50 protein-coding genes and 3 pseudogenes (2 of these 53 only partly in view) are annotated in these 57022 nt (G+C 71.3%); 32 read left to right on the top strand and 21 right to left on the bottom strand.

Translation table 11 applies throughout. From position 1 onward, the window contains the following. Positions 1 to 306: the end of a LuxR C-terminal-related transcriptional regulator gene (locus J5X86_RS30450; RefSeq protein WP_243981835.1), read on the top strand. Its footprint begins 2055 nt before the window's first position; only the last 306 of its 2361 coding nucleotides appear in the window; its start codon lies off the left edge, out of view; the stop codon is at positions 304 to 306. A gap of 197 nt (positions 307 to 503) precedes the next feature. Continuing rightward, positions 504 to 2495 (top strand): histidinol-phosphate transaminase, encoded by a 1992-nt coding sequence (locus J5X86_RS30445; protein WP_374229305.1) that lies wholly within the window; start codon positions 504 to 506, stop codon positions 2493 to 2495. 11 nt (positions 2496 to 2506) lie between these two features. On the opposite strand, the gene J5X86_RS30440 is transcribed toward J5X86_RS30445, so the two are convergent. Then, positions 2507 to 2977, bottom strand: a complete 471-nt coding sequence (locus tag J5X86_RS30440) for a hypothetical protein (RefSeq protein WP_208519908.1) — start codon at positions 2975 to 2977, stop codon at positions 2507 to 2509. A 212-nt stretch (positions 2978 to 3189) separates the two neighbouring features. Here J5X86_RS30440 and J5X86_RS30435 point away from each other — a divergent pair, with 212 nt between their 5' ends. Both J5X86_RS30435 and J5X86_RS30430 read left to right on the top strand, forming a co-directional pair. Then, positions 3190 to 4050, top strand: coding sequence for a helix-turn-helix transcriptional regulator (locus J5X86_RS30435; protein WP_208519907.1), 861 nt, complete (start codon positions 3190 to 3192; stop codon positions 4048 to 4050). Between the two features lie 5 nt (positions 4051 to 4055). Then, complete coding sequence (locus J5X86_RS30430) at positions 4056 to 4292, top strand: DUF397 domain-containing protein (protein WP_208519906.1); 237 nt, start codon at positions 4056 to 4058, stop codon at positions 4290 to 4292. Positions 4293 to 4413: 121 nt separating this feature from the next. Here J5X86_RS30430 and J5X86_RS30425 read toward each other — a convergent pair whose 3' ends face one another. Then, positions 4414 to 5568, bottom strand: coding sequence for a M20 family metallopeptidase (locus J5X86_RS30425; RefSeq protein WP_208519905.1), 1155 nt, complete (start codon positions 5566 to 5568; stop codon positions 4414 to 4416). Between the two features lie 48 nt (positions 5569 to 5616). Next, positions 5617 to 7302, bottom strand: a complete 1686-nt coding sequence (locus tag J5X86_RS30420) for an AbgT family transporter (protein WP_208519996.1) — start codon at positions 7300 to 7302, stop codon at positions 5617 to 5619. 93 nt (positions 7303 to 7395) lie between these two features. Between J5X86_RS30420 and J5X86_RS30415 the strand changes: the two genes are divergently transcribed. Continuing rightward, positions 7396 to 8409 carry an Lrp/AsnC family transcriptional regulator gene (locus J5X86_RS30415; protein ID WP_208519904.1) on the top strand — a complete coding sequence of 338 codons (1014 nt, stop codon included), beginning with the start codon at positions 7396 to 7398 and terminating at the stop codon, positions 8407 to 8409. 61 nt (positions 8410 to 8470) lie between these two features. Continuing rightward, positions 8471 to 8881, top strand: coding sequence for an SRPBCC domain-containing protein (locus tag J5X86_RS30410; RefSeq protein ID WP_208519903.1), 411 nt, complete (start codon positions 8471 to 8473; stop codon positions 8879 to 8881). 10 nt (positions 8882 to 8891) lie between these two features. On the opposite strand, the gene J5X86_RS30405 is transcribed toward J5X86_RS30410, so the two are convergent. Then, positions 8892 to 9725: an MOSC domain-containing protein gene (locus J5X86_RS30405; RefSeq protein ID WP_208519902.1), complete on the bottom strand. Its 834-nt coding sequence runs from the start codon at positions 9723 to 9725 to the stop codon at positions 8892 to 8894. Between the two features lie 1532 nt (positions 9726 to 11257). Here J5X86_RS30405 and J5X86_RS30400 point away from each other — a divergent pair. Next, complete coding sequence (locus J5X86_RS30400; protein ID WP_243981830.1) at positions 11258 to 12547, top strand: transglycosylase family protein; 1290 nt, start codon at positions 11258 to 11260, stop codon at positions 12545 to 12547. An 81-nt stretch (positions 12548 to 12628) separates the two neighbouring features. Here J5X86_RS30400 and J5X86_RS30395 read toward each other — a convergent pair whose 3' ends face one another. Continuing rightward, on the bottom strand, positions 12629 to 13300 hold the full coding sequence (locus J5X86_RS30395; RefSeq protein WP_308124779.1) for a DUF429 domain-containing protein: 672 nt from the start codon (positions 13298 to 13300) through the stop codon (positions 12629 to 12631). Positions 13301 to 13392: 92 nt separating this feature from the next. Here J5X86_RS30395 and J5X86_RS53010 point away from each other — a divergent pair. The 3 genes and pseudogenes from J5X86_RS53010 to J5X86_RS30380 all read left to right on the top strand — a co-directional run. After that, positions 13393 to 13584: pseudogene (locus J5X86_RS53010) on the top strand (hypothetical protein); the annotation flags it as partial. Positions 13585 to 13792: 208 nt separating this feature from the next. Beyond that, positions 13793 to 13942: pseudogene (locus J5X86_RS30385) on the top strand (TerD family protein); the annotation flags it as partial. Between the two features lie 3 nt (positions 13943 to 13945). Then, the gene (locus J5X86_RS30380; RefSeq protein ID WP_208519900.1) at positions 13946 to 15094 is read left to right on the top strand and encodes a DUF475 domain-containing protein; all 1149 of its coding nucleotides are present in this window, start codon (positions 13946 to 13948) and stop codon (positions 15092 to 15094) included. A gap of 143 nt (positions 15095 to 15237) precedes the next feature. Here J5X86_RS30380 and J5X86_RS30375 read toward each other — a convergent pair whose 3' ends face one another. Next, complete coding sequence (locus J5X86_RS30375; RefSeq protein ID WP_208519899.1) at positions 15238 to 17160, bottom strand: sulfatase; 1923 nt, start codon at positions 17158 to 17160, stop codon at positions 15238 to 15240. Between the two features lie 235 nt (positions 17161 to 17395). Here J5X86_RS30375 and J5X86_RS30370 point away from each other — a divergent pair, with 235 nt between their 5' ends. The 3 genes and pseudogenes from J5X86_RS30370 (at position 17396) to J5X86_RS30360 (ending at position 18482) form a co-directional block, all read left to right on the top strand. Next, positions 17396 to 17767, top strand: a complete 372-nt coding sequence (locus J5X86_RS30370) for a MerR family transcriptional regulator (protein WP_208519898.1) — start codon at positions 17396 to 17398, stop codon at positions 17765 to 17767. A gap of 49 nt (positions 17768 to 17816) precedes the next feature. Continuing rightward, positions 17817 to 17924: pseudogene (locus J5X86_RS30365) on the top strand (glyoxalase); the annotation flags it as partial. 42 nt (positions 17925 to 17966) lie between these two features. After that, complete coding sequence (locus tag J5X86_RS30360) at positions 17967 to 18482, top strand: DinB family protein (protein ID WP_208519897.1); 516 nt, start codon at positions 17967 to 17969, stop codon at positions 18480 to 18482. A gap of 122 nt (positions 18483 to 18604) precedes the next feature. Here J5X86_RS30360 and J5X86_RS30355 read toward each other — a convergent pair whose 3' ends face one another. Continuing rightward, on the bottom strand, positions 18605 to 22105 hold the full coding sequence (locus J5X86_RS30355) for a BTAD domain-containing putative transcriptional regulator (protein WP_208519896.1): 3501 nt from the start codon (positions 22103 to 22105) through the stop codon (positions 18605 to 18607). Positions 22106 to 22238: 133 nt separating this feature from the next. Here J5X86_RS30355 and J5X86_RS30350 point away from each other — a divergent pair, with 133 nt between their 5' ends. Then, complete coding sequence (locus tag J5X86_RS30350; protein WP_208519895.1) at positions 22239 to 23438, top strand: SGNH/GDSL hydrolase family protein; 1200 nt, start codon at positions 22239 to 22241, stop codon at positions 23436 to 23438. A gap of 111 nt (positions 23439 to 23549) precedes the next feature. Here the strand turns inward: J5X86_RS30350 and J5X86_RS30345 are convergent, their stop codons facing one another. Then, positions 23550 to 24308 (bottom strand): GntR family transcriptional regulator, encoded by a 759-nt coding sequence (locus tag J5X86_RS30345; RefSeq protein ID WP_107439192.1) that lies wholly within the window; start codon positions 24306 to 24308, stop codon positions 23550 to 23552. A 138-nt stretch (positions 24309 to 24446) separates the two neighbouring features. Between J5X86_RS30345 and manD the strand changes: the two genes are divergently transcribed. The 6 genes from manD (at position 24447) to J5X86_RS30315 (ending at position 33744) form a co-directional block, all read left to right on the top strand. Continuing rightward, entirely contained in the window at positions 24447 to 25664 is a 1218-nt protein-coding gene (manD, locus tag J5X86_RS30340) for a D-mannonate dehydratase ManD (RefSeq protein WP_208519894.1), read from the top strand. Continuing rightward, a complete protein-coding gene (locus J5X86_RS30335; RefSeq protein ID WP_208519893.1) occupies positions 25661 to 27094 on the top strand; it encodes a mannitol dehydrogenase family protein in 1434 nt (477 codons plus the stop codon). The genes manD and J5X86_RS30335 overlap by 4 nt, the downstream gene beginning before the upstream one ends. A gap of 33 nt (positions 27095 to 27127) precedes the next feature. Further along, positions 27128 to 28498 carry an MFS transporter gene (locus tag J5X86_RS30330; RefSeq protein WP_208519892.1) on the top strand — a complete coding sequence of 457 codons (1371 nt, stop codon included), beginning with the start codon at positions 27128 to 27130 and terminating at the stop codon, positions 28496 to 28498. Positions 28499 to 28531: 33 nt separating this feature from the next. Next, positions 28532 to 29539, top strand: a complete 1008-nt coding sequence (locus J5X86_RS30325) for an NAD(P)-dependent alcohol dehydrogenase (protein WP_208519891.1) — start codon at positions 28532 to 28534, stop codon at positions 29537 to 29539. A 116-nt stretch (positions 29540 to 29655) separates the two neighbouring features. Further along, positions 29656 to 30078 carry a YchJ family protein gene (locus J5X86_RS30320; protein WP_208519890.1) on the top strand — a complete coding sequence of 141 codons (423 nt, stop codon included), beginning with the start codon at positions 29656 to 29658 and terminating at the stop codon, positions 30076 to 30078. A gap of 159 nt (positions 30079 to 30237) precedes the next feature. After that, positions 30238 to 33744: a phosphodiester glycosidase family protein gene (locus J5X86_RS30315; RefSeq protein WP_208519889.1), complete on the top strand. Its 3507-nt coding sequence runs from the start codon at positions 30238 to 30240 to the stop codon at positions 33742 to 33744. Between the two features lie 100 nt (positions 33745 to 33844). Here J5X86_RS30315 and J5X86_RS30310 read toward each other — a convergent pair whose 3' ends face one another. Further along, on the bottom strand, positions 33845 to 36181 hold the full coding sequence (locus tag J5X86_RS30310; protein ID WP_208519888.1) for a collagenase: 2337 nt from the start codon (positions 36179 to 36181) through the stop codon (positions 33845 to 33847). Positions 36182 to 36330: 149 nt separating this feature from the next. On the opposite strand from J5X86_RS30310, the gene J5X86_RS30305 reads away from it, so the two are divergent. Then, positions 36331 to 37716: an aminopeptidase P family protein gene (locus tag J5X86_RS30305; RefSeq protein WP_208519887.1), complete on the top strand. Its 1386-nt coding sequence runs from the start codon at positions 36331 to 36333 to the stop codon at positions 37714 to 37716. Between the two features lie 71 nt (positions 37717 to 37787). On the opposite strand, the gene J5X86_RS30300 is transcribed toward J5X86_RS30305, so the two are convergent. Beyond that, positions 37788 to 38474 carry a GntR family transcriptional regulator gene (locus J5X86_RS30300; protein WP_208519886.1) on the bottom strand — a complete coding sequence of 229 codons (687 nt, stop codon included), beginning with the start codon at positions 38472 to 38474 and terminating at the stop codon, positions 37788 to 37790. 98 nt (positions 38475 to 38572) lie between these two features. Continuing rightward, positions 38573 to 39139 carry a tyrosine-type recombinase/integrase gene (locus J5X86_RS30295; protein WP_208519885.1) on the bottom strand — a complete coding sequence of 189 codons (567 nt, stop codon included), beginning with the start codon at positions 39137 to 39139 and terminating at the stop codon, positions 38573 to 38575. Positions 39140 to 39248: 109 nt separating this feature from the next. Between J5X86_RS30295 and J5X86_RS30290 the strand changes: the two genes are divergently transcribed. From J5X86_RS30290 to J5X86_RS30275, 4 genes are all read left to right on the top strand, one after another. Beyond that, the gene (locus J5X86_RS30290; protein ID WP_208519884.1) at positions 39249 to 39752 is read left to right on the top strand and encodes a metallophosphoesterase; all 504 of its coding nucleotides are present in this window, start codon (positions 39249 to 39251) and stop codon (positions 39750 to 39752) included. A gap of 111 nt (positions 39753 to 39863) precedes the next feature. Continuing rightward, positions 39864 to 41255 (top strand): MFS transporter, encoded by a 1392-nt coding sequence (locus J5X86_RS30285; protein WP_208519883.1) that lies wholly within the window; start codon positions 39864 to 39866, stop codon positions 41253 to 41255. A 91-nt stretch (positions 41256 to 41346) separates the two neighbouring features. Then, complete coding sequence (locus J5X86_RS30280) at positions 41347 to 41898, top strand: DoxX family protein (protein WP_208519882.1); 552 nt, start codon at positions 41347 to 41349, stop codon at positions 41896 to 41898. 184 nt (positions 41899 to 42082) lie between these two features. Next, entirely contained in the window at positions 42083 to 42580 is a 498-nt protein-coding gene (locus tag J5X86_RS30275) for a hypothetical protein (RefSeq protein WP_208519881.1), read from the top strand. Between the two features lie 146 nt (positions 42581 to 42726). Here the strand turns inward: J5X86_RS30275 and J5X86_RS30270 are convergent, their stop codons facing one another. Further along, complete coding sequence (locus tag J5X86_RS30270) at positions 42727 to 45072, bottom strand: pyruvate dehydrogenase (RefSeq protein ID WP_374229306.1); 2346 nt, start codon at positions 45070 to 45072, stop codon at positions 42727 to 42729. 163 nt (positions 45073 to 45235) lie between these two features. On the opposite strand from J5X86_RS30270, the gene J5X86_RS30265 reads away from it, so the two are divergent. The 3 genes from J5X86_RS30265 to J5X86_RS30255 all read left to right on the top strand — a co-directional run bounded on the left by J5X86_RS30265 (position 45236) and on the right by J5X86_RS30255 (position 47870). Beyond that, positions 45236 to 45718, top strand: a complete 483-nt coding sequence (locus J5X86_RS30265; RefSeq protein WP_208519879.1) for an Lrp/AsnC family transcriptional regulator — start codon at positions 45236 to 45238, stop codon at positions 45716 to 45718. Between the two features lie 293 nt (positions 45719 to 46011). Continuing rightward, a complete protein-coding gene (locus J5X86_RS30260; protein ID WP_208519878.1) occupies positions 46012 to 46587 on the top strand; it encodes an SMI1/KNR4 family protein in 576 nt (191 codons plus the stop codon). Between the two features lie 359 nt (positions 46588 to 46946). Next, the gene (locus J5X86_RS30255) at positions 46947 to 47870 is read left to right on the top strand and encodes a triacylglycerol lipase (protein ID WP_308124777.1); all 924 of its coding nucleotides are present in this window, start codon (positions 46947 to 46949) and stop codon (positions 47868 to 47870) included. Between the two features lie 103 nt (positions 47871 to 47973). Here the strand turns inward: J5X86_RS30255 and J5X86_RS30250 are convergent, their stop codons facing one another. Both J5X86_RS30250 and J5X86_RS30245 read right to left on the bottom strand, forming a co-directional pair. Next, complete coding sequence (locus tag J5X86_RS30250; RefSeq protein WP_308124776.1) at positions 47974 to 48669, bottom strand: IclR family transcriptional regulator; 696 nt, start codon at positions 48667 to 48669, stop codon at positions 47974 to 47976. A 462-nt stretch (positions 48670 to 49131) separates the two neighbouring features. Continuing rightward, positions 49132 to 49758, bottom strand: a complete 627-nt coding sequence (locus tag J5X86_RS30245) for a HutD family protein (RefSeq protein ID WP_208519875.1) — start codon at positions 49756 to 49758, stop codon at positions 49132 to 49134. A gap of 462 nt (positions 49759 to 50220) precedes the next feature. Here J5X86_RS30245 and J5X86_RS30240 point away from each other — a divergent pair, with 462 nt between their 5' ends. Next, a complete protein-coding gene (locus J5X86_RS30240; RefSeq protein ID WP_208519874.1) occupies positions 50221 to 50805 on the top strand; it encodes a hypothetical protein in 585 nt (194 codons plus the stop codon). Between the two features lie 140 nt (positions 50806 to 50945). Here the strand turns inward: J5X86_RS30240 and J5X86_RS30235 are convergent, their stop codons facing one another. The 4 genes from J5X86_RS30235 to J5X86_RS30220 form a co-directional block, all read right to left on the bottom strand. Next, positions 50946 to 51374 (bottom strand): hypothetical protein, encoded by a 429-nt coding sequence (locus J5X86_RS30235; RefSeq protein WP_208519873.1) that lies wholly within the window; start codon positions 51372 to 51374, stop codon positions 50946 to 50948. 23 nt (positions 51375 to 51397) lie between these two features. Continuing rightward, complete coding sequence (locus J5X86_RS30230) at positions 51398 to 51658, bottom strand: hypothetical protein (protein ID WP_119993444.1); 261 nt, start codon at positions 51656 to 51658, stop codon at positions 51398 to 51400. After that, positions 51655 to 52020: a DUF2089 domain-containing protein gene (locus tag J5X86_RS30225; protein WP_208519872.1), complete on the bottom strand. Its 366-nt coding sequence runs from the start codon at positions 52018 to 52020 to the stop codon at positions 51655 to 51657. Before J5X86_RS30225 ends, J5X86_RS30230 begins: the two co-directional genes overlap by 4 nt. A 147-nt stretch (positions 52021 to 52167) precedes the next feature. Continuing rightward, positions 52168 to 53142 (bottom strand): helix-turn-helix domain-containing protein, encoded by a 975-nt coding sequence (locus J5X86_RS30220; protein ID WP_308124775.1) that lies wholly within the window; start codon positions 53140 to 53142, stop codon positions 52168 to 52170. A 266-nt stretch (positions 53143 to 53408) separates the two neighbouring features. Here J5X86_RS30220 and J5X86_RS30215 point away from each other — a divergent pair, with 266 nt between their 5' ends. Beyond that, a complete protein-coding gene (locus J5X86_RS30215; RefSeq protein WP_208519871.1) occupies positions 53409 to 53804 on the top strand; it encodes a hypothetical protein in 396 nt (131 codons plus the stop codon). 135 nt (positions 53805 to 53939) lie between these two features. Here J5X86_RS30215 and J5X86_RS30210 read toward each other — a convergent pair whose 3' ends face one another. Further along, a complete protein-coding gene (locus J5X86_RS30210; RefSeq protein WP_208519870.1) occupies positions 53940 to 54572 on the bottom strand; it encodes a TetR/AcrR family transcriptional regulator in 633 nt (210 codons plus the stop codon). Between the two features lie 76 nt (positions 54573 to 54648). Here J5X86_RS30210 and J5X86_RS30205 point away from each other — a divergent pair, with 76 nt between their 5' ends. After that, positions 54649 to 55344 (top strand): alpha/beta hydrolase, encoded by a 696-nt coding sequence (locus J5X86_RS30205; protein ID WP_208519869.1) that lies wholly within the window; start codon positions 54649 to 54651, stop codon positions 55342 to 55344. 226 nt (positions 55345 to 55570) lie between these two features. Here the strand turns inward: J5X86_RS30205 and J5X86_RS30200 are convergent, their stop codons facing one another. After that, on the bottom strand, positions 55571 to 55864 hold the full coding sequence (locus J5X86_RS30200) for a DUF6355 family natural product biosynthesis protein (protein ID WP_208519868.1): 294 nt from the start codon (positions 55862 to 55864) through the stop codon (positions 55571 to 55573). A gap of 611 nt (positions 55865 to 56475) precedes the next feature. On the opposite strand from J5X86_RS30200, the gene J5X86_RS30195 reads away from it, so the two are divergent. After that, positions 56476 to 56742: a hypothetical protein gene (locus J5X86_RS30195; protein WP_208519867.1), complete on the top strand. Its 267-nt coding sequence runs from the start codon at positions 56476 to 56478 to the stop codon at positions 56740 to 56742. Between the two features lie 60 nt (positions 56743 to 56802). On the opposite strand, the gene J5X86_RS30190 is transcribed toward J5X86_RS30195, so the two are convergent. Continuing rightward, positions 56803 to 57022 carry the 3' portion of a VOC family protein gene (locus tag J5X86_RS30190; protein ID WP_078645921.1) on the bottom strand. 134 nt of this gene lie beyond the right edge of the window, so 220 of the gene's 354 nt are visible here — the last part of the coding sequence; the start codon falls outside the window, past its right edge; it ends in the stop codon at positions 56803 to 56805.

The raw sequence follows: 57022 nt of genomic DNA, 5'->3' as shown, positions 1-57022 counted from the left end.
TCCTACGCCGAGGCGCTGGTGTACGCGCTCGAGGACGAACTGCCCAGCGAGGAGACGGCGGTGGGCGGGCGGCCGTCGCCGCTGACACCCCGGGAGTCCGAAATCGCGCAACTGGTCGCGCAGGGGCTCAGCAACAAGGAGATCGCCTCGTCCCTGGTCATCGCCCAGCGCACGGCCGAGGGCCATATTGAGCACATTTTGAGCAAGCTGGGTTTCACCTCGCGTGCGCAGGTGGCGGTCTGGGTAGCGGAACAGCACCGCACCGCGGAGGCCGATGGCGAACACCCGCCGGAGGATACGGTCTGAGCCCACACCGGCATTCTCAAGGGGCAAGAGGCGGAATTCTATTCGATACGGGCGCACATGTCCCTGAAGTTTTCACAAGCCCCACGAAAATCCTCGCCCGGCCCGGCTTCGAGGGATCATGCGTCAGGCTCGAGGGACGAGCCGCAACGGCCGTGTCAGCGCGTCGACGCGACCCATGCGACCGAGGAGGTCCCGCCGTGACTGTTGCCGCAGTCGGCAATACCGGTGATGCCATGGAACTTTTCCGTGGCACCGCCCACAGCCCGTCGTTCTTCGCGCTCAACCGCGCCGGGGTCACGGGTGGCGGACAGGAGCTCGTGGACTTCTGCATCCCCTGCAATCCCTACTTCCCCACCCCCGCGATGTTCGCCGTGATGGCGGTCAGGCTGCAGGACATCCTCACCTACTACCCGAGCTCCGCCGAGACCATCACCGCCGAACTGGCCGATGTGCTCGGGCTGCAGCCGCAGACCATGGCGATGGGCAATGGCTCGACCGAGCTCATCACCTGGATCGACCACCTGCTGGTGAAGGAAAGCCTGGCGGTGCCGATTCCCACCTTCGGCCGCTGGACCGACCAGCCGATGGAGACCGGCAAACGGGTCGACCTGTTCCAGCTTCCGGAAATGAGCGGATTCGCACTCGACCCGAACGCCTTCGTCAACTTCGTACGCTCCCGGGGCTCTCGGGTCGCCGTGATCTGCAACCCCAACAACCCCGACGGCGGGCTGGTGTCCCGCCAGGCCCTCATCGGCATCATGGACGCCCTGGCCGACCTCGACCTGATCGTGATCGACGAGTCCTTCCTGGAGTTCGCGGACGCCGAGGCGTATCCGAGCGTCGTCGACGAGGCCATCCTGCGCCCGAATGTGATCGTGTTGCGCAGCCTCGGCAAGAACTTCGGACTGCACGGTGTGCGCTTCGGCTATCTGGTCGCCAATCCCTCGCTCGCCGTGCAGATCCGCTCCCGGCTGCCGAAGTGGAACCTCAACTCCTTCGCCGAGGTCATCGTCTTCATGCTGAAGCGGTACCGGCAGGAGTACGTGGACAGCCTGCGCATGCTCAGCCGCGACCGGCAGCAGATGACCAGCCAGTTGGCCGGGCTGCCCGGGATGACGGTCTACCCCTCCCAGGGCAACTTCGTCTTCGTCAAGCTGCCGGCCGGAACGGACGGCGGCTGGGTCCGGGACCAACTGCTGTCCCAGCACGGTGTGCTGGTGCGCGAATGCGGCAACAAGCTGGGCAGCAGCAGCCAGTTCATGCGGCTGGTGGTGCGCTCCCAGCCCGATGTGCAGCGACTGCTGACCGGGCTGAGCACGGTGCTGTACGGGACGTCCTTCTACGCCCCGCAGGTGAGCTGGGAGCAGCAGCCTTCGGTGTCTTCGGGGTACTCGGGATCGTCGGGGTCCTGGGGATCCGCCGCGCAAGCGCCGTCGCTGGACTACTCCTACCAGCAGCCGCCCCAGCTACCCGCGGCGCCCATGGCACAGGAGCCTCAGCCGATGTACTCCGCGGCCGCCCTTCCGGCCCCGCAGGGCGTCTCCGGCGATCCGTACGGGCAGGCGTCCTTCGCGGGCGCCTCGACGGGGTACGCCCAGCAGCAGCCGCTCGCGGAGCTGTCGCCCGCGTATGTCGCCACTCCCCCGGCCCAGACGCCCCTGTACCAGGCCCCGGCGGCGCTGCCGCAGCCCCAGATGGCCCAGCCCCAGATGGCCCAGGCCGCGCAGCCGCTGATCCCGCAGCAGGCACCGGCGCAGCAGTTCCAGGCCCCGCAGTTACAACCGGCCCAGAGCCAGGCGCCGCAGGGCCAGGCGCCGTTCATGCAGATGGCGCCACAGCCGCAGAGCGCGCAGTACCAGGGCGCCCAGGCGCAGACCGGCCAGATCCCGATGGTCCAGGTCCAGGGCGCCCAGGGGCAGGGGGCGGCGCCCGCGTACAACTTGTTCCGGCCCGAGGAGACGACGGTCGACCAGATCCCGGTCTACGGTCAGCGCGACGCCGGTGTGCCCGAGCCGTTGCCGGTGGAGCGGACGCAGGCCATGACCTACGACCCCGCCGTTCTGAAGGCCGCGGCCGCGGCCCCGGTGGTGCCCCTCAGCGAGCAGGAGGACGACCCGACCGGGCAGACTCCGACGCTGCAGCGCTATCCGCGCCCCGCGGCGTATCTCCAGGACGACTCGATGTCATGACCGGGCCGAGGTCATGACCGTGGCAGCCCTTCGTCGCACGGCCAGACCGGGGAGACCCCGGCCGCCGCACAGACCGCGATATGCAGCAACAGGGGATGGGTGTACGGCTCTCCGTCGCCCGGCCAGTGCACCACACCGGGCTCCTTGGTCCCGGTGGGACCGGTCCGCCACCCGGGCGGGCCGGTCACCGTGGCACCGACCGCGTAGACGGCCGGTGCGGGCCAGTTGACCCCGATGTCCGACTGGGGCGGCACGATCCACCACCAGCGCCCGGCGCGGGCGAGGACACATCCCGCCCGGGGCAGCAGGGCCATGACCCCGGGGCCGTGCCGCTCGGCGATCCCCACCGCGTCGTAGGCCCGGTCCGTCCGCAGCGCCGGCGGCAGTTGAAGGCGGTGGCGTCCGGACGCCGGACGGAATCCGCGCCGGCCGAACCGGCCGCGGACGAGGCCGGTCAGCGCACCGGCGAAGGCGTACGTCATCTAGGGGCACTTCACAAAGGTCGGGCCGCTCGCGCCTGCGGTCGCCGCGGCAGAACGCGGTAACGGGATCATGACGCAACTATGCGCACCGCCGCGCGCACTTGGCAAGGGGCACTCTGAACAATGCAGAGTCGTAAGTGCAATGTGCCCGTTCCGCACTGGCCATGGCACACTGCGAACATCAGCGTTGGGGAGGTCAGGGAGGGATTCAGGTGAGCGAACCGCGGTCGGCCCCGACCGTGGGTCAGGTCGTCCTCGGCAAGAGGCTGCAGGATCTGCGGGAGAAGGCCGGGTTCAAGCGGGACGAGGCGGCCAGAGTGCTGCGGGTCGCGCCCGCCACCGTCCGCCGCATGGAGACCGCCGAGGTCGCGTTGAAGGTTCCGTATGTGCAGATGCTGTTGGACAGCTACGGGATCACCGGCGAGGAGCTCGATTCCTTCATCACCCTGACCGAGGAGGCCAACAAGCCCGGCTGGTGGCAGCGGTTCCACGACATCCTCCCGGACTGGTTCAGCGTCCACGTCAGCCTGGAGGGCGCGGCCGAGATGATCCGGGCGTACGAGCCGCATTTCGTCCCCGGACTGCTCCAGACCGAGGACTACGCCCACGCGGTCATGCAGACCGGCGCGGTCGGCCAGTCCGCCCCCCGGCAGGCGGAGCGCCATGTGGCGCTGCGCATGGAGCGGCAGACGCTGCTCACCCGGCGGGACGCGCCCCGTCTGTGGGTGGTGATGGACGAGACGGTACTGCGCCGCCAAGTGGGTTCGGCGGCGGTGATGCGCGACCAGATCGACCGGCTGCTGGAGTCCGTCGAGATGCCGCACATCACGCTGCAGATCTCGGAGTTCACCTCCGGACACCATCCGGGCACCTATGGGCCCTTCGTCCTCTTCCGCTTCGCTGTTCCCGAACTGCCGGACATGGTCTACGTCGAGTACCTGACCGGCGCCGTCTACCTCGATGAGCGCATCGAGGTGGCCTCCCATCTGGAGGCCCTGGACCGCATGGCGGCCCAGGCGGCAACCGCACGACGCACAAAGGAAATCCTCCGCGATTTCCGCAAGGAGCTCTGATCGGAATGGATCGCATTCACAACGGCATGCGCGCGAGCGACCTCGGCAGCGAGGGCTGGCACAAGCCGTGGAGCGGTGGCAACGGCGGCAACTGCGTCGAGGCCATGAGGCTGGACGACGGCCGGGTAGCGATCCGTCAGTCGACCGATCCGGACGGTCCGGCGCTGATCTACACCCGCGGCGAGATCATGGCGTTCATCGAGGGCGCCAAGGCGGGCGAGGCCGATTTCCTCATCTCCTGACATGCCTCCCGTGCACCGGCCCGCACACCGCGGCCGCGCCGGTGCCACCGTGGGCCGCCGCCGTGTCCGGACACGGCGGCGGCCCACGGGTTTCCGGCCGTCCGGCCGTCGGCGTCGGCCGTTACGAGACGTCCGCCGCCAGCGCCCGCAGCAGACCGATGGCGAGCGCGGTACGGGCCGGGATCGGGGCGAGCACCGTGTGCTCATGGCGGGCGTGGGCGCCGGAGCCGAGGGCACCGAGCCCGTCGAGGACCGGACGGCCGAGTGCGGAGACGAAGTTGCCGTCGCTGGCCCCGCCGACCGCGGTCTCCTCCAGCTCCCAGCCGTGTTCCGCGGCGACCGCGTGGGCCTGCTCGAACAGTCGGCGGGACGGATCATTGGGGACCATCGGCGGGCGGTTCCACTCACCGGTGACGGTCAGCCGCACCCGCTGGTCGGAGGGGGCGAGGGCGTGCAGCGCGGTGTCGATCCGCTTCATCTCCTCCGGTTCGGCGATCCGGATGTCGATACCGCAGCTCGCCTGTGCGGCGATCACATTGCGCCCGGTGCCGCCGCTGATCAGCCCCACGTTCACCGTGGTTCCGCGCTCCGGGGCGCTGAGTGCGGCGATCCGCGGGACGACCTCGGCCAGCGCGTGGATGGCGCTCGCGCCCGCGAACGGGTCGAGTCCCGCATGCGATTCGATGCCGTGGGCGGTCACATCGAACAGCCCGACGCCCTTGCGGGAGGTCTTGAGCGCCCCGTCCAGCGACGCCTCGAAGACCAGCGTGGCCAGGACGTCCTCGCTCAGCCGCTCGATATGGCGCCGGGAGGCGGGGCTGCCGATCTCCTCGTCGCCGTTGAGCAGCAGCCGCACCGAGGGGTGCGGAAGCTCCAGCTCGCGCAGCAGCCGCAGGGTCCAGACGGCCTGCACCAGACCCGTCTTCATATCGAAGACACCGGGTCCGCTCGCCCGGCCGTCCTCCACCTGGAAGGGCCATTCGGCGAGCGTTCCGGCCGGCCAGACCGTGTCGTAGTGGCACAGCAGCAGCACGGTGCCGGGTGCGGTGCCGCGATACGTCACGGCCAGCACATCGCCATACGTCCCGCAGTCGTGGCGCTCCGTTCCGTCCGGCTCGCCGAGCCGGTCGACGAGCCAGCCGCTGATCGTGGCGAGCCCGGCGTCCAGCAGCCGCTTGTCATGGCTCGGCGTCTCCAGCTCCACCAGCGTCCGTAGGTCTTCGATCATCTCGGGCAGCACCCGGGCGGTGGCGGCGGCGAGATCGGAGGGGGTCATTCGAGGGGATCCTTCCCGAGGTGGCGTGGGTGAGGGAGCGGCCGGGGATCAGCGGACGGGCGCGCCGGGGCCGAGTGGAATGCCCAGCGCCCACCAGGCGTAGAAGAGCAGGGTCCAGGCCACCAGCATGGCCACGGAGAGCGGCAGGGTCAGCGAGGCGAGGGTGCCGATTCCGGCGGAGCGCCGGTAGCGCTGGAGGAAGCCGAGCGCCATGACGAAGTAGGCGCTCATCGGGGTGATGGCGTTGGTGCAGGAGTCGGCGATGCGGTAGACGGCCTGGGTGGCCTCCGGGGGGATGTGCAACAGCATGAGCATCGGCACGAAGACCGGGGCCACCAGCGCCCACATGGCCGAACCGCTGGTCATCGCCAGATTGATCACCGTGCACACCAGCACGATGCCGACGAAGGCGACCGGGCCGGTGACCCCGAGGTCCTTGAGCAGATCGGCGCCGCGGATGGCGAGCACCTGGCCGACGCCGGTCCACTTGAAGTAGGCGAGGAACTGGGAGATGGCGAAGAACAGCACCAGGATGGGGGCCATCTCCCGCATGCCCTGCGCCATGAAGTCCGGGATGTCACGGCTGCCGCGCACGGTGCCGGCCGCACGTCCGTAGACCGCGCCGAGGAGGGCGAAGAGCAGTCCGAGCACCACGGCGATGCCGGAGAGCACGGGCGATTCGACGATGCTGCCGCCCTCGCCGCGCAGCGGTGACCCGGTGGGGATCATCGCCACCACGACCACCGCGAGGAAGACGAAGAGGGCGATGGTGGCGTGGCGCAGCCCGCGGCGCTCCTCGGGTGCCAGGGCGAGCTCGACCTCCGTGGTCTGCCCGGTCTCCGCGGCCGTGTCCCCGGCCGCCTCCTCGGGCTCGGGCGGAAGCGCCGCCACCCGCTTCACCAGCACCTTCTCGGTGACGAAGGTGATCACGGCGGCCAGCACCACCGAGGAGGCCAGGGAGAAGAAGTAGTTGGACAGCGGGGTGACGACATAGCCGGGGTCCACGGTGTGCGCGGCGGCCGTGGTCAGCCCGGACAGGACCGCGTCCATGGGGGTGATCAGCGGGCTGGCGTCATAGCCCGCCGATACGCCCACGAAGGCCACCACGATCCCCAGGAGCGGACTGCGCCCGACGGCCCGGAAGGCCAGCCCGCCCAGGGGGACCAGCGCCACATAGGCGGCGTCGGAGGCGATGTGGGCGACCATCGCGGTGAAGGCCAGGGCGAAGGTCATCCAGCGCGCCGGGACCTTGGCGACACCGGCCCGCAGCATCGCCGCGAGCAGCCCCGACCGGTCGGCGACGGCGACACCGAGCATGACGACCAAGATCGTGCCGAGCGGTGGGAAGGTGGCGTAGTTGGTGATCGCGTCGCTGATCATCGACCGCACCCCGTCGACCGAGATCAGGCTGCGCACCGCCACGGTCTTGCCGCCCGCCGGATCGACCGCGGAGACGTCCGCGGTGGCGAGCCCCCAGCTGATCAGCGCGAGGAGGACGCTGAGGATCGCGAACAGCCAGAAGGGGTGGGGAAGTTTATTGCCCGCGCGCTCGACGGCGCCGAGCACCCGGAGCAGTGCGGACAGCGCCGCCGAGGACTCCCCGGGCGCCTCGGGAGGCGTTTGCCCGGGTGTGGTGCCGGGTGTCTTCCCGGGCGTGTTGTCGGGTGTGGTCGTGGTGTCTTTGGAACTCACCGTCCGCACTCCTTCGTCGGTGACGCAGTAGTGGTCGTCCATTAGAGAAGGCATGACGGAATGAGGCAAGTAAAAGACTTGTAACGCAGGAATGATTCACGCATGGAGCACCAATCGCACGATAGATTCGTATCCATGGCAGCCGTTCCCACCACACCACCGGTACTCGACGACGCCGACCTCGATCTGGTGGCCGCCCTGCAGGTGGCGCCGAGGGCGCCGCTGAGCGCGCTGGCCGAGGTCCTCGGCAGCTCGGCCAGCACCGTCGGCCGCCGGCTGACCCGGCTCGGGGAAGAGCGGCTGCTGCGGGTGATCGGGCAGGTGGAGTGGCCCATGCTGGCCGAGGGCAACCCCATGCACGTCTGGGTGGCCACGGCCCCGGGGCAGGCGTGGCAGGTGGCCCGGCGGCTGTCCGAGCTGCCCGAGATACCGTTCGTCGCCACGACCACGGGCCGCACCGATGTCTACTGCTCCCTGCACGCGACCCGGCGCGGCCGGGCCCGGGAGCTGCTGATGAACCGGATCCCGTCCGTCCCCGGTGTGCGGTCGGCCCGTACCGAACTGGTGCTCAGGGCGACGGCGAAGTCCGACTCCTGGCGGCTGCGGCGGCTGGACGACGCCCAGGTGCGGACGCTGCGCCAGGACGCCGATCCGGTGGCGGAGCCCACCGCCGTCACCGAGTTCAGCGACGACGAGCTGCGGGCCGTGGAGCTGCTGCGCCAGGACGCACGGGCGAGCGCCGCCGATGTGGCGCGCGGGCTCGGCATCAGCCGGTCCACCGCCTACCGGCTGACCCAGTCGCTCCTCCAGCGCGGTCTGGTACGGCCTCGTGTGGAGATCGAACCGGCGCTGCTCGGCCATGCGCTGGAGGTCGTGATCGAGCTGCATGCCGCCCCCGGGGCCATCCAGGAAGTGGCCGACGCGCTGGCCCGGCATCCCTCGGCGCGCTATGTCTCGATCGTCGCGGGCACCTCCTCGGTGATCCATCATGGCGTGTTCCGGGACGAGGACGGCCTCGCCGACCTGCTCACCCACGATCTGGCGAAGCTCCCCGGCATCACCGCCTGCGAGGTGTCGGTCGTCCTCGATGTGCTGCGCCGGTACTGGATCGGCCGGGAGGACGGAAGGCTGCTGAGCCAGGACCGATGAGTTCCGCGCGGCGGGCCGGTCTGATGGGTGACGACACCTTCCCGCTCACCGAGGAGAGACCATGAGCGACACCGAGATCACCGTCACCCGGGACCTGGACGCACCGCGTGAGACGGTGTGGCGGGTGTGGACCGAGCCGGAGTACTTCGCCCGCTGGTTCGGCGCCGCCCCCGAGTCCGTCGCCCTCGACGTCCGGCCGGGTGGCGCCTGGAAGGCGAACATCGCCACTCCCGGGGGCGAGATGCCGATGCGCGGCGTCTACCGCGAGGTGGTCGGCCAGGAGCGGCTGGTGTGGACCCTGGACCTTCCGCAGGGGGTCATGGAGATGACCGCCACCTTCGCCGAGCTGGGCGACGGCCGGACCCGGGTGGTGCTCCGGCAGCCGGCCCCGCCGCAGGAGCAGTGCGCCCAGGCCGAGGAGGGCGCCGCCCAGCTCCTGGACAGCTTCGCCAAGGTGCTCGCGTCGGTCTGAGCGCTCCCGGTCACTCCCCCGGCGGCGGCCCGTCCCACTCGATGACGTCCACCTCATCGCCGACCGCCAGCTTTCCGGCGCGGGTCACGGAGAACTGGCAGCCGAACAGGGTGGCGCCACCCGGGCCGCGCCGGTAGCCGGCCAGGGTGCGCAGTGGCTCCGGGCCCGCCTTGACGCCCTTGATCTGATCGACGGTCGTCACGACGCACCGGGCGGTGGGCTTGGCGAAGCCCAGCTCGGCGCCGCCGATGGCGACCCTGCGGATCCGGTCCTCCCGATGGGGTTCGTCCCATCCGCCGAGCACGATGCCGGGGCGGAAGCGGTTCATGGGCAGCGCGGCGCCGCCCGCCTCGGCGATCCGCTGGTTCAGCCCGTCCAGGCTGGCCCGGGAGACGAGGTGCACGGCGCCGCTGTCGGCGTAGCCGCAGGTGCCGGGGATCCATCCCTCGGTCACCCGGTCGTGCTCCGGGGGCACCCGCACCAGCCTGCTCGGCGCGCCCAGCGCCCGCGAAAGCCACGTGGCGGCGTCCTCACCCTGGTCGATACCGAGGAAGGGGTTGTGGAACAGCTTGACCTCGCGCCGGGCGGAGGTGGTGTCGACGTCGATGGCCACTTCACCCTCGCCGGGTGCCGACAGGGTGAGCCGGGTGCCGTCCGGGTCGATGGCGGGGCGGATGACGGCGAGCCGGGGATCGCGCCGCTGCGTGCGGCACTCTCCGTCCTCGCCGATGACCATGAAGCTGCGGTCGTGCCGCAGACCCGCCTCCGTCAGCAGCGCCTCGGATACGGGAACACCCGCGCAGCCCTTGACGGGGTAGGAGGTCAGCTCGACAACGATCGCCACGCGGCAACCCTACCCGGGGCCCGACCCAGGGGGCCGTGTCCCCGATCGGCCAGTCGGCGCGCTCCTGCGCCCTCGCCCGGTGCCCGACCGGCGTTTCATGGCACACCCCGGCTCCACCATGCGCCCCCGGCCCGGCGTCCGGCGGCAGGGCGTAGCGCGGAGTACGCCGAATGACCCACCGCGCACGGCCGGTGACCAGCGGCACCTGACGTAGGCGCGCTGCGCCTCCCGTCGGCAGGAACCCAAATCCGACCGTTTCCCTGGAGCGGCGGACGAGATCGCGAGAAAAGCGCGGTCTCCGGCGTCGCCCGGGGTCCCGGACAGGCGGGGTGAAGGGTGATGATTTCGGGGCCGCCCCTGAGAGCGGCTCGAAGGGGGGAAGTCGATGTGAGGCAATGATATGCGCGGCGGCGCGCTTCCCGCTATACACGGACCGCGTGATTCTCCGCCAGTTCCCGGCCGCCATGACGACCGGCTCTTTTCGGAGAACTGCCGCGGTGCACGGGCGGTCGGCGAGGCGATGCGGACAAGAGATACGGTAAACGCCAAGTCAAGTCCGTTCGTACGACCGCGAGTTGACCCAGACGCCAAGCAGCGCCCCTGTTCCGCGGGCCATACCGGATGCCGGAGAAGATACGAGCCGGGGCCGGGGTTCCGCGCCCGGCACCCTCGGTCCCCCACCATCCCCCCCCCGCACGTCTTCGCCCGGGCCGCCCCCGCTCCCGGCCGGCCCCGCGCCTGAACGCCGCGGTCGGCGGCACGCCCCCGTAGATACGTTTCAAGGTCCCACCTCACACAGGGAAACGCCGCCGGGCCCGCCTGGCGCGTTCGCTCAGGCGTCCCCCTCTTCCCCCACTCCCCCGCAAGGCCGTCCTATTTCCCGCCCCTCGCCCTGCCTCCCGCTCTCCCCTCTCTCCTCCACTCCCCGGCATTCTCCGGTTGCCGGCAGGAAGAGCGGAACGGCCCGTTCCAGCGCGGTGCCGCGCGGTTACGGCCGCCCACTGCGGCCCGGCCGCCAAGCGGCCGATCTTGACCGGGCGGCGACGCAATAGCGCCGAGGAAGATCCCGTGCCGCACGCCCGACCCGTCCCGGGTGTCGCATTGAGCCGCCCGCCGCTCGTCCGCGCTTCAACTGTTCATGCTCCGGCCGCAATTCGCCCGCCCGGCCGCCCGGGATCGGTGACCGATCATCCGGAAACCAATCCGGCGGAATAGCGTCCGCCCCTCCTCCGGCGCCCCGGAGAATCATTTCCCGCCGTACGAGGACGTCCAGCGGGGCATGATCGCCCGCATCCGTCCCGGCCCGCCCGGCCCGCCCCACCGACGCCCGTGCGCCCCCGGCCCTCCATGCGCCTCCCGCCGCCCAACTGACGGAGCGTCAGCCGATTCCGGGGTGGCACCGGGCGGCGCGCGGCCGTCCATGAGGCCCCCTGCGCCTTGTGACCAGCGGGGCCGGGCTGCGGTACTCGTACAGCCCGCCGGGTCCTCCGGAGGGCACGTCGAGAGCCGTTGTGTCGAGAGGAACCAGCCTCATGGCCGTACGAGGAAGTCACCGACGCCCCGCATCGCCCAGCCGGGTCTCCCCGCTGTGCGCGGCCCTCACCGCCGGCGGTGTCGGCATCGTCCTGCCGTTCCTCGGCACCGGCCCCGCCCACGCGGCCTCGGCCGGTACCTGGGACCGGGTCGCCAAGTGCGAGAGCGGGGGCAACTGGCACATCAACACCGGCAACGGCTACTACGGCGGGCTGCAGTTCTCCCAGCACACCTGGGCGGCGTTCGGCGGCACCGCCTACGCCGCGCGGGCCGATCTGGCGTCCAGGGCCCAGCAGATCACCGTGGCGGAGGTGGTCCTGCGCAAACAGGGCCCGGGCGCGTGGCCGGTCTGCTCCGTCCGCGGCCGGCTGTCCCGGTCCGGCCCGCCCGCCGAGGTGGCGAGCCGCAGTACTGAACCCCGCGCCAAGCACCCGGCCAAGCCCGCCAAGAAGTCGGCCAAGTCCGCTGCCAAGTCCCGGGCCCGGCAGCACACCGCCCGGCGCGCGGCGTCCGGCTCCTACGCGGTCGTCCACGGCGACACGCTGTCCCGTATCGCCACGCGTGCGTCGGTCAGCGGTGGCTGGAAGGCGCTGTACCACGCCAACCGCGGGACCATCGGCCCCAATCCCCATCTGATCCACCCGGGGCAGCGGCTCGCCCTGCCCTCGGGCGCCCGGCATGTGCGCAAGGCGGCGCCCCGCCACCGCGCCTCGGCGATCTCGAGCCACACGGTGGTCCGCAAGGCGGCCGCCCGCCCGCATATGGCCCCGGTCGGCGGGACGGTCAGCGCGGCGTACGGCATCCGCGGCGCGCGGTGGGCCAGCGGCCATCACACCGGCGTGGACTTCGCGGTCCCCATCGGCACCTCGGTGCGCGCGGCCGCCCCGGGCACCGTGGTGGCGGCGGGGTGGGGCGGCGCCTTCGGCTACCAGGTGATCATCCGTCACGCCGACGGCCTCTACACCCACTACGCGCATCTGTCGGCGCTGACGGTCCGCACCGGGCAGTCCGTCGAGGCGGGCCGCCGGATCGCCCGGTCCGGCAACACCGGGAACGCCACCGGACCGCATCTCCACTTCGAGGTCCGCACCGGCCCGCACTACGGGTCCGACATCGACCCGCTCGCCTATCTGCGCACGCGGCGTCAGCGTCTGACGGCTCACACCGGACACACGGCGCCCCTCAAGGAGGTGTCCGGCGGAGCTTGCCGCCTGCGGCAGGCTGCTCCCTCCCCGCCCCTGGCAACGGAAAGGGGCGGGGAGGGGAAAGACCCGCCGGACACCCCATAGGTCCATCTCCAGGGGGTGGGGGAAGGGGAGGCCGCCCGAGGCACGGCTCGGGCGGCCTCCCGCCATCCGCGCGGGGATCGGTCAGTACCAGATCGCGGCGGGCAGCCCGGTATCCGCCTCCTGTGGCGGATCGGGAAGGCTCCGGGCGGCCCCGAGCGCGATGCGCCGCGCGCTCCAGGCCGCCACCGCGGCGTCCAGGACGTCGTCGGGCGGCACCCGGCCGGCCGGTCCGAGGTCGTCGGGCAGGACGATGCCCTGGTCCTCCAGCAACCGGCGGCGCATGGCCTGGCCGTTCCAGCTCTTCTTGCTCCAGGCCACGGGCCGACCCTCGTTGACGGCGGCGAAGGAGACCTCGGGATGGACCTCGTAGAGCCGGTGGTCGCCCCCGTCGCGACACGCGTTGGCCTCGCGCAGCTTCGCGGCCAGCCCCCAGGTCTGACGGCTCAGCCCCCGACCGGTCAGGGACCGGCAGCGCAGATTGGCATCGTCGTAGTCAGCCGCCTCCCAGACCCCGCGCGGCGGCACGGAGAAGACCCGGGAGCGGTGCGGGGCCACCCTCGCCACGGCCAGGGCCTCCGCCTCGCGCCATCCGGCCGTCAGCAGCCCCAGCGGCATGTCGACCGCGACCACGGCGGCGTCCGGAAGCCGCCCGAGCAGCTCGGGCAGCCCTCCGGCGGTATCCGCCCCGGCGAAGCGGCCCTCCTCGCACAGGGTCACGGACACCCAGCCGGTACGGCAGGCGTCCACCCCCACGACGGGTGATCCGGCGCATCCGGGTGCGGGCGGGGGGTGAAAAGCATCGCGACGGGAACCCATGCGCCGTATCCGACCATGCCGATGAGCCCTCGGCCGCCACCCATGAGCAGCGCCCCCGCACCGTCACGGCCGACAAGGTGGTCAAGTCGGTGCGCTACTGCGCGGTGGGGTGCGCCCAGAACGTCTACGGCACCGAATGGGAGCGGCTGGACCTGGACACCCCAATGGACATGGTCGCCGAACGGGTGGTCCGCACCCGCCGCGAGGGCTGGCAGTGGGAAGGAGGGGCCGACGAGCGAGTCGGACGTCACCCGTGACGGCATCCGCGGCGCCCGGCCACCCGAGAAGAGCTGGCGAAGTTGTCCAAGTGGTACCAGTCGTCGATCGACTGGGAGTATCCGCCGAACCCGTCGCCGTGGTCGGACGAGGAGCGGCAGGCCTTCAAGCAGCGGGCGCACGCGGCCTTGCTCGCGTCGGCGTTTGTAGTGGGAGCTCTACCGGCACGGCGGCGAGTGGAAGTTTCGCGCTGTTGGCCCGGAATATGTGTCAGGGCTGCGAGGCATCGCTCTAGACTTCGGGGTCAATGTTTCGCAAAGTCAGGTACGGTGCGGGGGAGCCCCGTACAAAACGATTGGGTAGCCAGTGCTTCTGAAAACGTTCGGCTGGTCGTTCGCGGTCACCGCGCTCGGCCTGGTCGCGGCCGTGTTCTACGGGGGGTGGACCGGCTTCGGGATCGTGGCGATCCTGTCCATCCTCGAGATCTCGGTGTCCTTCGACAACGCCGTGGTCAACGCCGGGATCCTGAAGAAGATGAATGCCTTCTGGCAGAAGATCTTCCTCACCATCGGTGTCCTGATCGCGGTCTTCGGCATGCGCCTGGTCTTCCCGGTCGTGATCGTCGCCATCAGCGCCAAGATCGGTCCGATCGAAGCGGTACGGCTCGCGGTCGACGACAAGGACAAGTACCAGCAGTTGGTGACCGACGCCCATCCGTCGATCGCCGCCTTCGGTGGCATGTTCCTGTTGATGATCTTCCTGGACTTCATCTTCGAGGAGCGGGAGATCAAGTGGCTCGGCTGGCTGGAGCGTCCGCTCGCCAAGCTCGGCAAGGTCGACATGCTCTCCGTCTGCATCGCGCTCATCGTGCTGCTCGTCTCCGCGATGACCTTCGCCACCAAGGCCCACCAGCACGGCGGCATCCATGCGGACAAGGCGGAGACCGTCCTGATCGCCGGCGTCGCGGGCTTGATCACCTACCTGATCGTCAGCGGCCTCTCCGGCTACTTCGAGAACAAGCTCGAGGAAGAGGAGGAGCGCGAGCACGAGGCCGAGGAAGAGGCCAAGAGGAGCGGCAAGACGGTCCCGGCGGTCGTGATGGCCGGCAAGGCCGCGTTCTTCATGTTCCTCTACCTGGAGGTCCTGGACGCGTCGTTCTCCTTCGACGGCGTCATCGGCGCCTTCGCGATCACCAACGACATCGTCCTGATGGCGCTCGGCCTCGGCATCGGCGCGATGTACGTCCGCTCGCTCACGGTCTACCTGGTCCGCCAGGGCACCCTCGATGACTACGTCTACCTGGAGCACGGCGCGCACTACGCGATCGGCGCCCTCGCCGTGATCCTGCTCGTCACCATCCGGTACGAGATCCACGAGGTCATCACGGGCCTCGTCGGCGTCGTCCTGATCGCCTGGTCCTTCTTCTCCTCGGTCCAGCGCAACCGCAGGCTAGCGGCGGCCGAGGGAAAGGACACGGGGTCCAGCGAGAAGGCTGAGGTCTCCTCCGGCGTCTGAGCCGGGCCGCCGGCGGGGGTCGCAGGGCCTCCGCCAGGCGGACGGTGTCCTCCGCGAAACCCCACCGGTGGCCGGCCACCGCCCTGACCATTCCAGGGTGGTGGCCGGCCACCGCCCTGGAATGGTCGTCCAGACGCCGAGGACTATCGCTTTGCCGAAGCCTTCGGTGCGGCTTCGGGCGAGGCTTTCGGTGAGGAAGGGGCCGTGGCGCCGCCGGGGTTCGGACCGTAGGCGTCCAGGAAGCGGTCGCGGAAGGAGTTCATCTTCCACACCGGGGCCTTCGCGCCAGGCATCAGGCCGTCCTCCCAGCCCCAGTGGGAGATCCGGTCCAGCACCGCCTTGTCGTGCGCGACGATCGCGACCGGTACGTCCCGGCTGGCGTTGTTGCCGCTGACCCGGGCGAGGGGCTGGTGGTCGCCGAGGAAGACGAGCACGGTGTTCTTGTTGCCGTACTTCAGCACATAGTCGATGAGGCTGTTCACCGAGTACTGGATGGACTTCCCGTACTCGGCCTTCACCTTGTCGGAGTCGGTGAACACATCCGCGGGATTCTTGCCGGCCTTCTCGATGGCCTTGTAGACCGAGCCGTCGCCGACCTGGCTCCAGGGGATCGTCTTGGGGATGGGTGCCCAGGGCTGGTGGCTGGAGGTCAGGATGATCTCCGACATCAGCGGCTTGTCGCGCTTCTTGCCGTGCTCCAGGTGCTCGAACGCCTTGAGGGCGTACTGGTCGGGCATGGTCGACCAGCTGAATTTCGGGCCCTTGTAGCCGAGGTCGCGGGAGTCGTAGACGTGGTCGAGGCCGTAGAACTTGCCCTCCGGCCAGCCCTTGGTGACTCCCGGCATGATGCCGACCGTGCGCCAGGCGCCGGTGCGCTGGAAGGCGCGGGTGAGGGACATGTGGTCGCCCGCGGTGACGGTGCGGTAGCGGTTCTGGTTGTCGATCCACAGGCCGGTGAGGAAGGTCGAGTGCCCCAGCCAGCTGCTGCCGCCGTACGTGGCCGAGGTGAGCCAGCCGCTCTTGGAGGCGAATCCGGCCTTGTTCAACCGCTTGGTGGCGTTCTTGAGGGTCTTGTCGACACCGGGCGCGATCGCCGGGTCCTCGATGGCCGAGCGGCCGTAGCTCTCGATGAAGGTGAACATCATGTCCTTGCCGCGCAGCCCGGTCAGCAGCTGGTCGCCGGGGGTGTCGCCGTAGGTGTCGACGGCGGCCACCTTGGCGAACTCCCGCTCGTCCTTGAGGGTCTTGCGCACCCGCTCCGCCCGGTCCTGGACGAGCGCGGTGGTGCTCCGGGACGCGAACGGCGCCCCGGCCACCTGCACGCCGAGCGCCGCGCACATGACCCAGACGGTGCCGAGCACCAGGGTGGTACGGGTCGCCACGGCGCTGTTCCTCGCCATGACGTTGCTGATCCGCAGGACGGCGAGCCCCATCAGGACGAGCACCGCGACGGCGAGGACCACGACACCGATCACGGCGGCGGTGGCGGCCGTGTCGCCGAGCGCGTCCTTGACGTACGACTGGGCGTCGTCCAGCAGTATCCAGTCGAGCACCACGTTGAACCCACGGCCGAGGAACTCGTTGAAGCCGATGTCGAGCAGGTTCAATATGGTCAGCGCGCCGAGGACCACCCCGGCGAGCACCGCCACCACCCGCCGCGCCATGGACGGCAGCATCAGCAGCAGCGTGGCGCCGAACACCCCCTCCACCGGGATGCGCATGAAGGCTCTGGGTTCGATGAGGCTGAGGTGGGTCGGCAGGAGGAGGGCGAGGAACACGAGGGCGAGGGAGAGCCCCGTGGCCGTCCACGCCACCGTCCGCGCCACGGCGGGGTACTTGGCCCGCCAGCCCTTGGGGGCGGCGGCCGTGTCGTGGACGGAGCTCACCTCCTGGTCGGCGACCTCGTCCCGCTCCCCGGTGTCATCCTGCCGCTGGGCGGGGAGATCGGGCGTGGCCTCAGGCTCAGCCTGAGGTGGACTCTCCGGAGTCGGGCCCTCCGTCGGGGCCTGCTCCGTGGTTCCCTTGTCCGTTTCCGACCGCTGATGAGAGCTCGATTGGCGCGACAACCCGAAGGTCCTTCCCTGCGAAGCCCGGTGGTGGCACGGCGGGCCCGGCTCGGGTAGTCGGGCCCGCCGTTATCCGTACGGCGCGCCGGGGGCCTCCGTTCAATCACCTGGCACTTTTCCCGGCGCCTCCCGCCCGCTCGCGAGCGCACCGGCCCCACGATACGCTGCAACCCTCACATGAATGTGAAAGTCAGCCGGATCGGCGGCACGCGGGCGGAGAGACAAGGACGGACACATGCGTATCGGAGAGCTCTCGGAGCGCACCGGCACACCGCGCCGGCTGCTGCGCTACTACGAGGAGCAGAAGCTGATCCTGCCCGACCGCTGTGCGAACGGCTACCGCTCCTACGACGAGCGTCTCGTCGACCGGGTGCTGCAGATCAGGGGGCTGCTCGACGCGGGGCTCCCGACCCGGATCATCAAGCAGATCCTGCCGTGCCTCGACAAGCCCCGGCGCATTCACTTCTCCGACGCCACACCGGAGATGATCGCCACGCTGGAGAACGAGCGGGACCGCATGAGTCAGCGCATCGAGTGCCTGACCCGCAACCGGGACGCGATCTCCGAGTACCTTGACGCCGTGCTCAGTAATAACACCGCCAGCTGACCCGCTCCGGGGAGCCCACGATGACCGTCCGCCGTGTCGTACCCACCGCGGTGCCGAGATCGTGCACTCGCTGCGGGACGAGGAGTGGGGCTTCCGCCGCTTCTTCGTCCGCGACCCCAACGGCCGTGTGATCAACGTGCTGAGCCACCGCCGATAATCCGGTGCGCCCCGCCCACGCACTGGGCTAGCGTCGCCGCTCATGACGACGCCACCGCGCATCCGCCCTCCCCGCACCGCCGATGAGCGCACCCAACTGCTGGGCTGGCTCGATATGCAGCGCGCCGTCATCTCGTGGAAATGCGAGGGCCTGTCCGAGGCGGACGCCCACCGGTCCTTCCTTCCGACCTCGCCCCAGATGACCCTGGCCGGGCTCGTCTCCCATATGCGCTGGGTGGAACACCTGTGGTTCGAGATCGTCCTCCTCGGCCGCCCGGCCGAGGGCCCCCGGTTCGACGAGAACGTCGAGGATGCCGATATGAGGGTCGAGGGCGTCCCGCTCGCCCAGCTCCTCAAGGACTACGCGCAGCAGTGCGAGGTGTCCAACGAGATCATCGCGGCCCACGCCCTGGACGACACCGGCCGCCACCCGGACTTCAACGCGACCTCCACCAGCCTGCGGTGGATCCTCTTCCACATGATCGAGGAAACCGCCCGCCACGCCGGCCATATGGACACCGTCCGGGAACTCGTCGACGGCGAGAAGGGCTACTACTGACGCCCCGCTGCGGTGACCGGGTGACCTACATCGAGATCAACGGATCGCCCGCCACCCTGCGGTGAATCCGGGCCGGGGCGCGGTGGTGCGGGCGACGGCCCGGCGGCAAGCCGACTGATCGGCTATCCGTCGACGGTGCCGGACAGCCGGGCCGGGTCGGCCACGGCCACGGCCGTCTTCCCGTCCAGCTCCCAGCCTTTCGCGTACGCCGCGGCGAACTCCTCGCCGCCCAGCGCGGCCTCACCCCGGCGGGTGAGCTCGCGGACCTGCGGATCGGTGTGGTCATGCGTGCCGCGGAGCCGGGCGGCGGCCCCGAGTAGTACGGCCGACTCGTGCTGCCGCCCGCGCGTCTCGGCGAGCGCGGCCGTGTTCACCGTCACCAGCGACAGGATCGGCAGATCCCGGGTCGCCAGCGCGGCCGCGTACGCCTCGCGCAGCGCCTTGTCCACGCCGGGCAGGTCGCCCAGCGCCAGGCAGAGCGCGGCCCGTGCGCCGCCGACCAGCGTCCGGACGTGGTCCGTGGCGAACGCGGTCTCGTCGAGCAGACCCCGTTCGGCGGCGTCGATCAGGTCGCCCGCTCTGTCCAGGTCGCCGAGCCGCACCCGGAAGTCGGCCTCGCACACGTCGACCAGGACCAGCATGTCCGCCGAGGACGCGTGCAGCGCCCGCTCCCGGGCGGAGTCGATCACCGCCATCGCCCGGTCGGTGTCGCCGCGCCGCAGGTGCACGTCGATCCAGCGCAGGTCGCTGTAGAGCTGGTCGCCGAGGCTGAGCGAGCCGAACTCGCCCGCCAGCGTCCGGGCCTCGCGCAGGTCGGCCAGCGCGCCGTCGAGGTCGTCGTATCGCCGCAAGTGGGCGCTCATCGGCAGCGTGGCGGCCCGGCCCCAGCGGTCGCCGGCCTGCCGGAAGCGGGCCAGGGCCGCCTTCACATGGACACGCATCCGCATCAGCGCGCCCGCGTTCTCGGCGATCTCGGCCTGGAACATATGGGCCAGCCCGGACAGCCACACGTCGTCGCCGTCGGCCAGGCGCTGGAAGATCGCCAGCGCGGCCTCCTCCTTCTGCAGGAAGAGCAGGACCGGGCCGAACACGCGGTAGTGGCTCGGCAGCTCCGGATGCGCGAGCAGCCGGTCGGCCAGCTCGCGCATCTCCGTCCGGTCGTCCGCGGCTTCCCCGGCGGTGATCCCCGACAGGATGTCCGCCCGGTTGAGCAGGTAGGCGGCTCGGACGCAGTCGCGCTCGGGCGTCGGCCCGCCGCCGGTCGCCGCCAGCACCTCGCCCAGCCAGTAGGCGGCGTCGGAGTGGCGGCCGAACATCTGCCAGTACCAGATCAGGGTCAGGGCGAGAGTGGTCGCGCCGTGGGAGTCGCGGGCGGCGCACAGGTGGCGCAGGGCGGCGAGCGTGTTGTCGTACTCGGCGCCGATGACCTTCATGGCCATCAGCTGGCCGGGCCCGCGCAGCAGCGGGTCCTGACGGGACATCATCTGCGTGAAGTGGGCGGCGGCCAGATCGCGGGCCGTGCCGAGGTCGCCGGTGTCGGTCAGGCGGTCGGCGCCGTACTCGCGGATGGTTTCGAGCATGCGGTAGCGGCCGGTGGCGGGCGCGAGCTGCAGCAGTGAGCGGTCGACGAGCGTGGCGAGCAGATCGGGGATGTCGGCTGTGGGCACGGTGGTGCCGGCGCAGACGGCGGTGGCCGAGGCGGGGGTGACGCCACCGGGCAGGATGGAGATCCGTTCCGCGACGGTGCGTTCGTGCTCGCCCAGCAGCTCCCAGCTCCAGGCGATGACCGCGCGCAGGGTGCGGTGCCGGGGTGGTGCGGTGCGGCTGCCGGTGGTGAGCAGCCGGAACCGGTCGGAGAGTCCATCGGCCAGGTCGGGCAGTGACAGCGTCCGCAACCGGGCGGCGGCCAGCTCGAGGGCCAGCGGCAGACCGTCCAGCCCGCGCACCACGCGCACTATGTCGGGCAGCGAGGTCTCGTCGACGTCGAAACCGGGTCGCACGGCGGCGGCCCGCTCGGTGAACAGGCGCACCGAGGCCGCCCTTCGGGCCTGTTCGACGCCGTCGTCCGGGTCGGGCAGCGCGAGCGGGGCCAGCGGCACGAGCGCCTCGCCGTCGACCGCGAGGGGTTCGCGGCTGGTGGCGAGCACGCGCAGCCCGGGGCAGCGGGGCAACAGCGCCGAGACGAGGCGGGCCACGGCGTCGATCAGGTGCTCACAGTTGTCGACCAGCAGCAGGCTCTCCCGGCCGCCGAGCTCGCCGACGAGGACATGCAGCTCATCACCCTCGATCCGCTTGCGGGCGTCGAGCATCGCGCCGCCCCGCAGCCCGGTCCCGGTGAGCACTGCCGTGGCGATCTTCGCCGGTTCGGTGACGGACACGAGGTCGATGAGCCAGGCGCCGTCGCGCCATGCGTGGTGGTGCCGGCGGGCGGCCTCCAGCGCGAGCCGGGTCTTCCCGGCGCCGCCGGGACCGAGGACGGTGACCAGGCGTCCGGTGGTGAGCAGGGTGCCGATGCGGGTGAGGTCGTCGTCGCGGCCGATGAAGCTGGTCAGCGGCGCGGGCAGGTTGGTCGGCCGGATCCGATCGGGTTCGGTGGCCGCCCGTCCCCCCGCCTGTCCCCCGGCATTCCGTCCGGTTGCGGCCGCAGGGCTCCCGACCTCGGCGTTCGCGCCCGCCGGGCTCATGCCTGCCGCGCTCATGCCCGCCGCGCTCGCTTCCGTCGCGCTGGTGGCCCGGGCGGTCGCCTCTGCCGTCGGAACCGAGGCCCTCGAACTCACCGCACTCCCGGCCGGGGCACTGGAAGCCGCCGGGCTCCCGGCCGGAGCGCCTCCAGCGCAGGCGTCCGGCACCAGGAGGGGCCGGCCGGGGCGCAGCAGGCGCAGATGGCGTTCCCGCAGGGCGGTGCCCGGGTCGGCGCCGAGGGCGTCGGCCAGCGTCTCGCGGACCCGCTCGTAGACCGCGAGCGCCTCGGCCTGACGCCCTTGCGCGGCGAGCGCGTCCATCAGCAATGCGGCCGCCCGCTCGTTGACCGTCTGTTCGGCCAGCAACCCGGTCAGCCGGGCGGCGGCCAACTCGGCCCGCCCCAGCGACAACTCGGCGTCGGCGAGATCGGCGACCGCCTCGATCGACACCTGCGCCAGCCGGGTCGCGACCGTGGGCGCGACAGCGGCGATGACCGCGGGTTCGGCACCAGGATGGTCGCCCCACAACGCCACGGCCTTGGACAGCGCGGCGACCGCGGCCTCCGGGTCACCTGCCCGCAGCCCCTCCCGACCGGCAGCGGTGAGCCGCTCGAAGCGCAGCGCGTCCACGTCGGCCGCGTCCACCGCCAGCCGGTAGCCGCCCATGACCTGCGCGACCACGCCACGGGCCGGGTCGGTCGGGGTGAGGGCGCGGCGCAGCCGGGAGACGAGGGCCTGCAGGGCGTGGGCGGGGCCGGACGGCGGCTCCTCGGCCCAGATCGCGTCGACCAGCACGCCGGGCTCGACCGCGTGGCCACCGGCGAGCGCCAGCCGGACCAGCAAGCCCTGCAACCGCGCGCCCGAAACGGTCAGCACGGTGTCACCGCGCGACACCTGAAACGGGCCGAGCAGCGTGACGCGAAGCCGTGCGCCCCTCTCCATTCCCCGATCTTCGCGCGCCCACCCGCAAGGCCCCAAATCAGGGCGCCCGTGTCAGCGCCGTGTGAGCCCCCTGTGAGCGACCCGCCTCAGTCTCCTCATGCCGCACCACCATCACGAGCAATGGAGACAACAGATGACCGCCACAAACAACGCCGGCAACTGGGTCCGGAGCTGGGGCGCCTCGCCCCAGGCGGCCCACGACGGGCTCGGCTCGCTCAACGACTGCCCGCCCCTCGCCGACGTGACCCTGCGCCAGGTGGTGCGCGTCAGCGGGGGCGGGCGCCGGGTGCGCATCCGTTTCACCAACGAGTTCGGGACCGCGCCCTTCACCATCGGCGCGGCGCGGGTGGGCCTCGCGGCGCCCGGTGGCGGGGTGCGGCCGGGCAGCGAGCACGTGCTGACCTTCTCCGGCGCGCCGGCCGTCACCGTCCCGGCGGGCGCGCCGCTCCTCAGCGATCCGGTCGACCTGCGGCTGCCCGCCCTCGCCAAGCTGTCCATCAGCCTCTATCTGCCAGGGCGCGTGGAGACCTGCACCTGCCACGACCCCGCCCTGGAGACCGGCTGGACGATTCCGGGCGACGCCGTTGCCTCCCCCGCCCTGCCGGAGAACGCCGAGGTTCTGCCGGTGCGGGCCCTGATCTCCGCCGTCGAGCTGCTTCCCGACGCCCCTGCCAAGGCCATCGTCGTGGTGGGTGACTCCCGCACCGACGGCGTCGGGTCGACCCCGGACACCAACCGCAGCTGGCCGGAGCTGCTGGCCGAGCGTCTCGCCGAGCGGGGCGTGGCCACCGGCTACGTTTCCAACCAGGGAATCAGCGGCAACCGGATGCTCAACAACGGCATCGGGGTCGCCGCCGCGGCCCGCTTCGACCGGGATGTGCTGGCGACGCCCGGCCTCGGTTGCGTGGTGCTCTCCGTGGGCGGCAACGACCTCGCCATCTCCTTCGCCCCACGGGACGGCGACGGCCCCCTGGCCGATTTCCTGAAGGTGTTCCCCGGGGCGCCGGTGACGACGGACGACGTCATCGCGGGCTACCGCCAGCTGATCGCCCGGGCGCATGACCACGGCGTGAGGGTCTATGCCACGACGATCGCGCCCTACGAGGGCGCGGAGGTCTACACACCGGAGGGCGAGAGCGCACGCCAGGCGGTCAACGAATGGATCCGCACCAGTGGCGCCTTCGACACCGTGCTGGACTTCGACGCCGTCTGGCGCGACCCGGCCCGCCCCAGCCGGATCAGGGAGGACTTCCATGTCGGCGACCATCTGCACGGCAGCGATGCGGGTTACCGGGCCCTGGCCGACTGCATAGACCTGTCGCTGTTCAGCTGAGTCGGCCGGTCTGTGAGTCGGCCGGTCTGCCGCCGGAACGCTTCGGTGTTCCGGCGGTTCCGGCGCGACCCCAATGATCATGTGGGGACGAGCGGGTCACCCCCGGCCAGGTCAGCCGTCTCCCCGGGAGGCGGTGCGCCGGGCGCTGTCGCGGCGCGGCCTGAGGGGGGCGTCCTCGTCGCTGAAGAGCTCCGGGTGCTTGGCGCGGATCTTCTCCACATCGCTGAAGACCAGCCGCAGATGGGAGCGCAGCGCCCCGTCGGCCCGGTCCAGATCGCCCTCCTCCAGCAGGTCGACCACCTCGCGGTGCTGGCCGATGAGCAGGGACATCTGCTGGGTCATGGGCAGTGACAGCCTGCGGGCCCGGTCCAGCTGTGCCTTGGCCTGGCTGACGACCGGCCAGGCCGAGGCGTGTCCGCTGACGGCCATCAGCCGGGCGTGGAACTCCTCGTCCAGCTGGAAGAAGCCCTGCATATCGGACTGGCGGTCGGCCTCCTCCTGCGCGGTGAGCAGCACCCGCAGCTCCGCCACATCCCGCGCGGTGGCCTTCTCCACGGCCTCCCGCAGCGCGGCGCACTCCAGCGCCTCCCGGATGAACTGGGCGGAGGCGACATCGCGCTCCCGGATGCGCGAGATGAACGTCCCCATCTGGGGATAGATGTCGACCAGTCCCTCGTCGGCGAGCAGGATCAGGGACTCGCGGACGGGGGTGCGGCTCACCCCGAGTTCGGCCGCCAGATCGTTCTCCGAGACGGCGGAGCCGGGCTCCAGCTCCAGGCCGACGATGCGCGAACGCAGCAGCTCATGGACCAGTTGCCGGGTGTTGCGCCCCCGGGAGCGTGCCGTGTGCAGTCCTTCCGCCGGTGCCATCCGACCCCTTCCGAACCCTTGACTCGCCTCACTGACGTACTTGTATGGTAGCCGACCGACAGCCCGGACTCCACCCCCGGAGCTCCACGGGAGCCCCCCGGAGCCCCCGGGAGCCCGCTCAGTGAGGAGCACATGCGTATGGCCACGATCACGGAGGCCAAGGTCATCGTCACCTCGCCGGGTCGCAATTTCGTGACCCTGAAGGTGACCACCTCCGACGGCGTGACCGGTCTCGGTGACGCGACCCTCAACGGCCGCGAACTCGCGGTCGCCTCCTACCTGGAGGACCACCTCGTACCGCTGCTGATCGGCCGCGACCCCGCCCGGATCGAGGACACCTGGCACTACCTCTACAAGGGGGCCTACTGGCGCCGCGGCCCGGTGACCATGACCGCCATCTCGGCCGTGGACACCGCGCTGTGGGACATCAAGGGCAAGGTCGCGGGTCTTCCGGTGTACGACCTGCTGGGCGGCAAGGCCCGCGAGGGCGCCATGGTCTACGGCCACGCCAGCGGCGGCGACGTCCCCGAGCTGCTGGAGGACGTCGCCCGCTTCCAGGAGATGGGCTACCGCGCGATCCGCGCCCAGGCCGCCGTCCCCGGCTCCCCGGGGACCTACGGCATCCGCCACGGCACGGTCGCCACCGTCTACGAGCCCGCCACCGGCGCGCTGCCCGAGGAACAGCCCTGGTCCACCGAGGCATATCTGGACTTCGCGCCGCGCTATCTGGAGGCCGTCCGCGAGCGGTTCGGCTTCGGCTTCCATCTGCTGCACGACGTCCACCACCGGCTCACCCCCACCGAAGCGGGGCGGCTCGGCCGCAGCCTGGAGGAGCTGCGGCTGTTCTGGATGGAGGACCCCACCCCCGCCGAGCTCCAGGAGTCCTTCCGCCAGATCCGCCATTCCACCACCACCCCGATCGCGGTCGGCGAGGTCTTCAACTCCATCTGGGACTGCCAGCAGCTCATCACCGAGCGGCTCATCGACTACATCCGCGCCTCGGTCGTACACGCCGGCGGCATCACCCATCTGCGGCGGATCTTCCACCTCGCCGAGCTGTACCAGGTGCGCACCGGCTCGCACGGCGCCACCGACCTGTCGCCGGTGAGCATGTCCGCCGCCGTCCACCTCGATGTCACCGTGCCCAACTTCGGCATCCAGGAGTACATGGCGCACGACCCGCTCACCCATGAGGTGTTCCGGCCGACCTACGAGCTGCGCGACGGCGCGCTGCACCCCTCGGCCGCGCCCGGCCTGGGCATCGAGTTCGACGAGGAGGCGGCCGCCCGCTTCCCGTACGACCCGAAGTACCTTCCGGTGAGCCGCCGTACCGACGGGTCGGTGCACGACTGGTGAGCGCCAACCCCACGCGGCGCCTGTCCCTGGCCACCCTGCCCGCCGTCCCCGCGGAGAGCCGCCCGCCGATCGACCCGCGGGCGCTGCGCCCCCGGATCGTGCATCTGGGCATCGGCGCCTTCCACCGCGCCCACCAGGCCCTCTACACACAAGCCGCCGAGGCGGCGCACGGCGGCGGCTGGGGCATCGCCGGTGTCACCCAGCGCAGCCGGGCCGTCGTGGACGCGCTGCGCCCGCAGGACGGGCTGTACTCCTTCACCGAGCGGCGCCCCGACGGCCCGGCCACCCACGTGGTCGGCACCGTGACCGAGGTGCTGCAGGCCGCCGACGACGGCGCCCGGCTCGGCGCGCTCCTCGCCTCCCCCGAGGTCACCGTCGTCACCCTCACCGTCACCGAGAAGGGCTACCGGCGCGACGCCGCCACCGGCGGACTCGCCCTGGAGGACCCGCTCGTCCGGGGCGATCTGGAGGGACGGCCCGCACCCGCGAGCGTGGCCGGGCAGCTCGCGGCGGGGCTGCGCGCCCGGCTGCGGGCCGGCGGCGCCCCGGTGTCGCTGGTGTCCTGCGACAACATGGCCGACAACGGCGCCGTACTGCGCCGCCTGGTGCGGGAGTTCATCGCCGCGACCGCGTGGGAGGACCGTGACCGCCTGCTGGACTGGATCACCGGCTCGGTCGCCTTCCCCGCCACCGTCGTCGACCGCATCGTCCCCGCCACCACCGACGCCGACCGGCAGGCCGCCGCCCGCGCGCTGACCGTGGCCGACCAGGGCGCGGTGACCGGCGAACCGTTCACCCAGTGGGTCCTCCAGGACATCTTCGCCGCCGACCGCCCGCGCTGGGAGGAGGCGGGGGTGCGCTTCGTCGCGGACGTCGCCCCCTACCAGCTCGCCAAGCTCCGGCTGCTCAACGGCTCCCACTCGCTCATCGCCTATCTCGGCCTGGCCGCCGGATGCGAGACCGTCGCCGATGTCCTGGCCACCCCCTGGGGCGAGGAGACCGTACGCGCCTACTGCGCCGAGGCCGCGCAGAGCCTGCCGCCCACCGAGGGGCTGGACCTCCCCGCCTACATCGACAGCCTGGTGGACCGCTTCGCCAACCCCGCGATGCACCATCGCATCCAGCAGATCGCCATGGACGGATCCCAGAAGATCCCCGAACGGTGGCTCGCCCCGCTGCGCGAACTGCGCGCCGCCGGACGGGACACCCCCTTCCTAGCCGCGGCCCTCGCCGCCTGGGCCCGCCGCACCCGGGACCACCCCCTGGACGATCCGCGCGCCGAGGAGCTGCGCCGGGCCTGGGACGGCCCGCACTCCGAGGCCCCGCGCCGGCTGCTGCGGCTGCTGGGCGCCGAGGACCTCGCGGACGACACCGCCCTCGTCGCGTCCGTACGGGCGGAGCTGGACTCCAGCGCCCGGCCGCCGCGCTGACCGCACGCACCGCCCCTTCAAAGGAGAGCCGCCTTGAAGACGCCCAGAGTCGCCCCCGCCACCGACACGCCATCCCAGGACGGGGCCAGCCCCGCGCCACCGCGCCCACGCGGTCTGCGGCACAACACCCGCTGGCTGATGGTCTTCCTCTGTTTCCTGGGCATGACCGTCAACTACGTCGACCGCGCCACCATCTCCCTCTCCCTGCCCTATATGACCGATGACCTGCACATCGGCCCCGAATGGCAGGGCGTCATCCTCAGCATGTTCTTCGTGACCTACGCGCTGGGCCAACTGCCCGCCGGGGCACTGATCGACCGCTACGGCGAGAAGCGCATGTTCGCCATCGGCGGGCTGCTCTGGTCCCTGGTCACCGTGGGCACCGGCTTCGTCCGGGGCATCGGCAGCCTGCTGTTCGCCCGCCTCGCCCTCGGCGCGGGCGAGGCCCCGGCCTACCCCTCGTGCGCCAAGTCCGTCTCCCGCTGGTTCCCGGTCCGCGAACGGGCGCTGGCCAACAGCGTCTGGGACAACGGCGCCCGCGCCGGCACCGCCGTCGCCGCCCCGGTGGTGACCGCGCTGATCGCCTGGCAGGGCTGGCGGATGGCGTTCTGGGTCACCGGCGCGGCCGGTCTGCTGTGGGTCGCGCTGTGGCTGAAGGCATACCGCGAGCCCACGGCGCGCGACGGGCTCAGCGCCGAGGAGCGCGCGTACGTCACCGCGGGCGGCGCCCGGCTCGAGGAGAACCCCGCCGAGGAGACGGCGCCGGAGGAGCCCGCCGTCCGCTGGCGCGACCTGTTCCGGTACCGCACGGTCTGGGGCATGATGATCGGCTTCTTCTGCCTCAACTACGTCATCTACTTCTTCATCACCTGGTTCCCCAGCTACCTCGTCGACGCCCGCGGCTTCGACCTGCTCAAGCTGGGCTTCTACGGCGCCCTGCCCGGCGTCGTCGCCATCGGCGGCAGTCTGCTCGGCGGCTGGACCAGCGACACGCTGCTGCGCCGCGGCTGGTCGGTGACCCGGGCCCGTAAGACCTGTCTGGTGTGCGGGATGCTCTTCTCCTCGGTCATCGCCTTCGCGGTGCTCGTCCCCAGCGCCACGGGGGCCCTGGCACTGCTGTCCGTCAGCTACGCGAGCCTGGCCTTCTCCGCCGCCTCGGTGGCCAGCCTGCCCGCCGACGTCGCACCCACCCCGCGCCATGTCGCCTCGCTCGGCGGCATTCAGAACTTCGCGTCCAACCTGGCCGGGGTGCTCGGCTCGACCACCACCGGGCTGCTGCTGGGCGCTTTCAACCACTCCTTCGTCGCACCGCTGATGCTGTCCGGCGCGCTGTGCGTGATCGGCGCCCTCACCTACGGCCTGGTCATCCAGCGCGTCGAACCGCTGCGGCTGTCCGCCGCCTGAGCCCCACTCATGTACGAGGAGAACCACCCCGATATGAACGACGCCACCGCCGCGATCCTGCACGGCCCCAAGGACGTGCGCATCGAGCGGCGCCCGATTCCCCAACCGGCCTCCGGCGAGGTTCTCGTGGAGATCGGCGCGGTGGGGCTGTGCGGCTCCGACCTGCACTACTACGCCCACGGCGAGAACGGCCCCAATGTGCTGCGCTCCCCCACCGCGCTCGGCCACGAGGCGGCCGGAACGGTCGTGGCGGGCGACGGCCCCCTGCCCGCGGGCACCCGGGTCGCGATCGAGCCCGCCATCCCGTGCGGACGCTGCCGCGCCTGCCGCGCGGGCCGCTACAACCAGTGCCCCCACGGCCGCTGCTTCGGCTCCCCGCCCACCGACGGCGCCCTGACCGGGCATCTGGCCGTGCCCGCGGAGTTCGCCCATCCGCTCCCCGACGGCTTCCCCCTCACCTCCGGGGCGCTCATCGAACCCCTCGCGGTCGCCCTGCACGCGGTGCGCCGCGGCCATGTCGCGGCCGGGGACCGGGTGCTGATCACCGGTGCCGGACCGATCGGCCTGCTGGTCCTCCAGGCCGCCCGCGCCGTGGGGGCGGGGGAGACCGTGGTGACCGACGTCAACCCCGGCCGGCTGGCCCACGCCCGCCGCCTGGGCGCCGACCGCGCCCTGGACACCTCCCGTGAGCCCCTCCCCCAGGATCCGGTGTTCGATATCGCGCTCGACTGCTCCGGTATCGAGTCCGCCCTGGCGGCTGCCGCGCACGCGGTACGCCCCGGCGGCACCGTGGTCGCCGTCGGCAACCCGCCCCAGCCCCGCACCACGCTGCCGCTGGCCTGGATGCAGCGTCAGGAGCTCACCCTGGTCACCGCCTTCCGCTACGCCGGGGAGTTCCCCGCGGCGGTGTCCCTGGCCGCCACCGGACGGATCGACCTCGAGTCGCTGGTCACCGCCCGCTTCCCCCTGGAACGTACGGCGGACGCGCTCCAGACGGCGCTCTCCGACCCCGCACAGCTCAAGGTCGTCATCGAGCCCTGAGCCATGGCCGTCCAAGCGGTCGGACTTTGAGCCATGGCCGCCCGAACAGACGAGCCCTGAGCAGCCGTCCGGGCCGGGGCCGCACCCCGTCCGTCCCACCCGTCACAATGGGGATCATGTCCCGACGTACCCGACGCCCGCGGCCGGCCCGCCTCACCCCGGCCTCCTGCCCCTGCGGGCTGCCCGCGGCCTACGACGACTGCTGCGGCCGGCTGCACCGCGGCCAGGCCCGTGCGACCACCGCCGAGCAGCTGATGCGCTCGCGCTACAGCGCCTTCGCCGTCGGGGACGAGGCGTATCTGCTGCGCAGTTGGCACCCCACCACCCGGCCGCCCGGCGCCGGGCTCGACCCGGGGCTGCGCTGGGTGCGCCTGGAGATCCTGGGCACCACCGAGGGCAGCGCGTTCCACACCACGGGCACCGTCGAGTTCCGCGCCCACTACACCCAGGGCGGCCGCACGGGCTCGCTCCACGAGAACAGCCGCTTCGTACGCCACGAGGGCGACTGGGTCTATCTCGACGGTGTGACCGGCGACTGACCCCGCACCACAGCGGCCGGCGCGACCACCCTCCGCGCCGACTTGGTCATTTGTTTCCCGTGTCGTCGCCGACGCCTTCTGGTGCCCGGTCAACTCCGGGGCGATGCTGGGGCGCTGTGCGTGTGAACCACGCGAGTCCCCTGGCCCCATGGAGTTGCCGTGCCTCCTGTCGCGTTCGCCAGACCTCTGGCGGCCCTGGCCGCGGTGTCCGCCCTTGTGCTGGGCGCCGCCGGCCAGGCCACCGCCGACACCACCCCCGCCCCGGCGCCCGAACCCCTGCCGCGGGTCTCCGCGGAGATGCTGCGGCCGGTCGCGCCGCCCGCCGCCAGCGGTGCGCCGGGCACCCGGTCCGTGGCCGACGGCGACGGGCTGCAGACCGCCCGCTCCTCGCGGCCGGTCGCCCCGGGGGTGAAGCTGACCTCGTACGACCGGCTGGAGTCGGACAAATGGCTGCGGGTCGACGCGCTGTCGGTGGACCTGGCCGGCGGCACCAAGGTCGACTATCTCCACCCCGACCAGGTCGCCAAGCGGCGGACGGTGTCCCAACTGGCCGCCGAGCACGACGCCGGGCCGGGGCGCCGCACGGTCGCGGCGATCAACGGTGACTTCTTCGACATCAACCAGACCGGCGCCCCCGAGGGCAACGGCATCGGCGACGGCCGCCTCGTCAACTCCGCCTCCGCGGCCGGGCCCGCCCAGGCCGTCGGCATCGGCCCGGCCGACGCGGGCCGTGTCCTCCAGCTCTACTTCGACGGCACCCTGACCCTTCCCGACGGCCCCCACCCGCTCGCGGCGCTCAACGCCGCCAACGTCCCGGCCGCCGGGATCGGGGCGTACACCGCCCGGTGGGGCGAGGCGGACCGCGCCCAGACCGTGGACGGCGCACGGCGCACCGCCGAGGTCACGGTCGTGGACGGCAAGGTCACCAAGGCGGCCACCGCGCCCGGCAAGGGCCCGATCCCGGCCGGTGCGACCGTGCTGCTCGGCCGGGACGCCGGGGCCGACGAGCTGTCCGGACTGGCCGTCGGCGACGCGGTGTCGATGGAGTACCGGCCGCGCACCGACGACGGCGACCTGCCGCGCACGGCCCTCAGCGGCCGGGAACTGCTGGTCGTGGACGGCAAGCCGGTCGGCCACGACGGCGAGGGCAACAACACCACGGCGCCGCGCACCGCGGTCGGCTTCTCCCGCGACGGCCGCACCATGCAGATCCTCACCGTGGACGGGCGGCAGGCCGACAGCGGCGGGGTCACCCTCACCGAGCTGGGCCTGATGATGAAGGACGCGGGCGCCTACAGCGCGCTCAACCTCGACGGCGGCGGCTCCTCCACGCTCGTCGCCCGCGAGCCCGGCAGCGACACCGCCCGGGTGGAGAACAGCCCGTCCGACGGCGCCGAGCGCACCGTCCCCAACGGCCTGGCCCTCACCGCGCCCGACGGCAGCGGCCGGCTCAAGGGCTTCTGGGTGGACACCGCGATGGACCGCGCGTCCGCGCCCACCGCGGACCCGGTCCGGGGCGGCCACCCCGAGCGGGTCTTCCCCGGGCTCACCCGCCGCCTCACCGCCGCCGGTTACGACGAGACGTACGGCCCGGCCGACGGCGCGCCGCAGTGGCGGGCGGCCGATTCGCACATCGGCCGGGTCGGCTCCGACGGCACCTTCACCGCCCGCCACGGCGGTGACACCACCGTCACCGCCCGGCGCGGCGCCGCCCACGGCGACATCGGCCTCACCGTCCTGGACCGGCTGGACCGGATCCAGCCCACCAACCGGCTGGTCGGCCTGGCCGACGCCGAGGCCACGGGCCGGTTCGGCATCGTCGGCCTGGACGCGCACGGCACCAGCGCCCCCGTCGAACCCTCCGATATACAGCTCTCGTACGACCACGCACTGTTCGACATCGCCCCGGACCCCCGGACGGGCACCTTCACCGTCAAGGCGCGCCACGACCAGGCCGCGGGGCAGGTCAAGGTCCGCGTCGGCGGCGCCACCACCGTGCTCGCCGTCACCGTCGGCCTGACCGAGCGGCAGGAGGCGTCCTTCGACGACGCCGATCGCTGGACCTTCAGCCAGGCCCGCGCCTCCGGTTCGGCGGAGGCCACGCCCGACGGCCACACCGGCACCGGGCTAAAGCTGGACTACGACTTCAGCCAGTCCACGGCCACCCGCGCCGCCTATGTCACCCCGCCCCAGCAGATCGAGGTGGACGGGCAGCCGCAGTCCTTCGGCCTGTGGATCAAGGGCGACGGCAAGGGGGCGTGGCCCACCCTGCACCTCAAGGACGCGGCGGGCTCCGACCAGTTGCTCCGCGGACCGTATGTGACCTGGACCGGATGGCGACATGTCGACTTCGCCGTGCCGGCCGGGGTCGCGTATCCGCTGAAGGTCAACCGCTTCTACCTCGCCGAGACCTCCGCCACCCGCCAGTACACCGGCAGTGTGGTCATCGACGACCTCTCGGCGCGGGTGCCGCCCTCCGTCGAACTGCCCACGCAGAGCGTGCGCCCCGATCCGCTGATCTCCACCGCCGCGCAGGTGCGGGGGCGCGACTGGCGGTTCGCGGTGATGTCCGACGCGCAGTTCGTGGCCCGCGATCCGGGCAGCCCGATCGTCGCCCAGGCCCGCCGCACCCTGCGGGAGATCAAGGCGGCCAAGCCCGACTTCCTGGTGATCAACGGGGACCTGGTCGACGAGGGCTCCCCCGCCGATCTGTCCTTCGCCCGCACCGTGCTGAAGGAAGAGCTGGGCGATGAGCTGCCCTGGTACTACGTGCCCGGCAACCATGAGGTGATGGGCGGCTCCATCGACAACTTCACAGGCGAATTCGGGCCCGCCCACCGCTCGTTCGACCACCGGGGCACCCGCTTCCTCACCCTGGACACCTCACGGCTGGGGCTGCGCGCCGGTGGCTTCGACCAGATCAAGGAGTTGCGCGCCCAGCTGGACGCGGCCGCGAAGGACCCCGACGTCGGCTCGGTGATGGTGATCGAGCATGTGCCGCCGCGTGACCCCACCCCGCAGCAGGGCAGCCAGCTCGGCGACCGCAAGGAGGCGGCGCTGCTGGAGGGCTGGCTGACCGACTTCCGCCGCACGACGGGCAAGGGCGCGGGGTTCATCGGCAGCCACGTCGGCACCTTCCACGCCTCACGGGTGGACGGCGTCCCGTATCTGATCAACGGCAACTCGGGCAAGAACCCCGCCACCCCGCCCAACCAGGGCGGGTTCACCGGCTGGTCGATGGTCGGCGTGGACCACGTCTCGGCCCGGGACCAGGCGGCCGCGCGCCACGCACCGTGGCAGGGCGGCCCGGACTGGGTGTCCGTGCAGACCCGCGCCCATGTGGACGGGCTCACCGTCACCGCCCCGGACGACCTGCACACCGGGCAGGCCGCCGACATCACGGCGACCGTCTTCCAGGGCGAGGGGATCGACGCCCGGCGGGTGCCGGTCGGCTTCCCGCTGAGCGCGGACTGGACCGGCTCGCCAAACGTCCACATCGGCGACCCGGACGACGCCGGACGCCGCGATGTGGCGGCGTACGACCCGGCCGACGGCAAGCTCACCGCGCTGCGCCCGGGAACGGCCACCCTCGCGGTGCGCGTGAACGGCGCCACCACGCAGGCGCGGTTCACCGTCACCGCGGCGGCCGCGGCGCCCGCGGCCTGAGGGCTGTCCGGCGGAACACGATTCCGGCGGTTGGCCCACTGGGACATCGGCCCGCGCATCCGCACCTGCTCGGTGCGGATGCGCGGTACCGAAAGTCAGGTCACCGCCGCAGCGGTCCCTCGCAACTGAAGTCCGCGGTGCCGGAGTTGCCCGTGACGGTGGGCCGGCCGAAGCTGCAGTTCATATCGCCGAAGTCGACGGCTGCCGGCTTGGAACGGTCGAGCAGGCTGGCGTCGACCGCCTCGGACATCTCCGTGAAGACCTTGTTGAGGCTGCCGGGGTCGCTGAGGTTCGCGGTGATCTCGCCGGTGCAGACGAACCGTCCGTGCTCGCCGTCGCCGTTGTCCTTGCAGACGGGCTGGTTGCCGGTGGCCTGGGAGAAGGCGCTCTGCGCCCCGGCGGCGTCGGTGAGCGTCAGGTCCTGGTTGGGGACGAACGTGGTGTCCGGTACGAACAGGTCGTCGACGATGGCTATCTGTTGGTCGAGGAAGGCGTTGTACTGCTGCTGGAGGTTGGTGTCCGCGCCCTGCTGGTTGCGCCAGTTGTCGAAGGCGACGGGGTCGTCGGCGCGGATGAACCGGTACATCTCCTGGAGCTTCGCCGGGTGGTCGCGCCACAGGAACTCGAAGAAGGTTCCCGCGTAGGAGTAGAAGCGGAAGCCGCCGCCGTCGTAGGTCGCGTGCAGCATCTCGTTGATCGTCATCCGCGGCCTGCCGCCCTGGGTGTCGCTGATGATGTCACGGACCAGGGACTGGCGTACGCGGATGCCGTCGTCACGGGTCGAGCCGTCGAAGAACTCGGCGCTGCCCTCGTCCATGGCGGTCGTGCGGTCACCCTCGTACCAGGGGCCCTCGCCGAAGAAGCCGGGGACGGCGAACCGGCCGTTGAGGTAGTGGGTGTACTCGTGCCGGAAGAGCTCTTCCAGGGTGAGGGAGGAGTCCTGGGGCACGCGGCGCTGGTACGTGTAGAAGGTCGCACCCTTCTCGATGTAGACACCGCCGTTGTCGGTGGACATGCCAGTGAGCATCGGGTGGTAGACCTCGTAGTCGGAGCGTGAGGCGTACAGCACGATGCCGAGGGTGGCGTTCGGGTCGCCGGCGAGCGGCTCCTCGGTGCCGAGCACCCGGTGGAACTGGGCCCTGACCTGCTTGGACGCATAGTAGAGCTGGTCGACGGTGGCGCGGTCGAGGGCGGTGCGGACCTTGATGCCGCCGTTGTCGTAGGAGTACGTGTTCGGGAAGATCCGCTTCTCGATGTCCTCCTTGCAGACGCCGTAGGGCCGGCACGCCTCGAAGGTGATGAGCCAGGAGACGACCTTGCCCCAGGGTGCGCTGCCCTCGCCGAAGTTCTTGACCGTGACGGGCAGCAGCGCTCCGAGATCGGCGATGGTCTGCTGCTTGAGGGAGTCGATCTCGCCGAAGCGGCCGTACTCGAGGAGGGCGTCGCGTACGACCCAGGCGTTGGGGGTGTCCTTCAGGTGGGTGTAATCGGCGAACGCCTTGAAGGCGGCACGGTAGCCGGGGTCGGCGGCGACCGCGGCCTGGAACTCCTTGTCCTGGTTGCCGGAGTAGACACCCAGGTAGTTCAGCGAGAGCGCGGAGAGGGCGGCGTTGCCCCAGGACTGGTCCTTGTTGGTGGCGGTGTGCTCCGGGTCCATGGTGGCCAGGACCTTCTTGACCAGGCCGAGTTGGTACTGGCGTCCGCCGGGCCCGCTGCAGCCGATCAGGGCCTCGCGCAGGGTGTCGGCGTTGGCCCGGGTGGCGTCGAAGGTGCGGGCCGCGGCGCCGAAGGCGTCGACCGCGCCGCGTACCGCGTTGACGGTGGGGGCGTCGGTGGTGTCGATCTCGTCGTGTGAGAAGTCGTGGTACGCCACCGCGTGCAGGTACGTGAACATCTCGTACAGGTGGCTGGTGTTCTCGCCGTCGTGGCCGGGGGCGAGGGAGGCGATGCGCCGGGCCACGGTCTGGACGTGTGCGTCGGACATGACGGGGATCAGCCGCGGGTCCCAGTTCCAGATGAGGCCACGCAGACAGCCGTCGGCGGTGACCGCGGGGTCGGCGAGGAAGTCGGCCAGCTGATCAGGGCTCAGCCCGGTGATGCCGTCCAGGGTGCAGGGGGCGACGGCCGGCTTCTTGTCGTGGTGCGGGGTGGCCGGCCCGGACAGCGGGCCGGGTATCCGTCCGTCGGTGGTGACGGAGCCGGGCGCGGGGGCCGGAGGTGCGCTGAACTCCGGTTTCGCGTCAAGGCGCTGGGCGTGGTCGAAGGGGTTGCCGGCAGGCCGGGGCGGGGGCTTCGGTGCCGCCTTCGGCTGCCACGGACGGGCGGATGGTGCGGGGTCCCTGGGCGCGGCCGCGGCGGCCTGCCCGAGCGGCATCACGAGCGCGGCGACGAGGGTCGCGGCCAGCAGGAGTCTGCGTGAGGAGCGCGAATGTAACACCTGAACCTCCAAGAGGCGGTGGGGGGTGAGTGGGGGCCCGAGGCAATGGCCTTCACTTCACGAGGTGTGACCTGTAACATAGTAATGTGAAATTGCACTGACAAGGCGTCAGGAAAAGGTCATCCAGATTTCCTTCACCGGAGGTATCCGTGACCGCACGTGCCGCCCAACTCCACACCGGCAGCCATGACTTGCCCGTATCGGACGCCCTCGCCCGCTCCATGGCCGACGGCTGGGCCCCAGCCCCACCCCCAGATGACTCCCGGGTCCCCGGCTTCGAGCAGCTCACCGGCCGCCGGGCCCGGCTCGCCGCCCGCTTCCCCGGCGAGCGGCTGCTCATCCCGGCCGGCGAGCTGAAGGTCCGCTCCCACGACTGCGACCACCGCTTCCGCCCGCACAGTGCGTACGCCTGGCTGACCGGGCTGACCGGCGAGGACCAGCCCGGTCACGTGCTCGTCCTGGAGCCGGACGGCGAGCCCGTGCTGTACCTGCGGCCGCGGTCACCACGCGAGAAGGGCGGGGAGTTCTACCGGGACCGCAAGTACGGCGAGTTCTGGGTCGGCCGCCGCCCCGACCTGGCCGAGGCCGAGCGGCTGACCGGCATCCGCTGCGCCCACCTGGCCGGCCTCGCCCGCCTCGGCCCCGGCAGGGACGCCTCCCGCGATCCCGAACTGGCCTCCGCGCTCAGCGAGTTGCGCTTGGTGAAGGACCCATGGGAGGTGGCCCAGCTCCAGCAGGCCGTGGATCACACCGCCACCGGCTTCGAGGATGTCGTCCGCGCCCTGCCATCGGCACTGCGGCACCCCCGCGGCGAACGCTGGATCGAGGGCGTCTTCCAGCTGCGCGCCCGCGCCGAGGGCAACGGCACCGGCTACGAGACCATCGCCGCCGCCGGCGCCCACGCCTGTGTGCTGCACTGGACCCGCAACGACGGCCCGCTCGACCCGCGGCAACTGCTCCTGCTCGACGCGGGCGTGGAGACCGACGCGCTGTACACCGCCGACCTCACCCGCACCCTCCCGCTGTCCGGGCGCTTCTCCCCCGTCCAGCGCCGGGTCTACGAGCTGGTGCTCGCCGCGCAGGACGCAGGGATCGCCGCCCTCAAACCGGGCGCGAGCTTCCGCGACTTCCACCGGGCCTGTTCCACCGTGCTCGCCGAGGGCCTCGCCGACTGGGGCGTACTGCGCATCCCCGCCGCACAGGCACTCACGGCCGAGAGCGGCCTCCACCGGCGCTACACCCTGTGCAGCTCCGGCCATATGCTCGGGCTCGACGTCCACGACTGCGCCCGGGCCCGCGCGGAGCAGTACCTGGACGGCGTCCTGGAGGAGGGCCAGGTCCTCACCGTCGAACCGGGCCTCTACCTCCAGCCCGACGACACGACCCTGCCGCCCGAACTGCGCGGGATCGGTGTGCGCATCGAGGACGATCTGGTGATCACCGCCGACGGCGCCCGCCTGATGTCAACGGCCCTGCCCCGCACGGCCGATGCGGTGGAGGAGTGGATGGACCGGCTGCTGTCCCCGTCCGGCTGATCCGCGGTCGCGCCGCACTGCCGGCCAAGCGGCCCGCTCCCGTCCAAGCGGCCCGGCGGGGCGGCACCCCGTCAGGGCACTCGTGCGGCCTCCTCGCGGCCCTGGGCCCACAGAGAACGGACATGGCCGAGGTGGCGGGTCATGCATGCCTCCGCCGCTTCGGCGTCCCCGGCCAGCATCACATCGAGCAGTTCCACATGCTCCTCGGCGGACGGCAGCAGCTGGTCGTGTTCGTCGAGCCAGGTCAGGCCGTAGAGACGGGAGCGCTTGCGCAGGTCACCGACGGTCTCGACGAGGCGGTCATTGCCGCTGAGGCCCAGCAGTTCGAGGTGGAAGCGACGGTCGGCCTCCAGATAGCCGACGAGGTCATGGGCGGCCGCCGCCTCGACGATCTCCAGGGCGATCGGGCGGAGCGCTTCGAGCTGGGCGCGGGTCGCGGTGCGGGTGACCCGGCCGACGACCGGGACCTCGATCAGCGCCCGGATCTCGGTGTACTGGTCGAGGTCGCGGTCGCTCACCTCGGTGATCCGGAAGCCCTTGTTGCGCACCGGCTCGACCAGACCCTCGCGGGCCAAGTCGAGCATGGCCTCCCGCACCGGTGTGGCCGAGACCCCGAAGTCCGCGGCCAGACCGGGCGCCGAGTAGACCGTGCCCGGCCGGAGTTCACCCGCTATCAAGGCCGCACGCAGCTGATGGGCGACCTGGTCGCGCAGCCGATGCTGAACGGTGGCCAGGCTCCGATGCTTGAGTTCACCCATCTCGGCCCTCCGAATGGCACGTCGAGTCGGCGCGGAGTGCCAGCGTACAATGTCACGTTGCGCCAGCGGCCCGTCAATGGCCCGGCCGGGGTCCGAGCTCAGGTGTCCCAGACCCGGCGGACCTGTTCGAAGCGGGTGGGCAGCGGAGGGCGGCGACCGGCGTACCGGGCGTTCGTACGGTGGACGAACCGGCGCCAGGAGAGCACCAGCCCCTGCCGGGTGATGGGCAGCCCGGCGACCACGGTCACACCGTTGTCATGGGTGTGGTGCACCGTCAGCAGCAGCGCGTCCGGCACCGACCCCTCCAGCTCGGCGCAGAGCTCCTGCCGCACCCGCAGCCAGCGGCGCAGCACCAGCACGGTGCCGCGGTCCAGGCCGTGCCGGCGCGGGACGCGATGCTTGCCGTGCTCGATGGTCACCCATCCGGAGTCGAGGTCCAGCGCCGACAGTCCGCAGCGCAGCAGTCCGCCGTACCGGGCGCCACTGGCCCGCGCCAGGCCCACCACCACGGCCAGCCGTACGGTCTCCGGCTTCGCGCCGTCCTCCATCGCCTGCACCGAGAGCTGCCGCCAGATCCACTCCGCCTCCGCCGTCGAGACCACCGGCCGCGGATAGCGGTCCTGCGCCGCCTCCTTCGCCGTCCGCGCCTGGGACCGCGCTGCCATGTCCACCCCCTGGGAGCCTCGCGACACCGAGGCGACATCGAGTCGCTTGGCACACTATTTCTTCCGTCGATGCCCGCGTCAAGGGCATCACGGCGGTACGGTCGTCCGTGTGCGTCTTCTGCTGATGTCCGACACCCATCTCCCCCGGCGCGCCAAGGCGCTCCCCGGGGAGCTGCTGGAGCGGCTGCCGCACGCCGATGTCGTGGTCCACGCGGGCGACTGGGTCGACCTCGCCACCCTCGATCTGCTCCAGGAGCGATCGCGGCGGCTGATCGGGGTGTACGGCAACAACGACGGGCCCGAGCTGCGGGCGCGGCTGCCGGAGGTGGCCCGGGCCGAGCTGGCGGGGGTGCGGCTGGGCGTGGTGCACGAGACCGGAGCGGCGCGGGGGCGGGAGCGGCGCTGCGCCGAGCGGTTCCCCGGCCTCGATGTGCTGGTGTTCGGCCACAGCCATATCCCGTGGGACTCCACGGCCGAGGGGCCGCTGCGGCTGCTCAACCCCGGCTCCCCCACCGACCGGCGCCGGCAGCCGTACTGTACGTTTATGACGGCCGCGATCGAGGACGGGCGGCTTACCGCCGTGGAGCTGCACCGGCTGCCGCCCCGCCGCTGACCGATCGCCGTTCCCCGGGTGGGGTGGCCGCGCCCGTTTCCTTCCGTTCGCTCGTCTCTCCTTTCAGCCCCGGTATCCGACATGTCCTTTTCGGGTGCCGAGGAGTGTGTGATGACGGCGGTAAGTGGCGGGTCCGCGGGGCGATGGGCGCTGGCGGCGGTGTCCGCGACCGTGTTCTGCGTCCAGTTGGACGCGTTCGCGCTGAACCTGGCCCTGCCCGCGATCGGGCGGGATCTGGGGGCGGCGGGAGGCGGCCTGCAGTGGGTGGTGAGCGGGTATCTGCTCGCGGCCGGCGCGCTGATGGCGGGCGCCGGGCGGCTGGGCGATCTGTACGGCCGCCGCCGGTTGCTGACGGCGGGTCTTGCGGTGTTCGGCGGGGCGTCGCTGGTCTGTGCGCTGGCCCCGTCGCTTCCGGTGCTGGTGGGCGCGCGGGTGGTGCAGGGCGCGGGCGGGGCGATGGCCATGCCGGCCGGTCTCGCCCTGCTGACGAACGCCTGCCCGCCCGGTTCGCGGGCGCGGGTCATGGGCCGGGCGCTGGGCATCGGGGGCGTGGCCACGGTGTGCGGGCCGTACGTCGGCGGGGTGCTCACCGAGGCGGTGTCCTGGCGGGCGGTGTGCTGGCTGAACGTGCCCCTCGCGCTGGTCGCGGTGGTGTGCGCGGCACGGGCCGGGGAGTCGCGGGACACCACCGCACCGACGTCCGTGGACGCGGCGGGGCTGGTCACGGCGACCGGCGCGCTCGCGGCGCTCGCGATCCTGGTCGACCGGGGGCCGCTCTGGGGCTGGGCCTCGGGCCGCTCGGCGACGGCCCTGGTGCTGGCGGTCGGGCTCGGGGCCGTCTTCGTACGGCATGAGCGGGCGGCGGCGCATCCGCTGGTGGATCTCGCCCTGTTCGGCAACCGGCCCTTTGTGGCTCTGACGGCGGCCGGAGCGGCGGCCAATGCCGCGACCGTGGTCGTCCTGTTCGTCGTGCCCCTGGCGTTGCAGGGGCCGTGGCGGCTGTCGGCGACGGGCGCGGGGGCGGCCTTCCTGGCCCCGGCGGCGGCGATGGCGCTGGCCGGGCCGGTGGCGGGGCGGATCCGCACGGCGGACGCGGTGCGGGCGATGGCCGGGGCTCTGGTGCTGGGGGCGCTGGCGCTGGGCGCCGCCGCGGCGGCGCCGACCCTGCCGGTCTTCCTCGTCGCGGTCACCGGGTGCGGGGCCGCGCTCGGGGTCGCGGGCGCCCTGACGCTCATCGCCACCCAGGCGGTGGTGCGGCCCGAGCGCGCCGGGGAGGCGTCGGGGGTGACCAAGACGGTCATCACCACCGCGGCGGGGCTGGGAGTGGCCCTGTCCGGGCCCGCCGCCGACGCGCACGGTGCCGCCATGGCCGCGGCCGTCGACGCGGCCCTGATGGCGGCCGGGGGCTGCTGTCTGGCCGGGGCCGCGCTTCTGGTGCTGACGCGGCTACGGCCCGGCGGCTCACGCGAGGGCCGCGCCGCGGCTGACCGGTGCCCGGATTGAACCCCGCAGCTCGGTGGAATAAAAAGTATTTAGGGTGCATATCGGATCTCGGCTCGGCGATCCGCGCCGAGCCCGACCAGACGAGGGCGCCATGACTTCATCCCACCCCGAGAACGCCACCGCACCCGCCCCGGCCTCGCCCAGATCGGCGGCGCATGTGCTCCGAGCCCATGATGTCGGTCTGCTGGTCCTCCGGCTCGGCGTCGGGCTGATCGTCGCCGCGCGCGGCGCACAGCACCTCTTCGGCTGGTGGGGCGGCCTGGGCATCGACAAGACGGCCGTGGCGTTCGCGCAGTTCGGCTATCCGGCGCCCAAGGCCATGGCCGTGATCGCCGGGCTCACCGAGACCTTCGGCGGCCTCGCCCTCGCCGTGGGGCTGCTCACCCCGCTCGCCGGTGCGGCCGTCGCGGGCACGATGGCCAACGCCGTCGCCGCCGCCACGCCACTCGGCTATTTCGGCGGTTTCGAGTTCCCGCTGCTCGTCGGCGTCGGCGCCGCCGGGCTCGCGCTCACCGGAGCCGGCCGGATCTCCCTCGACGCGTTCCTCCCCGTCCTGCGGTCGCAGCGGCTGATCTACGGCATCGCCATGCTGGTGCTGGCGGCGATCCTGGCGACGGTGACGATCCTGCTCAGCAAGAACTGACGGCCACCGGGGCCACCAGGAGCCGGGGCACCGGGCGGCGAGGCGCCCGGGCACGGGGCGGGGAGAGGGATCGCCGTCGCACGGGTGAACACCAGGGGCCGGTTCTCCGTATCGCTCTGTGTGCGTCCTGCCATGGGACGCGCGCCGCCCGCACAGGCCGATACCGAGACCGGAGGCCCCGTCCATGAATGACCGGTTCATCCCTCCCATCCAGGCGCTGCCGGATGGCGACGCCGAAGTACGCCTGGTGCTCCATCTGCCCTGGGAAGTGGTCGCCGCGCTGGGCCAGGAGGCCGGCCGGCTGGCGGCCCAGACGCAGCGGCCGGTGAGCCTCGACGAGGCGGTCAGCCATCGGCTGCGCCAGGGGACCCACACCATCGGCGTCCACGCCAAACCCGAGCGGGAGCGGCCCCAGCCCGCGGCCACGGCGCCCCACCCCGCACCGCCGCTGGCGGCCCGCTCCCCCGGTGAGCAGGCCCGGCAGGCGATCGAGAAGATCAACGGGTCGGCGCAGCCGCACAACGGCACCGCGAACGGCAGCGCCGGCGCGGCCGAGTCCACCGGCCCGCAGCACACCACCGGCGCCCCGGAACCTGCCCCGCCCGACGCCCGGGGCATCCTGGAGCGCCCCACGAGGGCCACCGGAACGGTGAACGGCACATCGACGGAGATGCCGAGATAACACCGGACGCAGGCGCCGGGAAACGGCTGGAAACGCCGCGGATACGAGGGTGCCGTCCCCCACCGGACGGCACCCTCGTATGCGCGGCACCTCGTATGCGCGGCGCCTCGAAGGTGCGCGGCACGCGAGCCTCCGGCCCCCTCGCCTTACTCGAGGTGGTCCAGCGCTGCGGCGACGATGCCATCGCTGTCGATGCCGTGGTAGCGGTAGACGTCCTCGATCGCACCGGACTGGCCGAACCGGGTCACGCCGAGGGTGGTGACGGGCGTGTTCTGGATCGTGCCCAGGAAGGACAGGGTGTGCGGGTGGCCGTCCAGCACGGTGACGAGCGGAGTGGTCCGTTCGGCGGGGAAGACCTGGTCGAGGATCCAGGTCGGGTCCTCCGACAGGCCGCGGCGGGCCTGCAGCGCGCGGAAGAGCAGGTCCGGGCTGGTCACGCACACGACATCGGCGCCGTGGCCGAGGGCGGCGAGCCGGTCGGCGGCGGCCAGGGCCTCGGGGACCAGTGCGCCCATCGCGGCGAGGGTCACCACCGGGTTCTCGTGCTGCCTCAGCCGGTAGGCTCCGGCCACCGCGTGCCGGCGGCGGCGCTCACGCGCGGCCGGGTCGGTCGGCACCGAGGCCGCGGACTGGTCGACGGGCCGGGTGGACAGCCGCAGGTAGGCCGAACTCCCGTCCGGCCGACCGAGGTTGCCGAGCGCGGCCAGCAGACACCATTCGGTGTCGATCGCGAACGCGGGTTCGTAGGTGACACAGCCGGGCTGCTCGATGCCGAGTGACGGAGTGGTGATCGACTGGTGCGCACCGCCCTCGGGGGCGAGCGTGACGCCGGACGGCGTGCCGACCAGGATCGACTGGCCACCGGCGTAGATACCGAAGGACCACGGCTCCAGCGCCCTGTTGACGAAGGGGTCGTAGACCACACCGATCGGCAGCAGCGGCTGGCCCCAGCGGCTCCAGGTGGTGCCCAGTTCGCCGAGCAGGCCGACCAGGTTGGTCTCCGCTATGCCCAGCTCCACATGCTGGCCCGTGGGCCGCTCCCGCCAGTGCAGGATCGTCTCGGCGTCGTCGGCGAACCAGTTGGGGCGCTCGGTCGGCGACCACACCCCGACCTTGTTGAGCCAGCCACCGAGATTGGTGCTGGAACTGACGTCGGGGCTGACGGTGACGATCCGTTCCGCCGCCTCCGGCGCCCGCCGGGTGAGGTCCAGCAGGACGCGCCCGAGCGCCTGCTGGGTGTTGCCGGTACCGGTCGGTGCCGGGCGGGCCAGGTCGGCGGGGACCTCGGGGGGCCGCCGCGAGGTGTGTCCGGGGCGGCGCAGCCGATCGGCGGCCGCCGCGCACAGGGCCGCTTCCGGCGAGCCGTCGCCGAAGGCCGCCCAGGGGCGGTCGAGGTCCGTCCCCAGACGGTTGGCCAGTGCCTCCATCTGGTCGCCGGTCAGCAGCGAGGAATGGTTCTGCGGATGGCCCTCGGTGGGCAGCCCGCAGCCCTTGACCGTGTACGCGAAGATCACGGTCGGGCGGGTGTCGTCGACGGCGTCGTACGCGTCCATGAGGGCGCGGATGTCATGGCCGCCCAGGTTGCGCACCGCCGCCAGCAGCGAGGCGTCGTCCAGTGGCGCGATGAGGTCGGCGATCGGCCCGGCCGTGGAGCCGGTGCCGGGCAGGCGCTCACGCAATTCGTCGGCGGAACACCGCAGCAGGCGCTGGTATTCGGGGTTGCCCATGGCGTCGATACGGGCGCGCAGCGCCTCGCCGCCCGGCCGCGCGAACAACTCCTGCAGGAGCTGCCCGTACTTGAGGTTGATCACCTGCCAGCCGGCCGCGGTGAACATGCCCCGCAGCCGCTCCGCGGCGATACCGGGCACCACGCGGTCCAGGGACTGCCGGTTCAGGTCTACGACCCACACCACCTCGCCCAGGCCCGGCACCATCGGGTCCTGGATCGCTTCCCAGATCGCGCCCTCGTCCAGTTCCGCGTCGCCCAGCAGGGAGTACTGCCGTCCCGTACCGGCCCCACCGAAATGCCCTTCCGTGTAGCGCCGCGCGATGGCGCCCCACAAGGGCGCGGTGGCGCCGATGCCGACCGATCCGGTGGAGTAGTCGACCGGGTCGGGGTCCTTGGACCGGCTGGGGTAGCTCTGCAGGCCCCCGAAGGCGCGCAGGGTGGTCAGGTAGGACGCGTCCAACTCACCCAGCAGGTAATTGATCGCATGCAGCACGGGCGAGGCATGCGGCTTGACCGACACCCGGTCCTCGGAGGTCAGCGCGTGGAACCACAGCGCCGTCATGATCGAGGTCATCGAGGCGCTGGACGCCTGGTGGCCGCCGACCTTCAGACCCGTGGGGTTCGGCCGCACCCGGTTGGCATGATCGATGATCGCCGTGGACAGCCACAGCACGCGCCGTTCGACCGCTTCGAGCACGGCGAGCTCCGCCTCCCGGGCAACGCCCGGGCCCTTGCCGCCGACTGACCTCAGCTCCGAGTTCACGACCGTCACAGAGCGCACCCCACTGTCCGCACCTTGCTTCTGCAAAAATTTGACGTTGTGCTCTGCCAGTAGACAGATAATCCCTGGGGTGCACAACATGTCCCCGTAGGACTGAGCATTCTGCTCAGACTCCGAGTCGGATGAGAGACATCGATTGGACACTATGAGCGATGAGCGAGGCGTGGACGCCACCGACGCGCGGATCCTGCTCGCCCTTGCCGCCGATCCACGAGCCACCATCGTCGCCCTGGCCGAGCAGCTGGGGTTGTCCCGCAACACCGTCCAAGCGCGGGTGGCCAGATTGGAGCAGGGCGGCGCGCTGGACTCCTTCGAACGCCGGATCACCCCGAAGGCACTGGGTCATCCCCTCACCGCGTTCGTCACCGCGCGGGTCCATCAGCACCGGTTGGCCGAGGTGTCCGAAGCGCTGGCGGGCATCGACCAGGTCGTGGAGGTCTTCGGCCTCAGCGGCGAGACGGATCTGCTCATACGGGTGGTCGCCACGGACGTGGAGGCCCTGTACGGAATCGCGGGACAGATCCTCGCCATCCCCGGCATCGAGCGCACCACGACGGCCCTGGCCATGCGCGAACTGGTGCCGCACCGCCTCACCCCACTGCTGCGCCGTGCCGCGGCGGGTGGATAGCAGGCTGTCGGGGGACACGGCGGGCCCGTGGAACTCCTATGGGCGGCGCCGACCTGGGTGTCATCCGCTGCCGGTTCGGGGGCCGCGGCGGACGGATGGAGCACGGCGCGGGCCACGATCCGGAACGCCACGTCCGACAGGGGACGTCGTCGGCGTTCAGCGTGGAGGGGGAACGACCAGCAGTTCACACCGGTCAAGGGCCCGAATCTCCAAGACCGGGTGGCGGGGAACGCCCTGCGGTCGCCGATTACACGTGTGTCGCGTGTGTCATACCCGGCAACTAAGGTCCGGGCATGAGTGAGGAACAAGTACGGGTCGAACGGACCCTCGGCTCCTGGCGGCGGATCGAGACGTGGCTGAAGCAGCATGTCCCCCGCGCCTGGCAGCGTCTTCCGGAACCAGCCACCGAGGAGGAGATCCTGGCCCTTGAGCGGGACCTGGACCTCAAGATTCCCGCCGACGTGCGCGCCTTCTATCTGGTGCGCAACGGCACCGGACCGGCCGGCGACTTCAACGGGAGTGGCGGGGATGCGGACCCGAGTGGCTACATCTTCACCGACTACGGTATCGGGCCGATCTCACAGCTGAGCATATGGGCGAGAAACCACTTTCCACCGGACATTTTTGAGGGAACGGAATTCAGTCCCTCTACGCGGTTGCTGCCGCTTATCGTCTTCGATCCCGATGCATGGTCCATGCTGTTCGTCGATTGCACGCCTGGGGACGGCTACGGGCAGCTCGGCTGGTTCGGCGAGGCATCGTTTCCCGACATGGGACTTTATCCATCGTTTGCCGACTATCTGCTGTACGCCTCCGATGCCCTGTCCGCGGGAAGGGACATGTCGCACCACCGTCCGGAAGTTCGATGAACGCTCGAGCCGCGCGGGTCACCTCTTCAGGACCCTCGAGCTCCACCACAGCGAAGGCTCTCTGTGGCGCCGAGCCGTCAGCAGGGGTGCCCCGGCCGCCTCACCATCCACAGGAAACACTCGGCTCAGCAGCCTGATCGGAATATTGACACCCTTCACGGGCTGCCGAAGAACTCCCTTACGACGTTTCCTTCCGCTGGGCAGAAACCCGACTTCCGGGTGTCTCTTGCGCAATTTACGTTGCGGACGCGCTGCACTTCCGGCAGCGCGCACCCGCGCAGCGTCCTGGAGGTCTCTTGATGCGTCCAACTCGTCGTTCGTCCAGAAGGGCTTGGCCGTTACGGTCCCGGTCCCGCGCCGTGGCCGTGCTGATCGTGCTGGCGACCACCCTCGCCTCCGCGCTGTTGACGGCCTCCGTCACACCGACCGCGGCCGCCGAGCCGCAGTCCCGGAGCAGGCCCGCGACCGGCTCGGCCACCGACAGCGCTTCCGTCCTCGCCACGATCCCGAATCCGACTGCCGCTTCACTCGAGGCCACGAACGGGCCGCTGGCCACCGCCACCTACACCGTTCCCAATCCGAGCGGGTACGGGTCCGGCACGATCACCTATCCGACGGCCGACGGCTCGTACCCGGGCGTCGTGCTGATGCCGGGCTATCAAGGGACCCAGCAGAACCTGCAGTGGCTCGCGCCCCGCCTCGCTTCCTGGGGCTTCGTCGTCATCAACGTCGGCACCTTTACGTTGGGCGACGATCCCGCGTCGCGCGGCCGCCAGATCAGCGCCGCCGGCACGCAGCTGATCTCGTTCGGTTCCGCCTTCGGCAACCCGATCTACGGGAAGGTGAACGGCACACTCGGTGCGGCCGGTCACTCGATGGGCGGCGGCGGTGTCATGGTGGCTCTCCGGGACGACTCCCGCTTCAAGGCGGGCGTGCCGCTGGCACCGTACAACCCGAACCAGAACTTCTCCGGAGTGACCGACCCCACCTTCTTCATGACCTGTCAGAGCGACCCCGTCGCGCACGGCAACACCTACGCTCTGCCCTGGTACAACTCGATGTCCCAGGCCGAGAAGCTCTACATCGAGGTTCCCGGCGACCACCTCTGCCCGATGACCGGCTACGGCAACAAGGCCAAGCAGGGCAAGTGGATCGTGTCGTTCTTCAGCCGCTGGTTGTACGGCGACACCCGCTTCAGCCCGTTCCTGTGCGGCGCGGCACGGGAAGCGGACAGGAACAGCCCCGCCCTGGTCACGCGCTGGCAGGACACCTGCCCGTTCTGAGCGAGTCCTCGCACGCACGGCTCCTGCGGTCCGCCGCGGGAGCCGTCCTCACGAGCCCGTTCTGTCCGCTCCATCCACGTTCACGCCCGCTGGAAGCGTCGGCTCACGCGCCGTTCCGCCGATGGCACAACGCTCGGGAGATGGCCCGGCCGGTAGCCATGACTTCGGGCGCGAGCACGCGCTGTCCGGCGCCAGAGGTCCCCGGGAGGACGGACACAGCGGCCACGACCTCGCCCGTCGCGTCCCGCACGGGAGCCGCGGCCGACGCCGTGCCCCCCGGACCGGGCCACCGGCCGTTCACCGCGAAGCCTGTCCTCTCCACCTCGGCGAGCACGCGCCGCAGGCCGGTCGTCAGGGCATGGTGGGCCAGATAGCGTGCCTGGGCGGTCGCCCCGGCGTATGCGAGGAGCACCAGGCCGTCACCGGTGGCGTGCGCCGGGCGCCGGCCGCCGACCGGTTCGCCCGCTCCGTCGGTGGCCGGGGCACCGATCCGCTCGACGAGTACCGTCTCCATGCCGTCCAGCACCGTCAGCCGAACCTGCTGCCCCCCTGTCTTCCGGTTCAGGCCCCGGAGGAAGGGCATCGCCAAGTCTCTCAGTTCCAGCCATCGTGGAGCCGTGGCCGCGACCGCCCACAAGTGCAGGCCGATCTCGTACCGGCCGTTCCGGTTCCGTTCGAGTGCACCCCAGGACAGCAGCTCGCCGACCAGCCGATGCGTGGTGGCCAGCGGTATCCCGGTTCGCCGGCTGATGTCCGAGAGAGTCAGCCGACGGCGTTCTCCGGCAAACGCATCCAGCACGCTGAGAACCCGGCCGGTCACCGAGCGGGGGGCTGATTCCTTCTCAGCGGGCACGCCGCTGGGTGGAGGTGGAGGCGGCGCTGAACGCATGTGGCGATCCCTTCGGCGGATAGGGCCGTGCGCCAGAGTGTTGGCATGCATGCAACAAGAGCTTCAGGTGCGCGCGGAGACACGGCCACCCCTCGCCCCCGGATATGAAGCTGTCGTTTACGCATAAGACCGTCATGCACGGTCTACTGCGACTGGAGCCCACGCGACATCTCCGCAAGCGAGATGGGGTTCGTGTACAGCCCGTCCAAGAGCAAGGACGCTCGACCAGATGTCGGCGCACGCGTCGCGCGGCACCACGCCGCGCGCCGGTGACATCCTCGCCAGCGGCCCCGTGGGCACCGGCTGCATCCAGGAGTTGTCCGGCCACCGCCCCTGCCTGGCACCGGGAGAAAACTGTGCGTTCGGGCGGTGCTAGGCGGGGGCGGGCGCGGCATCCGTCGCCGACGTCTCGACGCGCACCCGGGCCACGGTCGCGTCCTGGAGAGTGAGTGGTGTCTCTTCGGCGCCAGGAAGGATGGTGTCGAAACGCTCCAGCCGTCGGCCACCGAGCGTGACGATGCCGTCGAGGACCACCAGAGCGGTGGCGAACGCGGCCGAGACCGACAACCGCGCGTCGCCCCCGAGGAGGTCGAGGCTGCCGCGGATGCCGCTGCGCACCATGAGATTGAGCGCCCGCGCCCTGCCGTGAACGGCGGTCGTGGCCACTTCGGCGGTCCCGCCGAACGTGACGATCTGGGTGTAACGCAGATCGTGGACGGCACCGTCGATGGACAGCTGAAGGGGCACGGGGGCGGCCGACAGCAGATGGCGCTCCATCCCCGGGAAGGGTGAGAAGGGGCCGGTGTCCTCGATGTCCGCGAGGCTCAGCCGCCACGCGACCGTCTCCGGGGAATCCGCGGCGGGCTCACGATGGATCTCGCGGGTCCAGCCTCGTCCGTTGGCCCACCGTTGTGGTTCGAGCGTGGCCATCGGGATGATGTGTGCGGTGTCCGCCGAGCCGTTTCCCGGTTCTCCGGTGGGCTTCTTCGGTGATTGCATGTCGAGTTCGTCTCCATCCCTGTCGGCCTGGCCGATCGGGTTCAGTGGCAGGAGTGTCGGGGGTACGGCTTCGGTCCGGGGAAGTAGGGGGCGGTGCGGGTGCTCATCCTGCTCCGGGTCAGTTTCCCGCGGTGCCCATGGAGCGATAGGTCCAGTCCAGGCCGGGGTTCGCCCCGGTGGGTCTGTCGTTGACGTAGGTCCTGCCAGCGGTGTCAGCCCGGACGAAGCCGTGTCCCTCTGCCGCGTCGCCATCGATCTGGGCGACCCCAACGCGGCAGAAGACCTCGCCGGCCCGCTCATTTTCCTCGGCCGCCCGTACGAAGCCGAAGAATGCCGCGTACGTCAGCCCGGCCTGGGCGGAGACGCTCGCGAGTGAGGACCGGCGCGGCCTGACCGCCCGCTTCCGCAGGGCACTTCGATATTCGATCGCGTGAGACGGGGGTGGGCTGCCAGGCTGCGTGCATGGATCACGCGGAAGTGCTCCTCATCGGAGGGCGGGCCGGGGTCGGCAAGACGACGGTGGGGTGGGAGGTTTCGGCGCTGCTACGAGGCGCGGCGGTCCCTCACGCGGTCATCGACGGTGACTTCATGGGGCAGGTGCATCCAGCTCCGGAAGGAGATCCGCGCCGTGCGGAGATCACTGAAAGCAATCTGATCGCGGTGTGGACGAACTACGCACGCCGCGGCTACCGGCGTCTGATCTATACGAACACGCTGAGCGTGGTGCCCGAGACGACCGGCATGTTCGAACGGGCCATGGGCAGCGGGCTGCGGATCGTGCGGGTTCTTCTCACGGCCAGCGACACGACCACGCGGGAACGGCTGGAGCGCCGGGAAATCGGCTCGGAGCTGGAGACGGAATGGGAGAGCAGTACCCGTAAGGCGCGGTTGCTGGACCAGCAGACGTCTGCGGACGCAGTGCGGGTGGCGACGGACGGGCGGGCTCTCGCGGACATCGCGCGCGAGGTGGTGGCCGCCACCGGCTGGACCGAGCAGCACTCCGCGAGCCCCCCGGTGGACACGCCTCCGGCGTGGGGGCCTTCCTGAGCCGCTTCGACCTGACAGCCACGGGACGGCCGGGGGTTCCGGCTGGCCCAGTGGGCTGCGTCCCTGCGTGGCGAGCCGGCCGTTGAGGTAGGCCACGGGGATGCCGAAATCGCCGGTGTCGGTGCCGGCCAGGGCCGGTATCACTCGCAGTAGACCTGCATCTTGGAGCCGGGGTCGTCGAGGTCGACGATGACGTCGTCGAGGTGGTCGATGAGGTCATCGAGGTGCTGCGGCTTGAGCTCGGCGAGGTCGATCGGCACCCCGGCCCTGTCCAGCTCCGCGTTGACCTTGGTGATGGCCGCCGGTGGGAGCAAGGTGGTGAGCCGGACCCCGGCGCGCAGCAGTTGCAGCGGGATACGGACGTTGAGCCGGGTGGGGCCGCCGCCGGTGTCGTCCTCGGCGTCCATGACCACGCGCAGGTACTTCGCGCGGGCCTTCGGGCGGGACGTCGTTCCCGGCGGCGTCTCGGGCTGCTCGCGCTCGAGCGCTTCGATCAGCCGCTCGGCCTCGTCCGCGGTGATCTTTCCTTCGGCCAGCATCTCCAGGATCTGGCGGCGCTGCTCGTTCATGCGTGTGCTCCTGATTCTCTGAGTTATCTCACGCTGGCCAGCACGGCTGTCCGGCCCTGCGCCATCTCGAACCGGGTGCCGGGCAGCGCCCACAGCACCTGTCCGGCACCGCGCAGCGCGCCTCCCGGACTCATCCGGAAAATGAGGCACGCGACCACTCCGCCCAGCACGGCGAGCAGCAGCAGCGGCGACAGCACCAGCACCACCGGCACCACGGGGATGTACAGCCGCACCCGGCGGCCGTTGGAACGGCGCACGCGCACCGTCACCAACTGCGGGATCATCGGTCCCGCTCCAGTTCGGCCAGGGCGTCCTCGGCGGTGATCTCTCCCCGGCGCAGGCGGTCGACGACGTCGGCGGCGCTGGTGGGTGCTGGGTCGACGTCGACGAAGTCGAGGTGCTCGGCGATCCGCTTCAGCCGGGACTTGATCGTCGGGTAGCTCACCCCGAAGATCCGCTCCATCTCCTTGATGGATCCGTGCGCCCGGACGAACGCGGCGACGAAGATCTGGTCGTCGATGCTGAGTTGGGCCAGCTGCGGCGGCTCGAACTGCCCCTCGATCGCGACGCCGCTGTCGGCGAGGCGGACCCGCTCGACCGCGAATGGCCGACCGCGCGTCAGGTCCGTCAGGTCCTGCCAGTCCATCCTCGGCTCCTTACTCTCGGCGACCTCTTCATACTTCATGTCTACCTTGAGATTTTCAAGGAGTCAATCCATAGACTTTAAGATTCACGATGTTGATCTTGATAATTCGACTTCGGCACGGCCGACTACGGCCCGCCCTCGGCGCAGCTACCGTTGCGCCCGGTTCGCGTCCTGGCCGGCGGAGCGGTACTCGCTCGGAGTCATGCCGCTAGCGGCGCGGAAGGCGCGGGTGAAGTCGGATGGCCTGGGGTATCCCCAGCGCATGGCGATGGCGGCGATGGGGACAGTGCGCTGGGAAGGGTCGGCCAGGTCCCGTCGGCAGCGGGCGAGGCGCTGCTGCCGGATGACGTCGCCGACCGTGGCACCGTGCTGTTGGAAGATGCGGTGCAGGTAGCGCGTGGAAATGAAGTGCGCCGCGGCTATGGCGCCTGGTGTGAGGCCGGGATCGGGCAGGTGGGTGGTGATGTAGGCACTGACCTGCTCGAACAGTGCACGCTGCCGTGACCCGGCTGGAATCAGGGTCTGCCGGTCGGCGTGGTGAGCGAGCAGGGCCGTCGCGAGATCGACCGCGGTGGTGCCCAGCCGGGTGCTGTCAGCGGAGGTGAGATCGGCGTGCGTATCGGCGAGGCTGGTCAGCATCTGGCACAGAAGCCGCCTGACACCCGCTCGTCCGGGAAGCACCGTTCCACACAGCGGAGCCACGGCCTTCTCCGGCAGCGGCAGGAGGCGCCGGGGGAACTGCAACAGCATCGCCCGGGCTCCTGGGGGATCCGGGCCCGCGATGGCGGTGAACGGCCGCGAGCTGTCGTACAGAAGCAGGTCGCCGGGACCAATCGACGCGTACATCCGGGCCTGTTCAATGCTCTGCTGTCCCGCGATGGTCAGCGCGAGCTGGTACATCTCCGGATCGGACTGCCGGATGAGCCGGGGCGTGCGCCGGGATGACAGCGGCGTGTAGGACATCACCGTCAGCTGAACCGGCCCAAGGGGCATGGTCTGGATCTGGGCTTCGATCCGGTCGGGCTCCAGGAAGCTGATACGGGTGGCCATCAGGGCCTGCCCCGTCGTCTCCGCCCAGGCCATCTCTCGGTCGGTGGGTGGCAGGTGGGCGGTGTTCAGCACAGTGGTCAGCATGACGTTCCCCGGCATGTCCCGCTTGCTGCGGATGCGTTGGACAGAGCGCGCCTCGAGCCGCGGGATTTCCGCAGCGCATACCAGCTTCGCCGCGGCGCAGAAGTAAAGGAAGTGCGCTGTACGCCAAGTCGAATGCGCCGACTGCTCACGACAGGGGCCGCACGGTGACGGCACGCTGAAGCCGCACGCCCGACCGGCCGCCTACCGCGCGCCGTCACCAGACATGGCTGGTGCACAGACTGACAGGGGGACCCGTGAACACCCGGAAGCACCTCATCACTACCGCTCTCTCCGTGACCCTGCTCGGCAGCGCCCTCGCGCTCGCTCCGACCGTCGGCGCCGCCGGCTACCCCAACCAGAACTGGGCCCGGACGTCGGGCAACTCGGCGGGGGTGGTATTCCACCCCTACGGAGACCAGTTCGAGATCTGGGACAACGTCCACGACGCGAGCGCGACGTGGGTCGCCTACAACTACAAGGGCGTGAACGACTCATGGAAGAGGGTCGGACACGTCGTGGACGGGCACCAGAGCGTCTCCCACAACCTCTACGAGTCGATCAACGGCAAGCCCGCGTACATCTACTTCGAAGTCTGCGACACCATCAAGGGCTGCTCGAAGGCATCCTGGTACCGCACCTGGGGAAGCTGACGCCACGGTATGCCCGGAGACCACACCGCAGTCGGAGGACACCCGGGCGTTCCTGCGGGTGATCGCCGGCGACAGAGGTCGGCTTCCGCGCGCGAAGCCCGTCTTGGCCTTCGGAGACAGGTGGGCGGCGCAGCACTATGTGCCCGACGCCGTGTCGGTGCCGGTCGTGTCACCGCTGACGTGTTCCTGGGGGCGGCAAGCGGTTGAACAGTGGCCGCTGGACAGGTCCTCGACTGCTTCGAGGAAGTCGCGGAAGGCCCGATCGGTGCGGGTGGTGTCGCCGGTGGCGTCGAGGTCCATGAGGAGGCCACGGATGACGGCGAGAACGAGCGTCGCGAGATCCGGCCGGCCGATGCTGCGCAGGCCGTCCTCGAGCGGCCCGAGCCAGTCGGTCGTCGCGGTGCGCCGGAAGTTGGGCCACAACTGCTGCTCCGCGCTCTCGCGCAGCTGACCGAACATCCGCAGGTACGGCTGCCCGTCCGGGCCGGTGATGGAGATCCAGGCACGGTTCAGGGTGGTCGTGTACGGCTCGTCGGGTCGCGCCCGCAGGAGGTCGCCGAATGTGTCGAGCTGACGTTGCCGCGCACGCCCGAGGACGGCCCGCAGCAGGTCGTCGCGGGTGCCGAAGTGATAGATCAGCATGCGGGCCGAGGTGCCGGTGGCGGTGGCCAGCGGCTCGAGCCGGTCGGGGAGGCCGTGCGCGAGGGCGTGATCAGCGCAGGCGTCGAGCAGCCTCTCCTTGATGTGCGGTTGCGGTCGTCTACCCACGGTTCTACTTTTTCACGTAACGGCCACTACGTCTATATTCGGCAGGGGGGCAGTCGAGGCCGACGTGGAGGTGGCGATGAGAGTGGTGTTCGTGCACGGGGCGTGCGTGCGGGACGGGTCGTGGTGGTGGCACCGCACCGCCGAGCTGCTGCAGGAGCGGGGGGTGCCGAGCGTGGCACCGGCGCTGCCGAGCTGCGGCGAGGCGGGCCTGCCCGGCGGCGTCGGCGGTCCGGGGCTCCCCGAGGACGTCGCCGCGGTGCGGCAGGTGCTGCAGGCCGACGACGAGCCGACCGTCGTGGTCGCCCACAGCTACGGCGGCATCGTCACCGCGGAAGCCGCCGCGGGCGTCGGGTCGGTGCACCACCTGCTGCTGGTCTCCAGCTACCTGCCCGAGGTCGGGCAGAGCCTGTCGGACTTCGGGGACGGCGGCCCCGCCCCGTTCCTCGACGTCGACCCCGACGCCGGCACGTTCGGGGTCCGCCCCGAACTGCTCGTGGACACGTTCCTGCGGGACTGCGCCCCCGAGGTTCAGGCGCAGGCGGCGGACCACCTCGCCCGGCAGAGCGTGCGGGTGACCGGGCAGCCGGTCGGGGCGGCCGCATGGCAGCAGTTGCCCTCGACGTACCTCGTCTGCGCCCAGGACCGGGGCACCCCGCCGCGGCTGCAGCGGGAGTTCGCCCGCCGGGCCGGCAGCGTCGTCGAACTCGACGCCGGCCACCACCCGTTCCTGTCCCAGCCTGAAGCGGTCCGGGACCTGTTGCTGAGCCTGTGACGGCAGCCGCGGACGAGCCGGACCGGCAGCCACCCCGCGAATGACGTCCCCGCACGCGGGGGACGTCATCGACGGGTGTTCAGCGAGGGTGGCCGGCGCATGGCGCAGTTCCCCGGCACAGCGCAGGGCCCGCCGCGAAGAGGAGAACCGCGTCACGAGCAGCCCCGTCCCCCAACTCAGGGGAGGCGGGGCTGTCTCGTGTTCGTACCGGCCGTGAGGCGGTGGGCTAGTCCCCGCCGACGGGGCAACGCCGGCCGTTGTACCAGGCGTTGCGGATCGACAGCGTGGATCCGATCTTGGTCGTGCCGGGGCCCACGCACCGGTAGTCGTCAGGCCAGTTGGGAATGTCGATCCGGATCTCGACCCAGGTGCCGGTGTCCCCGGCGCAGTGGTTGTAGTAGGCGGTTCCGGTCCGTGCGAAGAAGCCGCACGGGTCGGCCGCCGCAGCGGCGGGCTGGGCTGCCACCAGTCCGGCTGATCCGATCAGTGCCGCGGCAAGGGCGGCGCGCAGGACACGCATCGGGTCCCCCATGGTCGTCTCGGAATGGACACGGGCAGGCTAGCCGTCGCCTGGTGCCGCGTATGCCCCAATTGCCCGGCGGGTCGGGAAAAGGGTCCGTCCGCCACGCGGGGGGTGTCATGGCGGCCGGTACGACCAACGCCAGGGGATGGCCGGGGTCCTGGGGAACACAGGCGTCAGCGGGACGGCGACGAGCGCGGCACCGATCGGCGGCACCGATCGGCGGCACCGATCACGACGCCTGGACCGGCTCGGGAACCGTTCCCCCGGATCCTGCGTGACCTCTTGATGTGTTGTGGGCTGGTGGTGAGGGGACCGGATGAGAGCGCGGACGATAGTGAGCGTGGCGGTATCGGCCTGTGTGGCCCTGTTGGCGTGCGCGTGCGGTCCGGAGAAATCGAAGGAGGACACGGACGCGAAGCCTTCGCGGCCGTCCGCCTCCACGCGGGCAAAAGAGCCGTCGGCCAGCCGTCCGCGTCGCTCGGACCGAGAAGCCGTCGGCCGCCCCGACCGGCGACCAGCCCGCGCCCAGGACGAAGGAGGGCGCGATCCGGCAGTACGAGCAGTACCTCCACGCCCTCGGCCGTGAGGACATCGACGCGGTCTGCGAAGTGGCCGGGCCCGCCGCGAAGAAGGCACAGGCCCAAGGGCTCGGCCCGTGCACGTCGACGTACACCGCCGTGTTCCAGATGATCTCGCCCGCGCAGAAGAAGGCCCTGCAGACCGCGACGGTCGACCCGCAGCGCATCGCCGTGCGCACGCCCGACAAGATCGAGATGCCGGCGGAAGCGGTCAGGGCCTCCGCCACGTTCTCCGACGACGACCTCGGCAGCTACACCCTGGAGTACCTCAAGAACGATTGGTTCATCACCGACTGAGCCCAACGCGCCATCCGCGGAGCCGCCCGACGGTGGGAGCGGACTCATTCCCACGGCTTCTTACTCACGCCGTCGGCCGAGGACACAGAACTCGTTGCCTTCGGGGTCTGCCATGACAACCCACGACTGGTCACCCTGACCAATATCAACACGCTGTGCGCCATGAGCCTCAAGGCGAGCCACCTCGGCGTCCTGATCATCAGGCACGAAGTCGAGATGCAGTCGGCTCTTGGCCTTCTTGGGCTCATCAAGCCGGACGAACTCCAACCCCGGCACGCGA

The sequence above is a fragment of the Streptomyces sp. NEAU-YJ-81 genome (assembly GCF_017592595.1).
In the GTDB taxonomy this organism is placed as follows: Bacteria; Actinomycetota; Actinomycetes; order Streptomycetales; family Streptomycetaceae; genus Streptomyces; species Streptomyces hygroscopicus_B.
This window is presented reverse-complemented; position numbering and strand designations above follow the sequence as displayed.

Excerpts from the sequence above, each read along its gene's own strand:
- J5X86_RS30440 (WP_208519908.1), bottom strand. The coding sequence starts at position 2,977 with ATGACGTACGCCTTCGCCGGTGCGCTGACCGGCCTCGTCCGCGGCCGG.
- J5X86_RS30430 (WP_208519906.1), top strand. The coding sequence starts at position 4,056 with ATGGATCGCATTCACAACGGCATGCGCGCGAGCGACCTCGGCAGCGAG.
- J5X86_RS30425 (WP_208519905.1), bottom strand. The coding sequence starts at position 5,568 with ATGACCCCCTCCGATCTCGCCGCCGCCACCGCCCGGGTGCTGCCCGAG.
- J5X86_RS30420 (WP_208519996.1), bottom strand. The coding sequence starts at position 7,302 with ATGGACGACCACTACTGCGTCACCGACGAAGGAGTGCGGACGGTGAGT.
- J5X86_RS30415 (WP_208519904.1), top strand. The coding sequence starts at position 7,396 with ATGGCAGCCGTTCCCACCACACCACCGGTACTCGACGACGCCGACCTC.
- J5X86_RS30410 (WP_208519903.1), top strand. The coding sequence starts at position 8,471 with ATGAGCGACACCGAGATCACCGTCACCCGGGACCTGGACGCACCGCGT.
- J5X86_RS30400 (WP_243981830.1), top strand. The coding sequence starts at position 11,258 with ATGGCCGTACGAGGAAGTCACCGACGCCCCGCATCGCCCAGCCGGGTC.
- J5X86_RS30370 (WP_208519898.1), top strand. The coding sequence starts at position 17,396 with ATGCGTATCGGAGAGCTCTCGGAGCGCACCGGCACACCGCGCCGGCTG.
- J5X86_RS30360 (WP_208519897.1), top strand. The coding sequence starts at position 17,967 with ATGACGACGCCACCGCGCATCCGCCCTCCCCGCACCGCCGATGAGCGC.
- J5X86_RS30355 (WP_208519896.1), bottom strand. The coding sequence starts at position 22,105 with ATGGAGAGGGGCGCACGGCTTCGCGTCACGCTGCTCGGCCCGTTTCAG.
- J5X86_RS30350 (WP_208519895.1), top strand. The coding sequence starts at position 22,239 with ATGACCGCCACAAACAACGCCGGCAACTGGGTCCGGAGCTGGGGCGCC.
- J5X86_RS30345 (WP_107439192.1), bottom strand. The coding sequence starts at position 24,308 with ATGGCACCGGCGGAAGGACTGCACACGGCACGCTCCCGGGGGCGCAAC.
- manD (WP_208519894.1), top strand. The coding sequence starts at position 24,447 with ATGGCCACGATCACGGAGGCCAAGGTCATCGTCACCTCGCCGGGTCGC.
- J5X86_RS30325 (WP_208519891.1), top strand. The coding sequence starts at position 28,532 with ATGAACGACGCCACCGCCGCGATCCTGCACGGCCCCAAGGACGTGCGC.
- J5X86_RS30320 (WP_208519890.1), top strand. The coding sequence starts at position 29,656 with ATGTCCCGACGTACCCGACGCCCGCGGCCGGCCCGCCTCACCCCGGCC.
- J5X86_RS30300 (WP_208519886.1), bottom strand. The coding sequence starts at position 38,474 with ATGGGTGAACTCAAGCATCGGAGCCTGGCCACCGTTCAGCATCGGCTG.
- J5X86_RS30295 (WP_208519885.1), bottom strand. The coding sequence starts at position 39,139 with ATGGCAGCGCGGTCCCAGGCGCGGACGGCGAAGGAGGCGGCGCAGGAC.
- J5X86_RS30285 (WP_208519883.1), top strand. The coding sequence starts at position 39,864 with ATGACGGCGGTAAGTGGCGGGTCCGCGGGGCGATGGGCGCTGGCGGCG.
- J5X86_RS30280 (WP_208519882.1), top strand. The coding sequence starts at position 41,347 with ATGACTTCATCCCACCCCGAGAACGCCACCGCACCCGCCCCGGCCTCG.
- J5X86_RS30275 (WP_208519881.1), top strand. The coding sequence starts at position 42,083 with ATGAATGACCGGTTCATCCCTCCCATCCAGGCGCTGCCGGATGGCGAC.
- J5X86_RS30265 (WP_208519879.1), top strand. The coding sequence starts at position 45,236 with ATGAGCGATGAGCGAGGCGTGGACGCCACCGACGCGCGGATCCTGCTC.
- J5X86_RS30260 (WP_208519878.1), top strand. The coding sequence starts at position 46,012 with ATGAGTGAGGAACAAGTACGGGTCGAACGGACCCTCGGCTCCTGGCGG.
- J5X86_RS30245 (WP_208519875.1), bottom strand. The coding sequence starts at position 49,758 with ATGCAATCACCGAAGAAGCCCACCGGAGAACCGGGAAACGGCTCGGCG.
- J5X86_RS30240 (WP_208519874.1), top strand. The coding sequence starts at position 50,221 with ATGGATCACGCGGAAGTGCTCCTCATCGGAGGGCGGGCCGGGGTCGGC.
- J5X86_RS30235 (WP_208519873.1), bottom strand. The coding sequence starts at position 51,374 with ATGAACGAGCAGCGCCGCCAGATCCTGGAGATGCTGGCCGAAGGAAAG.
- J5X86_RS30230 (WP_119993444.1), bottom strand. The coding sequence starts at position 51,658 with ATGATCCCGCAGTTGGTGACGGTGCGCGTGCGCCGTTCCAACGGCCGC.
- J5X86_RS30225 (WP_208519872.1), bottom strand. The coding sequence starts at position 52,020 with ATGGACTGGCAGGACCTGACGGACCTGACGCGCGGTCGGCCATTCGCG.
- J5X86_RS30205 (WP_208519869.1), top strand. The coding sequence starts at position 54,649 with ATGAGAGTGGTGTTCGTGCACGGGGCGTGCGTGCGGGACGGGTCGTGG.
- J5X86_RS30200 (WP_208519868.1), bottom strand. The coding sequence starts at position 55,864 with ATGCGTGTCCTGCGCGCCGCCCTTGCCGCGGCACTGATCGGATCAGCC.